Genomic DNA, 57,271 nt, shown 5'->3' with positions numbered 1-57,271 from the left:
GCAAGACCCGCCTGTCGATGAAGGTCGTCGACCAGGTCACCGGCGAAGACCTCGAAGGCAAGGACAAGGGCGGCGAGGGCGAGAAGGCCCCGCGCGAAGCGGCCGGCGAGTAATCGCTCCGCGACATTGCCAGAAACACGAAGGGCGGCCGAAAGGCCGCCCTTTTTGTTTATCGCTTGCCCTGATGAGCGACCTCTCCCGCAAGCGGGAGAGGCGCAACATAGCCTCAGGCCGTGAGGTCGTACCGGTCGAGGTTCATCACCTTGGTCCAGGCCTTGGCGAAGTCCTTGACGAACTTCTCCTTGGAGTCCGAGGTCGCATAGACCTCGGCGAAGGCGCGGAGCTGCGAGTGCGCGCCGAAGATGAGATCGGCGCGGGTGCCGGTCCACTTCACCGCATTGGTCTTGCGGTCGCGAGCCTCGTAGGTGCCGTCGGCCGCCGGCGTCCACTGCGCGCTCATGTCGAGCAGGTTGACGAAGAAGTCGTTGGAGAGCGTTCCCACCTTCGCGGTGAGCACGCCATTCTTCGACCCGTTCGCATTGGCACCGAGCACGCGCAGGCCACCGACCAGCACGGTGAGCTCAGGTCCCGTCAGCTTCAGAAGCTGCGCGCGATCGATGAGCGCCTCTTCCTGCTGCAGGAACTGCTGCCTCTTGCTGACGTAGTTGCGGAAGCCGTCGGCGCGCGGCTCCAGCGGTGCGAAGGAGGCGGCGTCGGTCTGCTCCTGCGAGGCGTCCATGCGGCCCGGCGTGAAGCCAACCTTGACGTCGACGCCGGCATCCTTCGCGGCCTTTTCGACCGCGGCCGTGCCGCCGAGCACGATCAGGTCCGCGAGCGAGACCTTCTTCGCACCGGTGTTGAACTCCTTCTGGATCGCTTCGAGCTTGCCGAGCACCTTCGAGAGCTGGGCCGGCTGGTTCACCTCCCAATCCTTCTGCGGGGCAAGACGGATGCGCGCACCGTTGGCGCCGCCGCGCTTGTCCGAGCCGCGGAACGTCGAGGCCGACGCCCAGGCGGTCGAGACCAGCTCGGAGACCGAGAGACCCGAGGCCAGGATCTTCGTCTTCAGCGCAGCGATGTCCTGATCGCTGGCCAGCTCGTGGTTCACGGCCGGGATCGGATCCTGCCAGATCAGCGTCTCCTTCGGCACCAGCGGGCCGAGATAGCGCTGGATCGGTCCCATGTCGCGATGGGTGAGCTTGAACCAGGCGCGGGCGAAGGCGTCCGCGAACTGAGCGGGGTTCTCGAGGAAGCGACGCGAGATCTTCTCGTAGGCCGGATCCAGGCGCAGCGACAGGTCCGTCGTCAGCATGGTCGGCTTATGCTTCTTCGACTTGTCGAAGGCATCGGGAATGATTGCGTCGGCGCCCTTGGCCGTCCACTGGTTCGCACCGCCCGGGCTCTTCGTCAGCTCCCATTCGTACTTGAACAGGTTCTCGAAGAAATTGTTGCTCCACTTGGTTGGCGTCGTCGTCCACGTCACCTCGAGACCGCTGGTGATGGAATCACCGGCGAGACCGGACGCGTGCTTGCTCTTCCAGCCGAGGCCCTGGTCTTCCAGCGCGCCCGCTTCCGGCTCCGGACCGACCAGCGAGGGATCGCCGGCGCCGTGGGTCTTGCCGAAGGTGTGGCCGCCGGCGATCAGCGCGACAGTCTCTTCGTCGTTCATCGCCATGCGGGCGAAGGTCTCGCGGATGTCCTTGGCCGCGGCAACCGGATCCGGCTTGCCGTTCGGGCCTTCCGGGTTGACGTAGATGAGGCCCATCTGCACCGCGCCGAGCGGCTCGGCGAGCTGGCGCTCACCACTGTAGCGCTCATCACCGAGCCAGGTGCCTTCCGGACCCCAATAGAGCTCTTCCGGCTCCCAGACGTCGGCGCGGCCACCGGCGAAGCCGAAGGTCTTGAAGCCCATCGATTCCAGCGCGACGTTGCCGGCGAGCACCATCAGATCGGCCCACGAGATCTTGCGGCCGTATTTCTGCTTGATCGGCCAGAGCAGGCGGCGCGCCTTGTCGAGGTTGGCGTTGTCAGGCCAGCTGTTGAGCGGCGCGAAACGCTGCTGACCGGCGCCGGCGCCACCGCGACCGTCCGTGGTGCGATAGGTGCCCGCGCTGTGCCAGGCCATGCGGATCATGAGACCGCCGTAGTGACCGAAATCAGCAGGCCACCACTCCTGCGAATCCGTCATCAGCGCGGTCAGGTCCTTGACGACCGCGTTCAGGTCGAGCGTCTTGAATTCCTTGGCGTAGTCGAAGTCCTTGTCCATCGGGTCGGACAGGGCGGAATTCTTGTGCAGCATCTCGATGCTGAGCTGGGTGGGCCACCAGTCGCGGTTCACGCGCGTGGGTTTTCCGCCCGAAAACGGGCACTTCGAAGTGTCGTCCATGATTACCTCCTCTGGTGGCGTCCGACGGCGCCTTTGACCAGGTAGAACCACTCTAAGCGCCGCGTCCTATCAGGGGAAGTTGACTTTAATGATCGCTGCGATAGGATTTTCTTATGATCAATCTGACGCTGCGCCAGCTGCGGTACTTCGATGCGCTGGCGCGCCATGGTCATTTTGGCCGCGCGGCTGAATCCTGCTCGATCTCGCAGCCGGCGCTGTCGATGCAGATCAAGGAACTGGAGGGGACGCTCGGCGGCCTGCTGCTGGAGCGCAGCGCGCGGCAGGTGACGCTGACGCGGTTCGGCGAGGAACTCGCCCAGCGCGTCCGCGACATCCTGCGCTCCGTGGACGAGCTCGGCGATTTCGCCCGGGCCTCGCAGGACCGCTTCGCCGGCCGGCTGCGCATCGGCATGATCCCGACCATTGCGCCCTACCTGCTGCCCAAGATCACCAAGAATCTCACCCGCATGCATCCGGAACTCGACATCCGCGTGCGCGAGACCATGACGCCGCGGCTGATCCAGGAGCTGGTCGAGGGCCGGCTCGACACCGCCATCGTCGCACTGCCGGTGTCGGAGCCCTCGCTCACCGAGGTCGCCCTGTTCGAGGAGAAATTCCTGCTGGTGCGGCCGGGCGCCGACGAGGGCACGCCGGCGCCGTCACGGGAGATGATGCGGGAGATGCGGCTGCTGCTGCTCGAGGAGGGCCATTGCTTCCGCGACCAGGCGCTGTCGTTCTGCAACATGCAGTCGGCGCCGCCGCGCGAGATGCTGGATGCGAACTCGCTGTCGACGCTGGTGCAGATGGTCAGCGCCGGCATCGGCGTCACCCTGATCCCGGAGATGGCGGTGCCGGTGGAGACGCGATCGGCCTCGGTTTCGCTGACGCGCTTCCGCGACCCCGAGCCCTCGCGCACCATCGGCATGGTCTGGCGCAAGACCAGCCCGCTGGCACGGCAACTGCTGCAGATTTCCGAGGTGGTGTGCCTGTCGGCCGGCAAGGTGCGCGCACGGCAATCCGTGCGCAGCCAGCGGGCCTAACGATCAATGCCGCAACCCGTCATCCGCCTCGCCCGCCCGGACGAATATGACGAGATCGCCCGCGTCTGGATGGAGAGCTGGGTCTCGACCGGGCTTGCCGAGACGAGCAACTTCCTGCTGGCGAATTTGCGCGCACGTATCGGGCGCGAGATCGAGGACGGCTGGACGCTCTATGTCGCCGACGACAACGGCACCATCTCCGCCATGCTGGCGCTGCATCTGTCAAAGCTCTATCTCGACCAGCTCTTCGTCGCGCCCGCCTATCAGGGGCAGTCGCTCGGCCGGCAACTGCTCACCTTTACGCGCACGCAATTGCCTGACGAGATCGAACTACGCTGTGTGCGCGAGAACGAGAAGGCCTGGCGCTGGTACGAGCGCGAGGGTTTTGTGTTCGAGACCGAGGTGGTGAATCCGGCGACCGGCTTCATGATGAAATGCTACCGGTGGAAGCGGCAGCAGCCCTTCGGATAGACGGCGATCTCCGGGTGCAGCTTGCGGTTGTCACACTCCCGCCTTAGTGTGGCGTGTCCGATGACCCCTTGCCTGACGCCCCCCGGAATCCATGATTCGAATTTCTGTCTCGCTGATCGCGCTGTTGTCCCTTCTAACTTCGGCAGGCGCGCAAACTCCCCCCGCGACCACTGCACCTCCCGCCCAGACCGCGCCAGCAAAACCCGCGGCCAAGAAGGCGGCGCCAAAGGCCAAACCGCCGGCAAAGCAGCCGGTCGCGGTGGAAAGCGGCCCATGCCGGCTTGGCGTGATCTCGGTCATCGGAGAGCACTATTCCGTACAGAAGTTCGGCCTCACGATCTTCGAGAATGAGGCGAGCGAGATCCCGATCGACTGGGGCCTCGATGACCTCGTCTTTGCGCGGGTGCGCGCGGCAACGAGCAACGATCCCGCGGTGCGCAGGATCGCCTATCCCAAGGGCGTGTTCGAACCCTTCTACAATCCGAAGACAATCCTCATCCGCGATCCAGGAGAGCGCCTGCCGGTGATCGTGCGGGGCTTCACCGCGAATGCCAATTGCGAGCGTTATCTTGTCGCAACGACGTTCAAGGCGGAGTTGCCGAACACGCATATGACGCTGAACGGCATCGGCACCTACAATCAGGGTCTCGGCGGCATCCTCCGTCACTCGCACCTTTTTGCCAATGTTGCGATCACGATGATCGACGGCCGCAGCTACGAAGAGATCAAACGCCCCTTCGTAAATTTCGGCGCCAACTTCGCCGCAAGCATGCGATTGACCGAAGACCCGCTCACCAAGCTCGACAACACGCTATTCCCCGATCCACCCGCGGCAGCCTCGTCCAGTGCGACGCTTCGCGAGAGGACACGAGCCCTCGTCACAGACAGGCTCGACCGGGGTCTGCCCGGCTATCTCAAGGAGGACTGAACCAAAGCCCGGACAGTCGTCACCGCAGTGGATTGCAGATTCGATGCCGACGCGGCATGAATCCACCCTTGCTCGCTCCGGCCGATGAAAGGTCAACGCCATGATCAAGCTCTATTGGTCGCCCCGCTCGCGCTCGTTCTCGACGCTCTGGCTGATGGAAGAGAGCGGCCTGCCCTATGAGCGCGTGCTGACCGACATCTCGACCGGCGCGCAGAAGGCACCGGATTTTCTCAAGGTCAATCCGATGGGCAAGGTGCCGGCGCTCGCCGACGGCGATGCCGCATTGGGCGAAGCCGCCGCAATCTGCGCCTATATCGCCGACCGTTATCCCGAAACCAAGCTCGCGCCCGCAACGACCGACCCGCGCCGCGCGCGCTATCTGCAATGGCCGTTCTTCTCGCCGAGCTGCATCGAGCCCGCGATCATCCAGATCTACACCAAGATCGAGGTGCCGAGCTCGACCGCGGCCTGGGGCAGTGCGACGCAGGTGTTCGACGTGCTGGAAGCCGCGCTCGCCAAGGGGCCGTGGATCCTCGGTGAGGATTTTTCGGCGGCCGACATCACCATCGGCTCGGGCCTGAACTTTGCGGTGCGCCTGTTCAAGATGGTGCCGTCGCGGCCGGCCTTCGATGCCTATATCGCGCGCTGCATGGCCCGGCCGGCGTTCCAGCGTGCGGAGGAGATCGCGGCCGGCTAAACTCAGAGCCTGATCTTGAGGACGGCGAGTCCGGACTGCTGCAGCAGTCCGGAGGATGTGGCCGCAACACCGTAGCGGATCCCAAGATCAAAATTCTTGCCGTCGGCCGCGACGAGCCCCAGCGCGGACGAGTAGATCCATGGCGAGAGCGCAAGACCGTTGGTGACGAAGGTGTCGCCGCCTCCGGCAAACGCGGACTTGATCTGGAGGCCCTGGTTCAGCGTGTTGTAGCCGACGCCGACATCGCCGGTGAGATAGACCTGCCTTGCGATCTGATAGGCGCCCTTCAATCCCGCCGTCAGCGTCAGCTCGCGATAGGTTTGCGAATCCACGTTGAGGCTGAAGCCGCCCGCGCCGCTTTCCTGATAGGCGGGCGAGCGAACCTGGCCATAGTCCATCCGCAGCATTGGCGCGATCGCGAATCCCGGCGCGATCGCAATCAGCTTGCGGACGCCGGCACCCACGTGCCCGCTATAGGAGCGATAGCCGGCACCGGCCGTGCTGTTGATGAAGGTGAGCGAGCGGCTCTCGCCATTGTCGTTCAGCGCGCCGTCGAGCTGGCCGTCGAGCTGGAAGCCGTTGCCGAGCGCGTAAGCGCCATAGACGCCCGCCTGATACGAATCGATCCCGAGCCGGTTGGGGACCGCATCGTCGCTTCCGGTGATGGTCTGATGCGAATAGGCGAACACGCCGCCGAGCAGCGCGCGCGGGGAGATCGTCGCGTCCGCACCGACGGCAATGCCGCCACCCGCGGCGTTATATCCGGCAACGCCGTCGACGCTGGCCTGCCGCACGCTGCCGCCGAGCGGCTTCATCCAGATATTCCGCTCAGGCATGACGCCGGCGTTCAGCCCGAGCACATCGTCCAGTCGTCCCGTCATGGTCTGCTGGAACACACGCTGCGTGGAATAGGTCGCCTGCGATGCCGCACCGGTGAGAATGGGTAAGGTCTGGTTGACGGCGTTGACGAGAGCGGGACCGCCGAGATTGTCGAGCGCCGTGAATCCCGTCGCCATGCTGCCGCTCCACCCGAGCGATGTCGCGGACAGACGGTAGAGCATATCGGCCGCACCGAGCCCCGCGCGTCTGTTCTGCGCCTGCAGCGTCTCGGCATAGGGGCGCACCAAAGAGAGATAAGCAAAACCGCCGGTCGGGTTGCCTGAGAGATCATAGGTGCTGACGAGCATCTGCGCGCCCGATGCATCGCCGCTGGCGGTGCCGTAGAGGCTTGAAAGCGTGCCGCGCGAGAGCGTGTTGAAGAGGACGTTGCCTTCCGGCGTCACCGACCCCAGCAGCGTGAAGTTGGCTGCGCTGCTGCCTGCCGGCGCGATACCGGCGCCCCAGAAATATCCGTTCTGGTAGTTCGTGATGACGAAGCGGCCCGGCGCCGACGTCCCGAACAGATTGGAGCTGACGATCCGCCACGGCGTACCGGCCGTCCACGCCCATTGCGGGACGGAATTCGCGGGGATGGGTTGCGAGGCCGACGGCGTGAAGGTCGCGGGATCGTACGGCAGCATGTAGGCCCAATGCGTCACCAGCAGGCTGTCGCCGGTGATCATCTGCATCTCCATCCCGGTCACGCCGTTGATGGTGCGCATGTGGCCAAGACCGACGGTCACCGCGCCACCCGCGGTGGGCGTGAACAGCATCGTGATCTGGCCCGCGGTGGTGACGAAACCCTGGATGGTCGAGCTGTCCGTCAGGAGCGCGGACCCAAACTTGAGCTGCGCGACACTCGTCCCGGTGAACGCGCCGTTGGTCGCGGTCGAAAGCGACCACAGTGTCTGGTCGCCGATCGGGATCGGATTGGAGAAGCCGGTCTTCGGCGCGGCATAGGCGAGCAGCTGCGCCGTCGGCACGTACCAGTTCGTGTTGGAGAGGGTCGAATCCCAGATCGCCGACTGTGCCTGGGCATGCGAGCTACCACCAAGCAGTACGGCACCGGCCACGGACGCCAGCGCGCTCGCGCGACATAACGCATGCACCATCGGCAAGATCATTCCTCCCGAACCGCGGGATACGACCCTACGGCGCCACCGAGCGCCAGCAAACACGATTTTAAGGTCGAGTCCGCCCCATAATCGTGGGGTGCGGGGAGAGGCCGCGCTTCGCGCTTTTGCAGCAACCTGCTCTTGTAGCCCGGATGGAGCGCAGCGAAATCCGGGACAGGCTCATCCGCTGATACGATCGCCCCGGATTGCGCTGCGCTCCATCCGGGCTACGAAGTTATTCCGACGCCTTCAGATCATCCGGCCTCGGCATCAGGACGATGTTGTAGCCGGAATCGACGTAGTGGATCTCGCCGGTCACGCCGCCGGAGAGATCCGACAGCAGATACAGCGCCGAGCCGCCGAGGTCGTCAAGCGTGACGCCGCGGCGGAGCGGCGAATGCTTCTGCATGTAGGCGAACATCGCGCGCGCCTCGCCGATGCCGGATCCGGCGAGCGTACGGATTGGACCGGCGGAGATCGCGTTGACGCGGATGCCGCGCGGTCCGAAATCGGAGGCGAGATAGCGTACCGAGGCTTCCAGCGCCGCCTTGGCCACGCCCATCACGTTGTAATTCGGCATCGCGCGCTCGGAGGCGCCGAAGGTCAGCGTGATCATGCTGCCGCCTTCGGTCATCAGCTCGGCGGCACGCTTGGCGACCTCGGTGAAGGAGAAGCAGGAGATCACCATGGTGCGCGAAAAGTTCTCGCGGCTGGTGTCGGCGTAGCGGCCCTTCAGCTCGTTCTTGTCGGCAAAGCCGATCGCGTGGATGACGAAATCGAGCTTGCCCCATTTTTCGCGCAAGGCGTCGAACGTGGCGTCGACGCTGGCGATGTCCTCGACGTCGCAAGGCAGCACCAGATCGACACCGAGCGATTCCGCCAGCGGCTTGACGCGCTTGCCAAGCGCTTCGCCCTGGAAGGTGAAGGCAAGCTCGGCACCTTGGGCATGCAGCGTCCTCGCCATGCCCCAGGCGATCGAGTGATCATTGGCGATGCCCATGATCAGACCGCGCTTGCCTTTCATCAAACCTTCCATCTCGCGATCACCTTCCGCTTTCGTCACGCCCATGAGAGCTAGATGCTAAGACGTGGATGGCCGGGACATCATTCGCGAAGACGCGCTTCGCGCTTTTGCCCGGCCATGACGAGAAAATTATTAGCGCGTCCGCAATGACGTCACACATCCAGCCGGCTGAACACCAGCGTGGCGTTGGTGCCGCCGAAGCCGAACGAGTTCGACAGCACGGTGCCGATTTTGACGTTGTCGATGCGCTTGCGGACGATCGGCATGTCGGCGAACATAGGATCGAGCTCCTGGATGTGCGCGCTCTCGCAGATGAAGCCGTTGTTCATCATCAGCAGCGAGTAGATCGCCTCCTGCACGCCGGTCGCGCCCAGCGAATGGCCGGTCAGCGCCTTGGTCGCCGAGATCGGCGGGCACTTCTCGCCGCTTCCGAACACGCGGCGGAGCGCGTCGATCTCGGGAGGGTCGCCGGCCGGCGTCGAGGTCGCGTGCGGATTGATGTAATCGACCTTGGTCTTCACCGTCGACAGCGCCATGCGCATGCAGCGCTCGGCGCCTTCACCCGACGGCGCGACCATGTCGTAGCCGTCCGATGTCGCGCCATAGCCGACGATCTCGCCGTAGATGCGCGCGCCGCGTGCCTTGGCATGCTCGAGCTCTTCAAGCACCAGCACACCAGCACCGCCGGCAATCACGAAGCCGTCGCGGTTGACGTCGTAGGGACGCGAGGCGGTCGCGGGCGTGTCGTTGTACTTCGAGGACATCGCGCCCATCGCGTCGAACAGCACCGACAGCGACCAGTCCAGCTCCTCGCAACCGCCGGCGAAGATGACGTCCTGCTTGCCGATCTGGATCGTCTCATAGGCGTTGCCGACGCAATGGTTCGAGGTCGCGCAAGCCGAGGAGATCGAATAGTTCACGCCCTTGATCTTGAACCAGGTCGCGAGCGTCGCGGAGGCCGTGGAGGACATCGCCTTCGGCACTGCAAACGGTCCGACGCGCTTCGGTCCCTTGGTGCGGGTGATGTCGGCGGATTCGACGATGGTGCGCGCCGAGGGGCCGCCGGAGCCCATGATGATGCCGGTGCGGATGTTGGAAACTTCCTCGGGGCTCAGGCCGGAGTCCTGGATCGCCTGCTCCATCGCGATGTGATTCCACGCGGCGCCCTGGCCGAGGAAACGCATCGCACGGCGGTCGACGACCGTCGAAGGATCGAGCGTCGGCGCACCTTGCACCTGCGAACGGAAGCCGAGCTCGGCATATTTCTCAGCCCGCGAAATGCCCGACTTCGCCTCGTGAAGGCTCGCAAGCACCTCCTGGGTGTTGTTTCCGATGGACGAGACGATGCCCATCCCGGTGACCACAACCCGCCTCATGACAGCCTCGCCTAAATCGTTGTCTTTCTTGGTGATGCGCTTCAGCCCAGGCTCGTGCCCTGCTTGAACAGGCCGACCTTCAGATCCTTGGCGCGATAAATAATCTGGTCATCGACCGAAAGCCACCCGTCGGCGATGCCGAGCACGAGCTTTGAACGCATCACGCGTTTGATATCGACGTTGTACACAACCTTGCGGGCCTCGGGCAGCACCTGGCCGCTGAACTTCAGCTCGTTGAGGCCAAGCGCGCGACCGCGACCTTCACCCCCGGTCCAGCCCAGAAAAAAGCCGACCATTTGCCACAACGCATCGAGGCCGAGGCAGCCGGGCATCACCGGATCGTTCTTGAAGTGGCAGCCGAAGAACCAGAGGTCCGGCTTCACGTCGAGCTCGGCGCGCACCACGCCCTTGCCGAACTCGCCGCCATTGTCGTTGATTTCCGTGATGCGGTCGAACATGAGCATCGGCGGCAGCGGCAGCTGGGCATTGCCCGGACCGAACATCTCGCCGCGGGCACATGCCAGCAGATCTTCGTATTCGTAACCGTTGCGCCTGTTCAACATGCACTTGCCTCTGTTCAAATCCCGATTGAGCGGCGTTCTTTGGCGAAAATGGGCCCCGTCCAGGTCGGAGAGCAACGCCAATTGCCATTGTCGGGCGCCAACTCCCGCAAGCCCCGGATGGACTGCGGACCGAGCCTCCATGCCCGGCTGGGCCAAAATCGGCTAAGCGGAACCGCGGGCTCTCTAACACAGGCTATTTCGGTGGCAAAGCGCTCTCATGAAGGTAAAATGACGGGGTCCTCGCCCGGTTCCAGAGCTGATTAGAACCTCTCTAGTTGCGAGAAACTTGCATCTGCATCTTTCTGTTCTTATATTGCCTAGAGATATTGTTCACGCGTGCCCGAAATCTGGAAATGAGCGAGAATACCGCGCCCCATCACGACGACGACCATGCCGCGGCCCTTCTGTCCGGCCGTCAGCCGGCCCTGACGGGCTGCCCTTGGCACGACGTCAACGAAATGCTCCAGTCCGCCGGGCTCCGTCCGACGCGCCAGCGTATGGCGCTGGGCTGGCTCCTGTTCGGCAAGGGTGCGCGCCACCTCACGGCTGAAATGCTCTATGAGGAAGCCACGCTCGCCAAGGTTCCGGTGTCGCTGGCAACCGTCTACAACACGTTGAACCAGCTCACCGATGCCGGCCTGCTGCGTCAGGTCAGCGTCGACGGCACCAAGACCTATTTCGACACCAACGTCACCACCCACCACCACTATTACCTCGAGAACAGCCATGAGCTGGTCGACATCGAGGACCCGCATCTGGCGCTGTCCAAGATGCCGGAGGTGCCGGAAGGTTACGAGATCGCCCGCATCGACATGGTCGTGCGCCTGCGCAAGAAGCGCTGAGATCGATCCAAACCGCTGAATTTGCCGTCATGGCCGGGCCTCGTCCCGGCCATAGTCGTTTACGCCGGCAGGTCAGTTGACCTGCTCGTCCGAGTAGACGCCCCAGAGGCGTTCCTGCTGGATCCAGCCGTCAAAGCCGTTGCCGGTGACGCGGCACCAGTTTGCAGTGCACTTCTTCACCGTCGTGACGACACCGGCCTGGAGCCTGGCCGCAACCGCGCTGTCGGGATCGGCGCGGTCGTAGATCGGTGCGAGGTCGTCCTTATGCTTCATCGTGACGACCGCAGTGCGGCGGCCCGACAGCAGCGAGTGATAGACCCAGCCCTCGGCGCCCTCGGAATCGCGCACCCGGCGCCAGTTCTCGAACTCGGCGGTAATTTCGACCGGCAGGCCGGCGCGGGTGTAGACCCAAGCAACGTCATTGTCCTTGGTGGGACCGGCGCGGACGTTGACGTGGTCCGACTTGAGGCTGACATAGCGCGGCACGGGCAAGCCGCTCGCGGTCTGAGGCGTAGCGTCCTTGGCCGAGTGCCCGGGGCTGACCGAGGCGCTCAACCAGGTGCAAACGAGCGCCATCACCGAACAAAAACGCCCCAACGCCATCAACCCGTCTCCTGTCGAGGACCCAGCCGGGCCCTCACCCCAAGTTACAAAACCCTGCCATATCGGTCCCTGACCCGCCCCACACGGGTGTTCCGCAAGCCTGACCCGTGGTTCTTGTCTTGGCCCGGCCTTCTGCTAGAGAGGACGAACACGAGAACAACCAGTTTGCCCCGATTTTCCGGGTGGAAATGTCGGGAGAGCTTGAAGGAAACGCCGGGGACGACACGGCAAGGCCAGTGTCGAACAACCGGGTTAATGAGGCCTGAACAGCCCGCCTTTGGCGACAGAGGCGGCCTGCGACGTCTCATGAGAGCAGGACATGTCGGTGAAGAAAAAGCCCCTCGTCGTCGTGACGCGCAAGCTGCCGGATTCGATCGAGACGCGGATGCGCGAGCTGTTCGACGCGCGGATCAATCTCGAGGACACGCCGATGTCGGCCGATCAGCTTGCGGAAGCTGCGCGCACCGCCGACGTGCTGGTTCCGACCGTCACCGACCACATCACCGCCGACATCGTTAACCAGCCCGAGTGCAAGCTCCGCCTGATCGCCAATTTCGGTAACGGCGTCGACAATATCGACGTCGAAGCCGCGCATGCCCGCGGCATCACCGTCACCAACACGCCGAAGGTGCTGACCGAAGACACCGCCGACATGACCATGGCGCTGATCCTGGCCGTGCCGCGCCGGATGATCGAGGGCGCCTCGATCCTGACCGAAGGAAAGCCGTGGCCGGGCTGGTCGCCGACCTGGATGCTCGGCCACCGCATCGGGGGAAAGCGCCTCGGCATCATCGGCATGGGCCGCATCGGCCAGGCCGTGGCGCGCCGCGCCCGCGCCTTCGGCCTGCAGATCCACTATCACAACCGCCGTCCCGTCGCGCCGAAGATCGCCGAAGAGCTTGGCGCCACCTATTGGGAAAGCCTCGACCAGATGCTGGCGCGGATGGACATCATCTCGGTGAACTGCCCGCACACGCCGGCGACCTATCATCTGCTCTCGGCACGCCGGCTGAAGCTGATCCGGAAGGACGCCTACATCGTCAACACCGCGCGCGGCGAGGTCACCGACGAGGACACGCTGATCAAGCTGATCGAAGGCGGCGAGATCGGCGGCGCCGGCCTCGACGTCTACGAGCACGAGCCCGCGGTGAACCCGAAGCTCGTTCGCCTCGCCAAGGCCGGCAAGGTGACGCTGCTGCCGCATATGGGCTCGGCCACGATCGAAGGCCGCGTCGAGATGGGCGAGAAGGTGATCATCAACATCCGCACCTTCCTCGACGCCCACAAGCCGCCGGACCGCGTGCTGCCGAGCATGCTCTGAGACACGTTTGCTGCGCGCCAAGCTCTCCGTCCTCATCCTGAGGAGACCGCGAAGCGGTCGTCTCGAAGGATGGCCGCGGGCGAGATCCGGGCCTTCATGGTTCGAGACGGCGCTTCGCGCCTCCTCACCATGAGGGTCTACTGTCTGCGCGTTTCGCGCTTGCGCCAGTCTGCGACAAAATCGATGAACGCGCGCAGCGCGGGCGGCGTCTGGCGCCGGCTCGGGTAATACAGGAACGGGCCGGGAAACGGCTCGCACCAATCCTCCATCAGGCTGACCAGCGTGCCGGATTTCACGGCATCGCCGACATAGCCATCGAGCGTCGCCCAGATGCCGGCGCCGTCGAGCACAGCGCGCATCGCAAGGTTCATGTTGGTCGATATCAGCTTTGCCGGCGGATCGACCTTCACGAGCTGGCCCGCCTTCTCGAACTCGAGATCATGCATGACGCCGCTCGAATAGCGGGCGCGGACGCAATCGTGCTCGAGCAGATCCTTCGGATGACGCGGCCGGCCGCGGCGCGCGACGTAATCGGGCGAGGCGACAACGACGTAGCGCTGCGGGCCGCTCAGCGGGATCGCCACCATGTCCTGCGCGAGATGCTCGCCGTAACGCACGCCGGCGTCATAGCCCCCGCTCACGATGTCGACGAAACCGCTCTCGGAGACGATGTCGAGATCGACCTGCGGATGGACGCTGAGAAACGGGCCGACCATCGGCGCCAGCACGAGATCGACCGCCGGCGGCGGTGCGTTGATGCGCAGCCGGCCCGAGGCGACCTCGCGCAGGCCCCGCACCTGGTCCAGGGCGTCGCCGACGTCGCGCAGCGCCGGGGCGAGCCGCGAGAGCAGCAGCTCGCCCGCCTCGGTCAGCGCGACGCTGCGGGTGGTGCGGTTCATCAAGCGGACGCCGAGGCGCTCCTCCAGATCCCGCAGACGCTGGCTAAGGCTCGATACCGACACGCGAATTTCGATCGCCGCACGGCGGAAATTACGGGTGCGGGCAACCGCCACGAAAACATCGAGATCGCGCAGGTCGGGCTCAGCCATTGTTCGCTAATGTGAACAAGCCATTCTGGATTGTCCAGCTTATCGGCGTAATGGAGCAGGCGCATATCTGGCCTCGTCACGCGGCGCCATCAGCCGCGCTTTTTCGAGGAGAGCCATCATGGAACAGCGCAAACTCGGTTCGACCGGCCCCATTGTCTCCGCCCTCGGCCTCGGCTGCATGGGCATGTCCGAGGTCTACGGCCCCGCCGATCGCGGTGAGGCCATCGCCACGGTGCATGCAGCGCTCGATGCCGGCATCACGTTGCTGGACACCGGCGACTTCTACGCCATGGGCCACAACGAGATGCTGGTGCATGAGGCGCTGCAGAACGTGCCGCGCGACAAAGTGCAGATCAGCGTCAAGTACGGCGCGTTGCGCGGTCCCGCCGGTGAATTCGCCGGCATGGACACCCGGCCAGCCGCGACGAAGAACTTCCTCGCCTATTCGCTGCAGCGGCTCGGCACCGACTATGTCGACGTCTATCGCCCGGCGCGGCTCGACCCCAGCATTCCCATCGAGGAAACGATCGGCGGCATCGCTGATCTCGTGAAGGCCGGCTACGTCAGGCACATCGGCCTGTCCGAGGTCGGCTCCGCCACCATCCGTCGCGCACACGCCGTGCATCCGATCGCCGATCTCCAGATCGAATATTCGCTGATCGAACGCGGCATCGAGCGCGACATCTTGCAGACCTGCCGCGAGCTCGGCATCGCCATCACCGCTTACGGCGTGCTCGCGCGCGGCCTGATCAGCGGCCATTGGTCGAAGGACTCAGGCAAGGCCGGTCGCGACTACCGGCTGATGACGCCGCGCTTCCAGGGATCGAATCTCGACGCCAATCTCGCGCTGGTGGAGCAGTTGCGCGCGATCGCTACCGAGATCGGCGCAACGCCGGCGCAAGTCGCGATCGCCTGGGTCGCCGCACAAGGCAAGGAGATCGTGCCGCTGGTCGGCGCGCGTACCCGCAACCGTCTCACCGAAGCGCTCGGCGCGACCGAGGTGGCGCTGACGCAGGCTCATCTCGCAGCGCTGGCCAAGGCGTTTCCGCCCAATGTCGCCGCCGGCACGCGCTACGCGGCCGAGCAGATGGCGCATCTGGACAGCGAGAAGCCGGCGACGCGGTAACGGCTTCGATCAGTCGCGATGGGCGCTGAGATCGGTGATCACAGGCCCGTCGCCATTGAGCGGATTGGCGGGATCGCGCGCATAACGCAGCGTCTCGAAGCGCATCGCGCGCGCATCGATCATCAGGAGGCGGCCGACCAGGCCGTCGCCGAACCCGACGATCTCACGGATCGCCTCCAGCGCCATCATCGAGCCGAGCACGCCCGCGAGCGCGCCCATCACGCCGGCCTCGGCGCAGGCCGGCACCGTGCCGGGCGGCGGGGCCTCCGGAAACAGGCAGCGATAGGTCGGATTGAACTCACCCTGCTCGTTGGTCTCATGCGCGCGGATGGTGGTGAGCGAGCCGTCGAAAGTGCCGAGCGCCGCCGTGATCAGCGGCCGCTTCGCGAAGAAGCAGGCGTCCGAGACCAGATAGCGCGTCGAGAAATTGTCGGAACCGTCGAGCACGAGATCGTAGTCGCCGATCAGGCTGAGCGCATTGTCGGCATTGAGCCAGGTGGCGTGCCCGACGAAGCGGACATGCGGATTGAGCGCCGCGATCCGCTCGGCCGCGCTCTCGACCTTGTGCCGGCCGATATCAGGCGTCGTGTGGATCACCTGGCGCTGCAGATTGGACAGCGAGACCACGTCGTCATCGACCACGCCGAGCGTGCCGATGCCGGCGGCAGCGAGATACATCAGCGCGGGCGCGCCGAGCCCGCCGGCGCCGATCACCAGCGCGGAGGCCTTTTTCAGCGCGGCCTGGCCGGGACCACCGACATCGCGCAGCACGATATGGCGGGCATAGCGTTCGAGTTCGTCCGGGCTCAGCACCTTCTCTTACTCCTGAACCACCCCAACATTGTTCGCGACCAACGAGATGTGCTTCAATGGCAGCACGTTCAATGGGCTGGCTGGATTTGTCATGAGATCGATGCTTGCGGCAACACTGATGTTGGCGTCCGCCACGGGTGCGAGCGCCCAGATGACGACGTCGCAGGTCCCCGGCACCAAGCCGAAGACGGTCCAGACCGTGCCGATCCAGCCGCCCGCCCTGCAAACGGCATCGGAAACGGCCAATGCGATGGCGCAGGCCGAGCGGCTGTCGCTTCAGTCCGACCTCGCCTGGGTCGGCGAATATAACGGCGCCATCACCGGCGACGTCAGCGAGCGCATGGTCAACGCCATCAAGGAATACCAGAAGAACAAGGGCGGCAAGCCGACCGGCGTGCTCAATCCGCAGGAGCGCGCCGCGCTCGCCGAGACCGCGCGGCGCAAGCAGGAGGGCGTCGGCTGGAGGATCGTCACCGAGATGACCAGCGGCGCGCGGCTCGGCATTCCCTCAAAACTGGTGCCGCAGCAGGTCACCGACGCCAACGGCTCGAAATGGACCTCGCCGACCGGAACCGTGCAGATATCGCTCAGCCGCCGCAAGGAGGCGAACCCGACCACGGCAAAGCTCGCGGATGCCGAGAAGAAGGAGCCTACGGGGCGCAAGATCGACTACACCGTGGTGAAGCCCGATTTCTTCGTGCTGTCGGGATTGCAGGGCCTGAAGAAATTCTACGTGCGCGGCACCTTCAAGGGCGATGAAGTCCGCATCATGACGATCCTCTATGACCAGGCGACCGAGAACACGGTCGAGCCGGTCGTGATCGCGATGTCGAGCGCGTTCAATGCGTTTCCATCGGGGCCGCAAGCCGGACCGCCGCCGCGCAAGACCGTCGAATACGGCACCGGCATCGTCGTCAGCGACGATGGCGCGATCGTCTCCGACCGCCTCGTCACCGACAGCTGCCTCGCGATCACGATCGCGGGCTATGGCAGCGCCGACCGCCTCGCCGAGGACAAGGAGCACGATCTCGCGCTGCTGCACATCTACGGCGCGCGCGGATTGAAGCCGCTCAGCCTCGCCGGTGGCGCGGCGAAGGCGAGTGTCGATGTCATCGGCATCGCCGATCCGCAAAGCCAGGGCGGCGCGGCGGGCGTGTCGAGCGTCAAAGGCGCGCTTTCGCCGGTGACATCAAGCGATTCCGCGCTGACCCCTCCGCCTGCAGTCGGCTTCTCCGGCGGCCCCGCCATCGATGGGGACGGCAAATTCGCCGGCGTCGCGCTGCTGAAGCCTGCAGTGATCGCAGGACCCGCAACGTCTGTGCCGGCATCACAGGCGGTGATGGTCTCAGCAGAAACGGTGCGTGATTTCCTGAAGGCGAACGCCGTCAGCGCGAACGGCACATCGACCGATGCAAAAGCCGCCGTCGTGCGCGTGATCTGCGTGCGGAAGTAGCAGAGCAGCCGCAACTTTTGTGAGTGGCTTCGCCGCAACGAAGTCACGGAAGCCGTGCTAGCCTCCCCTCCAGACGCAATCGTAATGCGCCCCGACGGGAGGAAATCATGAAAACCTATCAGCTCTATATCAACGGCGAGTATGTCGATCCCGCCAATGGCGAGTGGTTCGACTCGATCGATCCTTATCAAGGCAAGCCCTGGGCAAAGATTCCGCGCGGATCGGCTGCCGATGCCGACAAGGCCGTGAAGGCCGCCAACGAGGCGATGTGGCGCGGTCCATGGGCGAAGATGACGGCCTCGGCCCGCGGCAAGGTGATGCGCAAGCTCGGCGATCTGGTCGCAGCGAATGCGGAGCGCCTCGCCGAGATCGAGGTGCGCGACAACGGAAAGCTGATGGCGGAGATGCACGGCCAGCTCCGCTACCATCCGGAATGGTGGTGGTACTTCGGCGGGCTCGTCGACAAGCTGGAGGGCGGCCTCGTGCCGATCGACAAGGCCGACACTTTTGCCTACACGACGCATGAGCCCGTCGGCGTCGTAGCCGCGCTGACCGCCTGGAACTCGCCGCTGCTCTTTGTCGCATGGAAATGCGCCGCAGCTCTCGCCGCCGGGTGCGCCGTCGTCGTCAAGCCATCCGAGTTCACCTCGGCGAGCACGCTCGAATTCGCCGCGCTGACGAAGGAGGCCGGGCTTCCCGACGGCATCTTCAACGTCGTCACCGGCTTCGGTCCGGAGATCGGCAGCGAGCTGATCTCGCATCCCGGTGTCGCCAAGATCACCTTCACCGGCTCGGACACCACGGGCGCACGGGTCTATGAGACTGCCGCGCGCAGCCTGAAGCGGGTATCGCTGGAGCTCGGCGGCAAGTCGCCCAACATCGTGTTCGAGGATGCCGACCTCGCCGCGGCCGCCGCCGGCGCCGTCTCCGGCATCTTCGCCGCGACGGGCCAGACCTGTATCGCCGGATCGCGCCTGCTCGTGCAGCGCTCGATCAAGGACAAGTTCGTGGACCGCCTGCTCGAGCTCGCGCGCTCCGCCAAGATCGGCAATCCCATGCAGGCCGACACGAATATCGGTCCTGTCACGACGCCCGCGCAATACAAGAAGATCCTCGACTATATCGACATCGCGAAGGCTGAAGGCGCGCGCTGCCTGCTTGGCGGCAAGCCGGCCTCCGGCGAAGGCATCATGGGCGGCCAGTTCGTCGAGCCGACCATCTTTACCGATGTCGACAATTCCATGCGGATCGCGCGCGAAGAGGTGTTCGGGCCGGTGCTCTCGATCATCGCCTTCGATACCGAGGAGGACGCCATCCGCATCGCCAATGACACGATCTATGGCCTGGCGGCCGGCATCTGGACCCGTGATCTGGCGCGCGCCATCCGCGTGCCGAAGCAACTGCGCGCCGGAACCGTCTGGGTGAACACTTATCGCGCCATCAGCTACATGATGCCATTCGGCGGCATGAAGCATTCCGGCGTCGGCCGCGAGAGCGGCATCGACGCGGTGCGCGAATATCAGGAGACGAAGAGCGTGTGGATCTCGACCGCGACGGAGGTGCCGGCGAATCCGTTCGTCATGCGGTAGGACAGGGCGATTGTTGTCTCCTCTGCGACGCCTGACTGCGGCGCGCATCTGGATGAGCACGCGAGGCGCCGCGACATTCACAACTCTCGTGTCCCGGACGCGACGCAGCGCGAAGCGGTGCGGCGCTGAGCCGGGACCCAATTCCCCGAAGCCCGCGAGAATTTTTCTGGGCCCCGGCTCAGCAGCGCACCACTGCGTGATGCGCTGCGTCCGGGGCACGAGGACTAACTCAACCTGAACCGCACCCCGCTCTTCGCAAGACCACCCGAGATCCCGACCGGGGTGCCGTCGGCGCGCCAGCAGGCGGCGCCGGTCATGGTGCCGTCGTCGTGGAAGGCGATGCCGTTCATGCCGCCGGCAACCGTCGCAACCGGCTGCACCTTGTGGCCGAGCGCGGCGAGCTTTGTGCGCACGCTCTCCGGAACCTTCTGCTCGACCTCGAGCGCGTTGCCTTCGGTCCAGACCCGCGGCGCCTCGACGGCTTCCTGCAGGCTCATGCCGTGATCGATCAGATTGACCAGCGCCTGCATCGCGCTCGGGAAGATGCGCTTGCCTCCGGGCAGGCCGAGCGCATAGCGCAGCTTGCCGTCGCGCAGCGCCATCATCGGCGACATCGAGGTCGTCACGCGCTTGCCGGGAGCCAGCGACAGCGCGTGGCCCGGACGCGGATCGAACAGGTTCATGTAATTGTTGGCGATGGCGCCGAGGCCCGGGATCATGATCTTGGCGCCGAACAGATTGTTGATGGTCTGCGTGGTCGCGACCACGTTGCCTAAGCTGTCGGCCGCCGTCATGTGCGTGGTATGCGCGCCTTCGAGCTGCGTCACGCCGGCGCCAAAAGCCTGCGCGCGCGCCGGATCGATGGCGCGGCGGCGCTCCTCGGCGTAGGCCTTTGACGTCAGCTTTTCCACGGGCACGCCGACATAGTCAGGATCGCCGCTGGCCGCGGCGCGATCGGCAAAGGCGATCTTCAGGACCTCGGCGAGGTAATGAATGGTCTCTGATGTGCCGAAGCCGAGCCCGCCGATATCGTAGCCCTCCAGAATGTTCAGCATCTGCGCGATGTGCACACCGGACGCCGCAGGCGGCGGCGGGCCGAAGATGGTCCAGCCGCGATAGTCGGCGCGGATCGGCTGCCGCTCGACCGTCTTGTAGCTGGTGAGATCGTTGCGGCGGATGAAGCCGCCGGTCTTTTCCATGTAGTCGGCGAGGATGTCACCGAGCGGCCCTTCGTAGAGGGCTTGCTCGCCGTGATCGGCGATATAGCGCAGCGTCTCGGCATATTCGGACTGCACCACGCGCTCGCCGACCTTCAGCGGCTCGCCGTCAGGCAGATAGATCGCCGCGATCGGCTTGTCCTTGCGCATCTCGGCGGCGCTCTCGCTGATGCATTCGTGCAGATAGGGCGTCGCCGCATAGCCGCGCGCGGCGTGCTTGATCGCGGGCTGCATGACATCGGCCAGCGGCATGGTGCCGAACCGGCGCAGCGTCTCGCACCAGGCTTTCAGCGAGCCCGGCGTCGCCACCGCCTTCGGGCCGTTGAGGTTCTCGTTGCCGATTGTGTCGAACACGTCATGGGCTGAGCCCGGCTTCGAGGTGTAGGTGGTGTCGCGTACCGCGGCGGGCACGGTGCTCTGGCCGTCGATGAAGCGGTGGCTGCCGTCAGCGAGGCGGATATGCGCCATGCCACCGCCGATGATGCCGACCATCATCGGCTCGACCACGGTCAGCGTGAACAGGGTGGCGATCGCGGCATCGATGGCGTTGCCGCCGGCGGCCAGCATCTCGGCGCCGGCGCTGGAGGCCAGCGGATGGTTGCTCACCACCATGCCGCGGCTCGAGACCGCCGGCATCTTCTGGCAATCAAAGGTGGTCGCCGTCCGGTCGCGCCAATTGCCGCTCATTCCGCATGCCCCTCTCATTCACGGCGGCGAGCACATCATGCGCGCGACAACGGGTCCAGTGTTGGTACGGATTGGCTGGCATTCCCGATTCTGCCATCATCGTACCCGTTGATTCGGACATCCGCGGTCCCCCTTTGGACCGGGCAGGGCACGTCCTGAGCAAGAAGAGCTCAGCATCGAGAAGCGATGCACGTTCGCGTGTGGCGTTACCCCAAAGACCCAGGCATTCCAAAGGAATCGACTTCCCATGCATACGATCGTACTGGCCACCCAAAAGGGCGGCAGTGGCAAGAGCACGCTCGCCATCGGCCTCGCGCTGGCTGCCAAGCAGGCCGGCTTCACCGTCCGCCTGATCGAAACCGACCCGCAGGGCACCCTGTCCAACTGGCAGCGCCGCCGCAACAATGACGACATCGTCGTCGAGCCGATCTATCAAGCCGCCAACATCGAGCCGCGCCTGAAGATGCTGGCCGACAGCGGCCTCCAGATCGCGATCGTCGACACCGCGGCCGGCCTCAGCGCCGCCACCACCGCCGCGATCCGCCATTCCGACCTCTGCCTGATCCCGGCCCGCCCGAGCGTCGCCGACATCGAGGCGACCATCTCGACGCTGAGCGTCGCGCGCGCCTGGAAGCGGCCCTACAGCTTCGTGCTGAACCAGACGCCGATCCGCGGCCAGCGCATCGACAATGCCGCGGTCGCCCTCGCCGAGGAAGCCGCGCTCGATCTCGCGGACGTGCTGGCACGCCCGCTGATCGTGATGCGCAACGATCACCAGGACGCACTCGCCTCAGGCCTCGCCGTCAGCGAATTCGCGCCGAACGGCAAGTCGGCCGACGAGATTCGCGGCCTCTGGCGCTGGATCGAGACCCGTCTCGAACTCGAAGCCACCACCGATGTGCTGATCGACCAGGTCATCTCGGCCGCCGACGGCGTGCTGCACATCGCCGCCGAACAGGCTGCGGACGAGACCAAGATCCTGGCGTCCTGAGCGGGGCAATCGCTCTGACGACAGCCGGCCCTTCACCATCCGGAAGGGCCCCAACGACGAAGCAATCCGGCCACCAGCCCAGCCGGATTGCTTCGCTTCGTGTTTTTTGAGGAGGGCTCTCTTGTAGCCCGGATGGAGCGAAGCGAAATCCGGGAAAATCTTTCCGCGGAAAGTCTGGACCCGGATTGCGCTACGCTCCATCCGGGCTACGGCGCTGCGTCACTTCTGGCACTTCGAGCACCAGAACGTCGACCGGCCGTTCTGGGTGAAACGCTTGACCGTGCCGCCGCAGCCGGGCGTCGTGCATTTCTCGCCCTCGCGGTCGTAGACCTTGAAGGAGTGCTGGAAATAGCCGAGCTCGCCCGAGGTCTGGCGATGATCGCGCAGTGACGATCCGCCGGCCTTGATGGCGTCGTTGAGCACGGTGTGGATCGCGCTGACCAATCGCTTGGCATGATCGGTCGGCTCGCCGCCGCCCACGCCCTTGCGACCCTTGGTCGCGAGCGTCGCCGCGATCCGGCGCGGCGACAAATGCGAGCGATGCAGCGCCTCGCACACATAGATGTTGCCGAGGCCTGCGACCACGCGCTGGTCGAGTAGCGCCGCTTTGAGGCTGGTCGTTTTGCCCTCGCACGACCTTGCCAGCATCGCCGCGTCGAACTCGTTGCCGAGCGGCTCGGGGCCGAGGTCACGCAGCAGCGGCTCGTCCTCGAGCGCGTTGCGCGCGATCACTTTCATGTAACCGAAGCGGCGCGGGTCGTTGAACACGATGTCGGCGCCGGAAGACATCCGAAACAGCACGTGATCGTGCGTGGAATCCTTAGCCTTGGCATAGTGAAACTCGCCGGGCACAGCCTCGTTGTCCGGCTTGATGACGCGGAACGAGCCCGACATGCCAAGATGCATCAGCAGCACGTCGCCGGAGGCGAGATCGGCCATGAGATATTTTGCACGGCGGCCGAGCCCGGTGACGACCTGCCCCTGGAGCCGGGCCACGAAATCCGGCTGGAACGGAAAGCGCAGATCCGGCCGGCGGGCCTCCGCGACGACGATTTTCGCCCCCTCCATGACGGGTTGAAGGCCGCGGCGGACGGTCTCGACTTCGGGCAATTCAGGCATGGTCAGGCATTCACCTTATGAAGGCGGTGTGATAGCGCCATTGCGGCGGGCAGGCTATGGTCCGCCTCGTGGAGTAGAGTAATGGATCGACCGGGCGAAACCACGCATTTTGGCTTCAGGGACGTCCCCCTGGGCGACAAGCAGACGCTGGTGAACGATGTGTTTCACAGCGTGGCGTCGCGCTATGATTTGATGAACGATTTGATGTCCGGCGGCCTGCACCGGGTCTGGAAGGACATCATGATCACCGCGCTCGACCCGCCCCGGAGCGACCGGCCGTTCGCGTTGCTCGACGTTGCCGGCGGTACCGGCGACATCTCGTTCCGCGCCGCCAAGGCGGCAGGCGCGGGCTTCCATGCCACCGTCTGCGACATCAATTCCGACATGCTGGCCGTGGGCCGCGAGCGTGCCGCCAAGCGCCATCTCGATACCCAGGTCGATTTCGTCGAGGGCAATGCCGAGGCGCTGGCCTTCGCCGACCGCAGCTTCGACGCATATACGATCGCGTTCGGCATTCGCAACGTGCCCCAGATCGACAAGGCGCTGCGCGAGGCCTATCGCGTGCTCAGACCCGGCAGCCGCTTCCTGTGCCTGGAATTCTCCACCGTCGAGATGCCCGGCCTCGACAAGATCTATGACCTGTTCTCGTTCAAGGTGATCCCGCCGCTCGGCCGCATGGTCACGGGCGACGCCGAGTCCTACCAGTATCTGGTCGAATCGATCCGTAAGTTTCCGAAACCCAACACCTTCGCCGACATGATCCGCGACGCCGGCTTTTCCCGCGTCAGCTGGCAGACCTTGTCCGGCGGCATCGTCGCACTGCATTCGGGCTGGCGTTTGTGATCTCTGCCTTCACCCACATTGCGCGCCTGATGCGCGCCGCGTTCGTGTTTGCGCGCGAGGGCGTGTTCGGCTCCGTCGATCCGAGCCTGGTGCCGCCGCCCGGGCAGCTCGCGCTGAAACTCGCCCGCCTCGTCGAACGCCGCGGCGTCAAGCAGGGACCCCGGATCTCACGCGCGCTGACGCGGATGGGGCCGGCCTATCTCAAGCTCGGCCAGTTCCTGGCGACGCGCCCTGATGTCGTCGGCTTCAACATGGCCCGCGACCTCGAAAGCCTGCAGGATCGCCTGCCACCGTTTTCGCAGGCCGAAGCTGAGGCCGCCATCGCGACGTCGCTGGAGCGGCCCCTGAAGGATGTGTTCGTGAGCTTCGGTCCGCCGGTCGCGGCCGCCTCGATCGCACAGGTGCATCGCGGCGAGGTGCTGCGCGACGGCATCCGCAAGGCGGTCGCGGTCAAGGTGCTCAGGCCGAACGTGGCGTCGCGCTTCCGCCGCGACCTCTCCGACTTCTTCTTCGTCGCACACAAGGCAGAGACCTATTCGGCCGAGGCGCGGCGGCTGCGCCTCGTCGAGGTCATCAACACCATGTCGCGTTCGGTCGCGATGGAGATGGATCTGCGGCTGGAAGCCGCCGCGCTGTCCGAGATGGCGGAGAACACGCAGGACGATCCTGATTTCCGCGTGCCGACCGTCGACTGGGACCGCACCACGCACAACGTGCTGACGATGGAGTGGATCGACGGCATCGCGCTGAACGACCACAAGCGCCTGGCAGAGGCGCATGTCGATCTGCCCGATCTCGGCCGCAAGGTGATCCAGAGCTTTCTGCGCCACGCGCTGCGCGACGGCTTCTTCCACGCCGACATGCATCCGGGCAATCTGTTCCTCGATGATGCCGGCCGCCTTGTCGCGGTCGATTTCGGCATCATGGGCCGGCTCGGCATGAAGGAGCGGCGCTTCCTCGCCGAAATCCTGCTCGGCTTCATCACCCGCGACTATCGTCGCGTCGCCGAAGTGCATTTCGAGGCGGGCTACGTGCCTGCGCATCACTCGGTCGAGAACTTTGCGCAGGCCATCCGCGCCATCGGCGAGCCGATCCACAACCGCACCGCCGAGGAGATCTCGATGGCGCGGCTGCTGACGCTGCTGCTCGAGGTCACCGGCCTGTTCGACATGACGACGCGGCCCGAATTGATCCTGCTGCAGAAGACCATGGTCGTGGTCGAGGGCGTGGCCCGCGGCTTCGACCCCAAGCTCGACATCTGGAAGGTTGCCGATCCCGTGGTGCGCGAATGGATCGAGCGCAATCTCGGCCCGATCGGCCGGGTGCAGGGCGCGCTGGCCGGTGGCGGCGACATCGCCCGCGTGCTGATGCGCCTGCCCGACATCGTGCAGCGCTCGGTCACGGTGCTCGAGCAGCTCGAGGCCATGACGCGGGACGGCATTCGGCTGTCGCCGGAGAGCATCGCCGCGATGGGGCGCAGCGAAGGCCGCAAGAACCGCTGGCGCACCGTGGCGCTCTGGATCATCGCCGCCACCTTCATCGGAATCCTGATCGCCGTCCGGAATCTCTGATTGCACTGCAATCACACGGATGATAGCATCGCTGTCATTCCGTGCTGGAGGGGCGTCATGGCAAGCCTGACCATCCGCAAGCTCGACGACGCCGTCAAAGACTATCTGCGGCTGCGCTCGGCCAAGAACCACAGGTCGGTCGAGGAAGAAGTCCGGGTCATCCTGCGGGAGCTGATCGAGGGCAGGGAGGAGCCGCTGACGCCGTTTTCGGCGCCGCCGGCCCTATCCGCCGCCCCCACGCCCCACCGCACCGGCGCCGTCCCCGAGGCCAGTGTCACCCTGATCATCGGCGGCGGGATCGCGGCCTACAAGTCGCTCGACCTGATCCGCCGGCTGAAGGAGCGGCGCATCGAGGTCCGCTGCGTGCTGACCAAGGCGGCGCAGCAATTCGTCACGCCGCTGGCCGTGAGCGCGCTGTCGCATGAGCGCGTCTACACCGACCTGTTCGACCCCCAGAGCGAGTTCGACGCCGGTCACATCCGCCTCGCCCGCGAGTGCGATCTGATCGTGGTGGCGCCGGCGACCGCCGACCTGATGGCGAAGATGGCCAACGGCCATGCCGACGATCTCGCCAGCGCCATCCTGCTCGCGGCCAATCGCAAGATCCTGCTGGCGCCGGCGATGAACCCGCTGATGTGGAACAACGCCGCCACCCGCCGCAACGTCGCGCAGCTCCAGCGCGACGGCGGCGTCGTGCTGGTCGGACCCAATTCCGGCGAGATGGCGGAGGCCGGCGAGGCCGGCGTCGGCCGCATGTCGGAAGCGATCGAGATCGCCACCGCCGCCGAGCGTCTGCTGCGGCCGCCGGCGCCGCGCCCGCTCGCCGGCAAGCGCGTGCTGATCACCGCGGGTCCCACGCATGAGCCGATCGATCCGGTGCGCTATATCGCCAACCGTTCCTCCGGCAAGCAGGGCTTTGCCATCGCCGCCGCAGCACAAGCTGCCGGCGCCGAGGTGATTTTGGTCAGCGGCCCGGTCGATCTCGACGATCCCGCCGGCGTCACCGTCAGGCATGTCGAATCCGCGCGGCAGATGCTGGAGCAGGTGCAGGCCGCGCTTCCCGCCGACATCGCCATCTTCGCGGCCGCGGTGGCCGACTGGCGCGTCGCCAATGAGGGCGAGCAGAAGCTGAAGAAGACCTCGGCCGGCATGCCGCCGCTTCAGCTGGTCGAGAACCCCGACATCCTCGCGACGATCTCGAAGCTGACCGACAAGCGCCCGCCGCTGGTGATCGGCTTTGCCGCCGAGACCGAGCATCTCATCGACAACGCCAAATCGAAGCTCGCCCGCAAGGGCTGCGACTGGATCGTCGCCAACGACGTCTCGCCCGCCACCGGCGTGATGGGCGGCGACCGCAACACCGTGCACCTCATCAGCAAGAATGCTGAGAACAACGGCGAGATCATTGTTGATTCCTGGCCGGTGATGACCAAGGAACAGGTCGCCGTCGAACTGGTCGCACATGTCGCAAGAAGCGTGACCGGCAAATCCCTGGAGTCCGCGTCTTGAGCACGAAGGTCACCGTCGAACTGCAACGCCTCGCCCACGCCGAAGGCCTGCCGCTGCCGGCCTATCAGACCGCGGAAGCTGCCGGTCTCGACTTGATGGCGGCGGTGCCGGAGGGCGAGCCGATGACGCTCGCCCCCGGCCAATATGCGCTGGTACCGACCGGCCTTGCGATCGCATTGCCGCCCGCCTTTGAAGCCCAGGTGCGGCCGCGCTCGGGGCTTGCCGCCAAGCACGGCGTCACCGTGCTGAACTCGCCGGGCACGATCGACGCCGACTACCGCGGCGAGATCAAGGTGATCCTGATCAACCACGGCACCGCGCCGTTCGTGATCAAGCGCGGCGAGCGCATCGCTCAGATGGTGATCGCGCCCGTGGTGCAGGCCGCGCTGGTTCCCGTCGCGGAATTGTCCGAAACCGATCGCGGCGCCGGCGGCTTCGGCTCGACCGGCCGCTAACACGCGGAAATCCCAGTCGAATCATCCCGCAGAAGCACGTGGACGGGAACCCCGCGCCCGGCATTTTTTTGGGACCGCCTTTGCGTTCACGGTCTGGACTCTTACCGGTGGAGTCACGGTGAGGGTATTGTCGTTTGATTCGCGCACGACGGGGGTCGTAGCGCGTACATTCGTGCGGTCTTGGGGCAACTATGTCAGGCGTGATCGTGTCGATGCGTCGGACGCTGCTGTCGTGCACATCGCTCGTGCGCAACGGCCTTTTCGGGAGCGCCCTCGCGGCGCTGCTGCCGGCTGCGCCGGCTGAGGCGGCCGACCTCGTCGACACACTCTCGATAATGCTGGACTTCAACCGGCAGGAACTCGCGGTGCTCGCCACCGCGCTGGCCCTGCTCGGCTTCTCGGTCGTGGCCGCGATCCTGCTGATGCGCACCCGCGTGCGCACGGCGAACAGCGAGGCGCGGCTGCGCGCGCGAATCGGGGAACTCCAGCTCCAGGCCGACCGCTTCGGCGCTCTGCTGTTCGCCGAGCCGCAGATCCTGATCTCCTGGCCGGCCGGCGACAATCGTGCGCAGATCTCCGGCGATATCTCGATGGTGCTGCCGCGCGACTCCTCGCCGCAGCGCGTGCTGGCGTTCGGAACCTGGCTGCCGCCGGAGCCCGCGCTGCAGATGGACCACGCCGTCGATGCATTGCGCGACCGCGGCGACGGCTTCCAGCTGACGCTGACCACCGCCCACGGTCACACGCTGGAGGCGATCGGCCGCGCCATCGGCGGCCAAGCCATTGTCAGGATTCGCGAACTCTCTGGTTTGCGGCGCGATCTGGCCGAGACCCATCTGCGCTACAAGGCGCTCTCCGACGAGACCGAGATGCTGCGCGGCTTTGCCGCCGCCTCACCCTGGCCGATCTGGGCGAAGGCTGCGAACGGCGCGCTCACTTTCGCCAATCCGGCCTATGTGCGCGCGACCGAGGCGAGCAGCGTCACCGACGCCCAGGAGCGCAAGCTCGAGCTGCTCGACAGCGCCGACCGCGCCGCGATGGAGCGGGGCCTGAAGGACGCCGCCAATTTCACCTCGCGGCTGCCGATCGTGATCGGCGGCGAGCGGCGCATGTATGACGTGCGCGCGGTCAATGTCGGCAGCGGCAGTGTCGGCGTCGCCATCGACGCCAGCGAGGCGGATGCGCTGAGCTCGGCGCTGGTGCGGATGGCGGAGGCGCATCGCCGCACCCTGGACCAGCTCTCTTCCGGCGTCGCCGTGTTCGACGGCCAGCGGCGGCTTGCCTTCTACAATGATTCCTACCGCCGGCTGTGGGACCTCGACCGCAACTTCCTCGACGCCAACCCTGACGATTCCAGCGTGCTCGACCAGCTCCGCGCGGCGCGCAAGCTGCAGGAGCAGCCCGATTTCCGCGCCTGGAAGGCCAAGCTGCACGAAGCCTATCACGCGGTCGAGACCGCCAAAGACACTTGGTATCTGCCCGACGGCCGCGCGCTCTCCGTCGTCACCACGCCGAACCCGGAGGGCGGCGTCACCTATCTGTTCGACGACGTCACCGAGAGCCTCGAGCTCGCCCGCCGCTTCGACGGCATGATCCGGGTCCAGCGCGAGACGCTGGACAGCCTCGCCGAGGGCGTCGCGGTGTTCGGCAGCAACGGCAAGGCGCAACTGTTCAATCCGGCCTTCGTCCGGATGTGGAAGCTGTCGAGCGATGCCATGCGCGACGAGCCGCACATCCAGACCGTCGAAGGCTGGTGCCATCAGCTGTTCGACGATCCGCAAGTCTGGCGACAGATCCGCGAGGCCATCACCTCGATCGAGAACCGCGCCGACGTGCCGCTCAAGCTGGAGCGCAAGGACGGCAGCGTGCTCGACGGCATGATGCGGCCGTTGCCTGACGGCGCCACCATGCTGACATTCCAGGACATCACCGACACCGAGAATGTCGAGCGCGCGCTGCGCGAGCGCAACGAGGCGCTGGAGGCTGCCGACCAGATGAAGGTGGATTTCGTCCACCACGTCTCCTACGAGCTGCGCTCGCCACTGACCACCATCATCGGCTTCGCGCACTTCCTCAGCGATCCCTCGACCGGACCGCTGACGCCGAAGCAGGCCGAATATCTCGACTACGTCACCAAATCGACCAACGCGCTGCTGGCGCTGACCAACAACATTCTCGATCTCGCCACCATCGACGCCGGCGCGATGAAGCTGGAACTCGGTCCGGTCGACGTCAGCAAGACCATCGAGCTCGCCGCCGAGGGCATCCAGGACCGCCTCGCCACCGACCGCATCCGCCTCAAGGTCGAGATCGCGCCCGATGTCGGCAGCTTCGTCGGCGACGAGAAGCGCGTGGTGCAGGTGCTCTATAACCTCCTCGCCAACGCCGTCGGGTTTTCTCCACAGGATTCCACCGTCGGCATCAGCGCGCGGCGCACCGAGCGCAGCGTGGTCTTCACTGTGACAGATTCCGGGCCTGGAATACCTGCCGACATGAAGGACAAGGTGTTCAACTGGTTCGAAAGCCGCTCGCAGGGGTCGCGTCACCGCGGCGCCGGGCTCGGCCTGTCGCTGGTGCGCTCCTTTGTCGAGCTGCATGGCGGCAAGGTGCGGGTGGATTCGATCGTCGGCCGCGGCACGGTCGTGATCTGCGATTTCCCGACCGACCAGGCGGCGCATCGCGACGCCGCCGAATGACAGAACCCGCCAAACTCTCCGTCGCGCTTCACAACGAGACGGCGACTGCGCAATTGATGGCCGATCTCGCGCTGCTGGTCGGCCCTGGTGACGTCATCACGCTCACCGGCGATCTCGGCGCCGGCAAGACCGCTGCCGCGCGCGCGATGATCCGCTACCTCGCCGACGACGAGGAGCTGGAGGTGCCAAGCCCAACCTTCACGCTGGTGCAGGGCTACGAGCTGCCGCCCTTCCCGGTGATGCATGCCGACCTCTACCGCGTCGAGGACCAGAACGAGCTCGAGGAGATCGGGCTGTCGCCGCTGCCCGATGCCACGCTGGTGCTGATCGAATGGCCGGAGCGCGCACCGTCGGCAATGCCCGAAGACCGCATCGACATCGCGCTGACGCATCGTCCCGCGCTGGGCTCGAATGCACGCGCCGCCGACATCACCGGACACGGCAAGGCCGCCGCCGCGATCGCGCGGCTGAAGGCGCTGCGCGAATTCCTCGGCGCATCCGGCTACATGGATGCCACGCGAAAGCGCATGGCCGGCGATGCCTCGACGCGCTCCTATGCGCGGCTGCTGCGCGACGATGGCGTCGTCATCCTCATGAACTCGCCGCAGCGTCCTGACGGTGCGGCGCTCTACAACGGAAAGTCCTACAGCGCCGCGGTGCATCTCGCCGAGAACATCAAACCCTTCGTCGCCATCGACGAAGGCCTGCGTGCGCAAGGCCTCTCCGCACCAAAGATCCATCATTTCGATCTCGACCACGGCTTTCTGATCAGCGAAGACTTCGGCAGCGAAGGCGTGATCGAGGGCGATCCGCCGCGCCCCATTGTCGAGCGCTACGAGGTTGCAACCGACGCGCTGGCCCTGCTGCACGGCAAGACATTGCCGGAGACGCTGCCGCTGGCGGATCAGACCTACACCATTCCGGCGTTCGACACCGAGGCGCTGCTGATCGAGATCGGGCTGATGCCGGAATGGTATCTGCCCGATCGCGATGCGTCGCTGAGCGACGAGAAGCGCGCTGAATTCTTCGCGATGTGGCGCGAACTGCTGAAGAAGCCGCTGGCTGCGCCGAAGACCTGGATCATCCGCGACTATCATTCGCCGAATCTGATCTGGCTCGCCGACCGCAACGGCATCGAACGCGTCGGCGTGATCGACTTCCAGGACACCGTGCTGGGCCCGCAATCCTACGACGTCGTCTCGCTGCTGCAGGACGCCCGCATCGACGTGCCCGAGAACATCGAGCTCTCGCTGCTGTCGCGCTACATCAAGGCGCGACGCACGGGCGATGCGAGCTTCGACGCCGCAGGCTTCGCCGAGCTCTACGCCATCATGTCGGCGCAGCGGAACACGCGCCTGCTCGGCACCTTCGCCCGCCTCAACCGCCGCGACGGCAAGCCGCATTACCTGCGCCACCAGCCGCGGATCTGGACCTATTTGCAGCGCTCCCTGGCGCATCCGGCGCTCGGCGCCTTGCGCGACTGGTATCTCGCCAACGTCCCGCCGCCCAAAACCTGATCCGGAACCGGTTTACCGGCTGTTAGCCATCCCATCGGTATCATCGACCGCAGGCAGCCGGACAAGGACGGGCTGGAGCAAGGGCAGATGGCGGTCAAGACGGACCAGCGTGGCAACAGCCGGGTTGTTTTCGAGCGCGGTATACCGGCCCAGATGATGGGAATCGACGGCACCTGGCGGCGCGAATGCACCATGGAGGACGTCTCCGAGAGCGGCGCCAAGCTGACGATCGACGGTTCCGTTGAGGGCCTGCATCTGAAGGAATTTTTTCTCCTGCTGTCGTCGACCGGACTTGCGTACCGGCGCTGCGAGCTGGCCTGGGTCAATGGCGACCAGATCGGCGTCAATTTCCTGAAGATCGGCGAAAAGAAGAAAAAGGCGCGCTCCACAGCCGTTGGGGCGTGACGGCAACACTCGTCGCACAACCGTCACGGCGGGTGATTAAGGCGGGTTGGATGCGGTGCGGCTGGCCCCGTCCCGTGCTAGGATTGCTGCAAACACGAAATCAATTGGTCCGAGACAGATAGAGTCTGAGAAAGCGAAGGATGTCCGTCAAGCCAACCAAAGCCATGGTGCTCGCCGCAGGGTTCGGCCTGCGCATGCGTCCGCTGACGGATAAGATGCCGAAGCCGATGGTGCCGGTGGCCGGCCAGCCGCTGCTCGACCACGTGCTCGACAAGCTCGCCCAGGCCGGCGTCGCTGACGCCGTGGTCAACGTGCACTATCTGCCGGACCAGATCATCGACCACACCGCAACGCGCCAGCATCCCCGCGTCACCATCTCGGACGAGCGCGACCAGGTGCTCGGCACCGGCGGCGGCGTGGTCAAGGCGCTGCCGCTGCTCGGCGACGCGCCATTCTTCCACGTCAATTCCGACACGCTGTGGATCGACGGCGTGCGTTCGAACCTGACGCGGCTTGCCGAAAACTTCGACCCCGCGCGCATGGACATCCTGCTGCTGATGGCGCCGACCGCCACCAGCATCGGCTATAGCGGCCGCGGCGATTACGGCATGATGCCCGACGGCGCCCTGCGCAAGCGTAAGGAAAAAGAGATCGTTCCGTTCGTCTATGCCGGCGCCGCGATCCTCTCGCCGACAATCTTCGCCGATGCGCCGCAGGGCGAGTTCTCGCTGACCAAAATGTTCGACCGCGCCAACGAGCAGGAGCGCCTGTTCGGCCTCCGCCTCGACGGCGTCTGGATGCATGTCGGCACGCCGGATGCCGTGCACGCCGCGGAAGAGGCGTTTCTGGAGAGCGTGGCTTAGGGCCTGCTCTCTTGTCCCGGACGCGGTGCGGCGCGAAGTGCCGCTCCGCAGAGCCGGGACCCACACCATCCTCACTTGCGGAACGAAGTGTCCTGGGCCCCGGCTCAGCAGCGCATCACTGCGTGCTGCGCTGCGTCCGGAGCACGAGGCCACGAACAGCGGGGATGACTCCCTCCCGGCCCATGACCATTCGAGTCCGCCTCCCTATATTGCCCTGATCCCGAATCAGGCAGCCCATGCGCGTTTTCAGCGTCCCCCTCTCCGTCCCGTTCCTGCGCACGATCGTCTCGGCCCTGCTGGATGGCCGGCTGGTGGAGGGATTCGAGGCGCGCAAGGAACCGGCGCGGCTGGCCGACGCCACGCTGTACCTGCCGACCCGCCGCGCCATGCGCGTCGTCCGCGAGATCTTTCTCGACGAGATGAAGGCGGACGCCGTCGTGCTGCCGCGCATCGTGGCGCTCGGCGACATCGACGAGGACGAGCTCGCCTTCGCCGACGAGGGCGAGCAGTTTTCCGGCGCAACGCCGCTCGACATTCCGCCGCGGCTCGGCGAGCTGGAACGGCGGCTGACGCTGGCACAACTCGTCGCGGCCTGGGCCAAGGGCCCGGTGCTGTCGCCGCTGGTGGTCGGCGGCCCCGCCTCGACGCTGGCTCTCGCCGGCGATCTCGCGCGCCTGATCGACGACATGGTGACGCGCGGCGTCGACTGGAGCGCGCTCGACGGGCTCGTGCCTGATAACCTCGATCGCTACTGGCAGCATTCGCTCGAATTCCTGCGCATCGCCCGCATCGCCTGGCCCGGCCATCTCGCCGAGATCAACCGGATCGAGCCCGCCGCGCGGCGCGACCTGCTGATCGCGGCGGAAGCAAAGCGACTGACCGCGCATCCGCATGGCCCCGTGATCGCAGCCGGCTCGACCGGCTCGATGCCGGCCACCGCAAAGTTCCTGCACGCGGTCGCCGCGCTGCCGCATGGCGCGGTGGTGCTGCCGGGCCTCGACACCGATCTCGACGACGACGCCTGGCGCACCATCGGCGGCGTGCGTGACTCGCTCGGCAAGTTCGCGGAACATCCGGCCTCGAACCATCCGCAATATGCCATGCATGCGCTGCTGGATCGCTTCGGCATCAAGCGCAGCGACGTCGAAATCCTGCAGCCGCCGGCAGACAGCGGCCGCGATCTGCTTGCATCGGAATCGATGCGACCATCGGCCAAGACGGAAGTCTGGCACGACCGGCTGAAGCAACCCGACGTCGCTGCAAAGATCACCGGCGGCATGAAAGACCTCGCCGTAGTCGAGGCGCCCAATCCGGAGATGGAAGCGCTCGCGATTGCCATTGCGATGCGCGAGGCGCGGCATCTCGACAAATCGGCAGCGCTGGTGACGCCGGATCGCGCATTGGCGCGGCGGGTGATGGCTGCGCTGACCCGCTGGGATCTCGCCTTCGACGATTCCGGCGGCGACGTGCTGATGGAAACCTCCGCCGGCGTCTTCGCCCGGCTCACGGCGGAGGCCGCGACCAGGGGATTGGAGCCGCCGACGCTGCTGGCGATGCTGAAGCATCCGCTATGCCGGCTCGGCCGAGCGCCCGGCGCATGGAAGGCGGCGATCGAGGACCTCGAGCTTGCTGTCTTGCGCGGCACGCGCCCGCCGGCGGGCACCGGCGGTCTCCTGCGCGAATTCAACCGCTTTCGCGACGAGCTGACAAAGCTGCGGCGCGGCGAGGTCTCCGCGCTCCACAAGGCCGAGCCGCGCGCACGCCTCAAGGCCGAGGATCTCGACCACATTCAGGCACTCATCGATACCCTGCAGCGCGCGTTGGCGCCGATCGAGAGCCTGGCATCGTCAAAGCCGTTCGACTTTGCCGAGCTCGCACATCGCCACCGCGAGATCATGATCGAGCTGTCGCGCGACGAACAGGGCGTGTCGCTCGCCTTCGAAGAACGCGAGGGTCTAGCGCTCGCCAGCGCCTTCGACGATCTGCTGCGCGGCGGCACCACCAGTGGCTTGATGGTGACGCTGCCCGACTATGCCGAATTGTTCCAGACCGCGTTCAGCGATCGCGCGGTTCGGCGGCGCGACAAGCCGGGCGCGCGCCTGCAGATCTACGGTCCGCTGGAATCGCGCCTGATGCAGGCCGACCGTGTCATCGTCGGCGGCCTGATCGAGGGCGTCTGGCCGCCGGCGCCGCGGATCGATCCCTGGCTCAGCCGGCCGATGCGGCACGAGCTCGGTCTTGATCTGCCGGAACGCCGTATCGGCCTTTCCGCCCACGACTTCGCGCAACTGCTCGGCGGCGACGAGGTGATCCTCACCCATTCCGCCAAGGCTGGTGGCGCACCCGCGGTCGCCTCGCGCTTCCTGCATCGGCTGGAGGCGGTTGCGGGCGACGATCTCTGGAAGGCGGCGATTCGCGCCGGCGAGAAATACGTGCAGTTCGCGGGCGCGCTCGACCAGCCCGCCGAGGTCACGCCGATCAAGCAGCCCGAACCGCGCCCGCCGCGCGCGACGCGGCCGACAAGCATGTCGGTCACCGCGATCGAGGACTGGCTGCGCGATCCCTACACGATCTACGCCAAGTATATCCTGAAGCTTGCTGCGCTCGATCCCGTCGACATGCCGCTGTCGGCCGCCGACCGCGGCTCGGCGATCCATGATGCGCTCGGCGAGTTCACCGAGACCTATGCAGCGCATCTCCCCCCTGATCCCGCCCGCGTGCTGCGCGCGATCGGCGAAAAGTATTTCGCGCCGCTGATGGAGCGCCCCGAGGCGCGGGCGCTGTGGTGGCCGCGCTTCCAGCGCATCGCGCGCTGGTTCGGCGAATGGGAGACCACGCGGCGCGATGCGATCGAGGGGATCACCGCTGAGACGCGCGGCGAGATCTCGATCAGGCTCGACAATGAGCGCAGCTTCTCTCTCTCGGCGCGCGCCGATCGCATCGAGCGGCGCCAGGGCGGCGGCTACGCCATTCTCGACTACAAGACCGGCCAGCCGCCGACCGGCAAGCAGGTCCGCATGGGCCTGTCGCCGCAGCTCACGCTGGAAGCCGCGATTCTGCGCGAAGGCGGCTTCCCTGACATCGATGCGGGCGCATCCGTGAGCCAGCTCGTCTATGTTCGCCTCAGCGGCAACAATCCCGCCGGCGAGGAGCGCATCCTCGAGCTCAAATACAAGCCGGGCGACGAACCGCAGCCGCCGGACACCGCAGCCGCAGAAGCGCGCGCCAAGCTGGAAGCGCTGATCCGTGCCTTCGAGGACGAGAACCAGCCCTACACCTCGCTGAACCTGCCGATGTGGACCAACCGCTACGGCGCCTATGACGATCTCGCCCGGATCAAGGAATGGTCCGCGGCCGGCGGATTGGGGATCGAGGAATGGTGAAGCTGCCGCGTCCCATTCCCGACGAGGTGCGTGCGCGGCAGGCGCGCGCGTCCGATCCGACCGCATCGGCCTTCGTGTCGGCCAATGCCGGCTCGGGCAAGACGCATGTGCTGGTTCAGCGCGTGATCCGGTTGCTGCTGTCGGGCGTGCCGCCGGAAAAGATCCTCTGCATCACCTTCACCAAGGCCGCCGCCGCCAACATGGCGGAGCGCGTGTTCACCACGCTTGGCCATTGGGTGACGCTCGATGACACCGGACTCGATGCCGCGATCCGCGCGGTCGGCATCCCGCATCCTGATCGAAAACTGCGCCGCGAAGCGCGAAAGCTGTTCGCCTGCGCGCTGGAGACGCCGGGCGGCTTGAAGGTGCAGACGATCCACGCGCTCTGCACCCGCCTGCTGCAGCAATTCCCGTTCGAAGCCAACGTGCCTGCGCGCTTTTCGGTCATCGACGAGCGCGACCAGAACGACATGATGGAGCGCGCCAATCTGAAGGTGCTGCTGGAGGCCGCGCGCGATCCGGAGACCGCCACCGGCCGCGCGCTGCTGACCGCAATGGCGAGCGCCGCCGACGTCACCTTCAAGGAGGTCGTGCGCGAGGCGTGCCTGAGCCGTGACCATTTCATGGCCTGGACCGACGAAGCCGGCAACGCCGGAGCGGCGGCCGAGCAGATGGCGGCCGTGCTGGGCGTCGACGCGAGCGAGCGCATCGAGGACGTCGAGACCGAGATTCTCGACGGCCCGCATCTGCCGCGCTCACGCTGGGACGACATCGCTTTTGCGCTGGAAGACGGAAGCAAGTCCGACAACGACCAGGCCGGCCGGCTCCGCGAGGCAAAGGTCTTTTCCGGTGCCGCGCAGGTCGATGCTTATCTGTCCGTCTTCCTCACCGACGAAAAATTGTCGCGCAAGGCGGTGCTGACCAAGAAGTTCGGCGAGCACAATCCGTCCGTCGCCCGCCTGTTCGAGAACGAGGCGCTGCGCATCAGCGGACTGGTCGAGAAGCGCCGCGCGGTCACCATGCGCGACCGCACTGCGGCGCTGCTGCACATCGCGACCGCCGCCGCTGCGAACTACCGCCGCGAGAAGCAGGAACGCGGCCTGCTCGACTACGACGACCTCATCGACAAGACGCTGGCGATGCTCAACCGCGTCTCCTCGGGCTGGGTGCATTACAAGCTCGACCGCGGCGTCGACCACGTCCTGATCGACGAGGCCCAGGACACCAGCCCGCGGCAATGGGACATCGTCGCGCACATCATCTCGGAATTTACAGCCGGCGAAGGCGCGCGCGAGGGCCTGAACCGCACGGTGTTCGCGGTCGGCGACGAGAAGCAGTCGATTTTCTCGTTCCAGGGCGCCGCGCCCCATGAATTCGACGCGCGCCGGCGCGAGCTTCACCGCAAATTCACCGCCGCCGGGCTGAAATTCGATCCGGTCGCATTCACCTATTCGTTCCGCTCGGGCGCCGCGATCCTGCACTCGGTCGACCACGTCTTCCGCGACCCCGCGATCTACAAGAGCATCCATTCGGTCGAGATCGGTCATCCCCTGCACAATGCGCTCGCCGATGCCGGCCCGAGCGTGATCGAGCTTTGGGACCTTGCGGAAGCCGATGACCGGCAGGAGATCGAGGGCTGGCGCGCGCCGTTCGACGGCGTTGCCGCCACCAGCCCCGAAGTCAAACTCGCCCGCCGCATCCAGACCGAGATCAAGCGGCTGGTCGAGAGCGGCACGCTGACGGGACACGAGGGCGAGCGGCGGCCGCTGCGCTACGGCGACATGCTGATCCTGGTGCGCCGGCGCGGCAATGCGTTCGATGCCGTGATCCAGGCGCTCAAGCACGCCAACGTTCCGGTCGCCGGCGCCGACCGGCTCAAGCTCACCGAGCACATCGGCATCATCGATTTGATGAACCTTGCGGATGCGCTGCTGCTGCCGCAGGACGATCTCGCGCTCGCGGTGGCGCTGAAGAGCCCGCTGTTCGGGCTCGACGACGACGATCTGTTCCAGCTCGCCCACGGCCGCAAGGGATCGCTGCGGCGCGCGCTGAGCGAACACGCTGCTGGAAGCGACAAGTTCACGACCGTGCTGCGGCGCCTGGAAGCCTGCGAGATGCGGGCACGCCAGGAGACGCCGTTCGCCTTCTACGCCTGGCTGCTCGGCGGCGACGGCGGACGTGCACGTATCCTGCGCCGGCTCGGCTTTGAAGCCAACGACGCGCTCGACGAATTCCTGGAGCTGGCGCTGAACTACGAGCGCAAGGCGCCGGCCTCGCTGCAGGGCTTCATGGCCTGGCTGCGCTCGGCCGACACCGAGGTGAAGCGCGACATGGAGATCTCGCGCGACGAGGTGCGGGTGATGACGGTGCACGGTGCCAAGGGCCTCGAAGCCTCCGTCGTGTTCATGGTGGACACCACGTCGTCGCCGGCGGACTCGCAGCGGGTCCGGCTGATCCACGTGCCGCGCGGCAATGGCGGCGAGGTCGTGGTCTGGGCCGGACGCAAGGCGGACGATCCAAAACCCGTGGCCGACGCACGCAAGGCGATGCTGGAGGAGACCGAGGACGAATATCGCCGCCTGCTCTACGTCGCCATGACGCGCGCGGCCGACCGGCTGATCGTCGGCGGCTGCATGCCCGGCAACATGCGAACCGTCCGCAAGCTGAGCTGGTACGACCTCATCGACACCGGCCTCACCGGCTCGGGCCTGGACAAGCAGACGATCGAGACGCCGCTCGGCAAGGTGACGCGATTCGCGCGGCCCCAGGATGTCGCGGCGCTTGGCACGCCTGCCGCGGCGGTGGATCACGCGATCACGCTGCCGGCCTGGCTGCGGACGCCGGCGCCTCGCGAAATGATCGAGGACGATCCGGTGCGCCCCTCCGGCCAGGCGGCCGAGGACGGCCGTTCGGTACGATCGAGCGAATCGGTGCAGTCCCGCGCGCTGGCATTGCTGCGCGGCACGCTGGTGCACCGACTGCTGCAATCCCTCCCCGACATCGCTGTGGAGCGCCGGCGCGAGGCCGCGCTCGGCTTCATGTCCCGCAATGCCGCGGACTGGACCGAGGCCGACCGCATCGCGCTGGCAGACAAGGTGCTCGCCTTGATCGCCGAGCCGCGCTTTGCAGCCGTCTTTGCCGCCGGCAGCCGGGCGGAGGTCGCCATCGTCGGCAAGCTGGACCGGCCGGGCCGGCCGCCGGCGCTGGTCTCGGGACAGATCGACCGCCTGGTCGTTCGTCCGGATGAGGTCTTGATCGTCGATTTCAAGACCAACCAGGCGGCGCCCAAAAGCGCGGCGGAGGCCCCCGCCGCCTATGTCCGGCAGCTTGCACTGTACCGGGCAGTGCTGTCGCGGCTTTACCCCCAAAAGCCCATCCGGGCGGTCCTGCTCTGGACTGAGGCCCTTGAATATATGGAGATTTCGGCCCCCGCGCTGGACGCGGCGCTGGCATCCCTTCATGTCGGCGTGAGCATCCTTGACCCGGCAAGGGGCCGTTCATAGGTTGACGCCATGATCCCGGGCGCGATTCCCATCCGTGCCGATTCTTTCAACCGAGTGAGGTACTCCAATGGCCGTTAGCAAGGTTTCCGACGCCGATTTCGAAGCCGAAGTGCTCAAGGCGAACGGCCCCGTGGTCGTCGATTTCTGGGCCGAGTGGTGCGGCCCCTGCCGCATGATCGCACCCGCACTCGACGAGATCGCCGGCGCCATGGGCGACAAGGTCAAGATCGTGAAGCTCAACGTCGACGAGAGCCCGAAGACCGCGTCGAAGTACGGCGTGATGTCGATCCCGACCCTGATGATCTTCAAGGGCGGCGAGATGGCCTCCCGCCAGGTCGGCGCGGCGCCGAAGGCGAAGCTGCAGCAGTGGATCACGTCGGCGGTCTGATCCGCGTTACCAGAGATTTGTGCAACGGCCGGCGTGACGCCGGCCGTTTTGTTTTGCCGTAGCCCGGATGGAGCGCAGCGTAATCCGGGGCCGCTATCGCTTGTGGCACGAATCCCGGATTTCGCTGCGCTCCATCCGGGCTACATGATCCACCCGGTCGCCAGCGCGTGTCCGAGCTCCGGCTGTTTGTTGCGGCGGGCGAGCGCGGCCATCGTCTCGTGATCGTAGGCGATGTTGCGGAACGTCACCTGCCAGGCATCGCCTGTCAGTTCGAGGATCGCATAGCGCGCATGCGGCGTGCCGGCTTCGACGAGATGCGGGAATGGATGCACGTCGCGATAACCGGGGCTGCCGACGCTGCCGGGATTGACGATCAGCCGGCCGTCGCGAAGCCGTACCGCGCGGGCAAGGTGGGTGTGGGCGCAGAGGATCAGCGACTGCGTGATGCCTTGCGCGAATTGCTCGATGCGGTCGAGCGGCGACAGTGCGACCGTGCCGTCAGGATGCACGGTGTCGAGCCAATAGACCTCGTCGTTCTCAGGCGTCGCGTGGCAGAGGAACACCTGATCGCGGAACACCCGCGTCATCGGCTGCGCGCGCAGCCAGTCGAGCTGCGCAGCATTGAGCGCTTCGTAAGCGGGACGGTCCCACGAGCCCATCTTCTCCGGCGGACGGTCGAGCAGATAGCGGTCGTGATTGCCGAGCACATGCACGGCGTCGAGCTGCATCAGGATCTCGATGGTGCGCCGCGCATCGAGCGGCCCGCTCAGCATGTCGCCGAGATTGACGATGTCAGTGATGTCTTGAGCACGGATGTCGGCAAGCACCGCCTCCAGCGCGAGATAGTTTCCGTGGACGTCGGCAATCGCGGCGAAACGCATTAGGACTCCTGTAGCCCGGATGGAGCGAAGCGTAATCCGGGGCCTTGATCGCTTGTGGCGAGATCCCGGATTGCGCGGAGCCTGTCATCGGGCGGCGCTTCGCGCCGACCCGTTGGCTCCATCCGGGCTACGCGACCGTTTATGCAGGAGGCGTGCCGTTGAGGCCGAGCACGTGGCCGGCAAGATAGAGCGAGCCTGATATCAGGATGCGCGGGGGCACCTCGTAGGCGAGCCGCGACAGCGCGCGCAGCGCGGCTTCGATACCAGGGGCGGTCTCGACGCGCATGCCGAGGCTGCGCGCGGCATCCGCCAGGCGATCCACCGGCATCGCGTTCTCCGTGTCGGGAATCGGCACCGCGATGATGTGGCGCGTGAGGCCGGCGAAATTGGCGAGGAACGCCTGCGCGTCCTTGTTGGCCATCATGCCGGCGACCACCACCAGCGGCCGCGACACGCGCTCCTCGAGATCACCGAGCGCAGCCGCCGCGACGCGGCCGCCTTCGGCATTGTGCCCGCCGTCGAGCCAAATCTCCGAGCCCTGCGGGCCCCAGCCGAGCAGTTCGCCCGTGGTGAGACGCTGCATCCGCGCCGGCCATTCGGCACCGACGATGCCGGCCTCGAACGCGGCCTGATTGATCTTGAAGGTCGGGATCGCGCGCAGCGTCGCGATCGCGAGGCCGGCATTGTCGAACTGGTGGCGGCCGAACAGGCGCGGCGCGGTCAGATCCATCAGGCCGCGCTCGTCGGAGTAGACCAGGCGGCCATGCTCGACATTGACGTGCCAGCTTTCATTCGCGGCAAACAGCGGCGCGCGCATGCGTTTGGCCTGCGCCTCGATCACGGCCATCGCCTCGCCCGTCTGCTCGGCGCACACCACGGGCACGCCGCGCTTGATGATGGCGGCCTTCTCGCCGGCGATCGACGTCAGCGTGTCCCCGAGGAAGTCCATATGGTCCATGCTGACAGGGGTGATCACGCAGGCCGCCGGCGTATCGACCACATTGGTCGAATCGAGCCGCCCGCCGAGGCCGACCTCGAGCAGCACGGCATCGGCCGGATTCTGCGCAAACAAGAGGAAGGCCGCTGCCGTCTTCAGCTCGAACACGGTCGCGGCTTCGCCGGCATTGACGCTCTCGACCTCTTCCAGCGCCGCGCGCAATTCGTCGTCGGAGACGAGCACGCCGCCGCCGACGCGGCCGAGCCGGAAGCATTCGTTGATGCGGACGAGGTAGGGCGAGGTGTAGGTGTGGACGCGCAGGCCCGCGGCCTCCAGCGTCGCGCGCAGATAGGCCACCGTCGAGCCCTTGCCGTTGGTGCCGGCGACGTGGATCACCGGCGGCAGCTTGCGTTCGGGATGGCCGAGCCGCTCGAGCAGGCGGTGCATCCGCTCGAGCCCGAGATCGATGCGCTTCTGATGCAGGGCCGACAGCCGCCCGATCAAGTCATCGAGCGGCTTCTTCGCGCTGTCAGGGGGTGCGTTCACGCGTGGGGCGCGGCCGGCGCCGTCTCGGCGGCCGAGACGATCTGCGCCGGGCTGACGACCGGCTGCACCGATTTCGATGCGCCCTCCTGCGCCGGCGCCTTGGTCAGCAGGCGGCACAGCCGCGCCAGGGTCGGGCGAAGCTCGTGACGATGCACGACCATGTCGACCATGCCGTGCTCTTTCAGATATTCGGCGCGCTGGAAACCCTCGGGGAGCTTCTCGCGGATGGTCTGCTCGATCACGCGCGCGCCGGCGAAACCAATGAGCGCGCCGGGCTCGGCGATCTGCACGTCGCCGAGCATCGCATAGGATGCGGTGACGCCGCCGGTGGTCGGGTTGGTCAGCACGACGATGTAGGGCTGCTTGGCTTCACGCAGCATCTGCACCGCGACCGTGGTGCGCGGCATCTGCATCAGCGACAGGATGCCTTCCTGCATGCGCGCGCCGCCCGAGGCAGCGAACACGATGAACGGCGACTTCTTCTCGACCGCGAGCTCCAGCCCGCGCACGATGGCCTCGCCCGCGGCCATGCCGAGCGAGCCGCCCATGAAATCGAAATCCTGCACGGCGACGACGACGGCGGCGCCTTCGAGCTTGCCGTAGCCGACCTTGATCGCGTCGTTCAGATTGGTGCGCGCACGGGCATCCTTGATGCGATCGACATATTTCTTCTCGTCGCGGAACTTGAGCGGGTCGGGCGTGACCTCAGGCAGCGCTACATCGAACCAGGTCTCGTTGTCGAAGATCGACTTCAACCGCGCCACCGCGCCCATGCGCATGTGATAATTCGAGCCGGGAATGACGAACTGGTTGGCCTCGACGTCCTTGTAGAACACGAGCTGTCCGGAATCCGGGCACTTGATCCAGAGATTCTCCGGCGTCTCCCGCCGCAGCATGTTGCGGATCTTCGGCCGGACCACATTGGTAAGCCAGTTCATGGTTTGCTCCGATGTGCGAACCCGCATAGGGCCGCCTGAAACGATATATGGCTGCCGGGCCCCTGCCCGGCAAGCCGCCGTGTCGTCCGCTCCGGAAGCGGAATTATGGCCTATTCGGCCGCTTGTTTCGCGCCCTTGACGCCCTGGGCCAAGGCGGCCGTGAGCTCAGCCACGGCGTTAACGGTTTTGGCGGTCGCCCGGCCCTCGGCGTCGAGGCTGTTCTTGAGCGCATCGACCAGCGCGGTGCCGACCACCGAACCATCGGCCTTTTCGGCAATGGCGCGCGCCGCCTCCGGCGTACGGATGCCAAAACCGACGCAGATCGGCAGCTCGGTGTGCCGCTTGATGCGCGCGACGGCTTCACCGACGGCATTCGCGTCCGCTGCCGCTGCGCCGGTGATGCCGGCGATGGAGACGTAATAGACAAAGCCTGACGTGTTCGCGAGCACCGCAGGCAGGCGCTTGTCGTCGGTGGTCGGGGTCGCGAGGCGAATGAAGTTCAGTCCCGCCTTCAGCGCGGGAATGCAGAGCTCGTCGTCTTCCTCCGGCGGCAAATCGACGATGATCAGGCCGTCAACGCCTGATGTCTTGGCATCAGCCAAAAACTTGTCGACGCCGTAAATGTAGATCGGATTGTAATAGCCCATCAGCACCAGCGGCGTGACGTCGTCGTCCTTGCGGAAGCCGCGCACCAGCTCCAGCGTCTTCTTCAAGGTCATGCCGTTCTTGAGCGCGCGCAGACCTGCCGCCTGAATCGAGGGACCATCCGCCATCGGATCGGTGAAGGGAATGCCGAGTTCGATGACGTCGGAGCCTGCCTTGGGCAGTGCCTTGACGATCTCGAGCGACGTCGCCGGATCGGGATCGCCGGCCATCACATAGGTGACGAAGGCCGCGCGGCCCTGCTTCTTCAGCTCGGCGAAACGGGTGTCGATACGCGTGGTCACTTGCTCTTGCCCCTCAGGATGTCGCCGACCTGCGGGACGTCCTTGTCGCCGCGGCCGGAGAGATTGACGACCATCAGGTGATCCTTCGGCCGTTTCGGCGCGAGCTCCATCACCTTGGCGATGGCGTGCGCGGGCTCGAGCGCGGGAATGATGCCTTCGAGACGCGACAGCAGCTGGAACGCAGCGAGCGCCTCGTCATCGGTCGCGGAGAGATAGTTGACGCGGCCGATCTCGTGCAGCCAGGAATGCTCGGGGCCGATGCCGGGATAGTCGAGGCCGGCCGAGATCGAATGCGCGTCCTGGATCTGGCCGTCGGCATCCATCAGCAGATACGTGCGGTTGCCGTGGAGCACGCCGGGACGGCCGCCCGCGATCGACGCAGCATGAAGCTGCGTCAGACCATGGCCGGCAGCTTCAACGCCGAAGATTTCGACCGAGGGATCGTCGAGGAACGGGTGGAACAGGCCCATCGCGTTCGAGCCGCCGCCGATGCAGGCGACCAGCGAATCCGGCAGGCGTCCCTCGACCTCCTGCATCTGCGTCTTGGTCTCGTTGCCGATGATCGACTGGAAGTCGCGCACCAGCGTCGGATAGGGGTGCGGACCCGCCACCGTGCCGATGCAGTAGAAGGTGTTGTGCACGTTGGTGACCCAGTCGCGCAGCGCCTCGTTCATCGCGTCCTTGAGCGTACGCGTGCCCGACTGCACCGGGACCACCGTTGCGCCCAGCATCTCCATGCGGATCACGTTGGGCTGCTGCCGCTCGACGTCGACGGCGCCCATATAGACCACGCATTCCAGGCCAAAGCGCGCGCACAGCGTCGCGGTGGCGACACCATGCTGGCCGGCGCCGGTCTCGGCGATGATGCGCTTCTTGCCCATCCGTCGCGCCAGCATGATCTGGCCGAGCACGTTGTTCACCTTGTGCGAGCCGGTGTGGTTGAGCTCTTCGCGCTTCAGGTAGATCTTGGCGCCGCCGAGATGCTCGGTGAGACGCTCGGCGAAATACAGCGGCGACGGGCGGCCGACATAGTTCTTGAGATAGCCGTTCATCTCGGCCTGGAACGCCGGGTCGGCCTTGGCCGCGGTGTAGGCCTTCTCCAGATCGAGGATCAGCGGCATCAGGGTTTCGGCGACGAAGCGTCCCCCGAAAATGCCGAAATGGCCGCGCTCGTCGGGGCCGCTGCGGTAGGAGTTTGGTTTGGCGATGTTCATCGAACGCTCAACTCTTGAGTGGCGCGCGCGGCGCGAATGAAGGCCTTGATCAGCTCCGGATCTTTCACGCCCGGGGCGCTTTCGATGCCGGAGGACACGTCGACGCCACCGGCGCCGGTGACGCGGAGGGCTTCCGCGACATTGTCGGCGTGAAGCCCGCCCGAGACCATGTAGGGCAATTTCAGATCGAGATTTTCCAGGAGGTGCCAGTCGAAGGGCGCCCCCAAGCCGCCGGGACGGGTCGCATCCTTCGGCGCGCGCGCATCGAACAGGATGCGGTCGGCGACCGCGGCATAGCCAGGCAACACGGCGAGATCGGCCGCGGTTGCGACCGGCACCGCCTTCATCACCGGGCGGCCGAACTTCTGCTTGATGTCGCGCAGCCGCGCCACGCTCTCCTTGCCGTGGAGCTGGAAGATATCCGGCGACAGCGCGTCCATGATGTTGTCGAGCGTGGCGTCGTCGGCATCGACCGTGAGCGCCACCTTGAGCGCACGCCGCTTCACCTGGCGGCCGAGGTCGCGGCCCGTCTCCAGCGAGACATGCCGCGGCGACGGCGGGAAGAACACGAACCCCACCATGTCGGCGCCCGCGTCGAGCGCCGTTTCGAGCGTCTCGCGCGTGGACAGGCCGCAGATCTTGACGAGCAGGGACATGGTCTCAAAGCGGGTAGCGGCCGCAAGCGGCGGCCCGGAAACGGGTTTTTCGGTCGGGGCCGCTTCTACAACGTCGCGCGCTGCTTGTCTCGCCCGACGGGCCCGTAAAGGCCGACCCCGGAGGGGACGGGGAGACGCTGGGAATCGGACTTCGCAGCGGCCGCCTGGGCCCGCAGATCGGCCAATTCTGTCCTGGCGGCCCGGGCCTCCGCGTCATTCCGGCGCGCCGCCCGTCGCCAGCGCCGCTGGCCGAACCAGACGGCCAAGCCGCCCACGAACACTCCAAGGGCGGCCACCACGATCAGAAGCAGGAACAGCGGCATCGTGACCGCGAACGAGGGGTCGCTGGACACGAAGGGATCGAAGGAGACCGTCACGAAATGGCGATTGGCGACGGCGAAGGTCACCAGGATCAGGCCCAGCGGGATCACGATCAGCGCGGTCAGGAACTTTCGCATCGCGATCGCTCGTCTTGAATCAAGCTTGCTGCCGCATCATGCGGCCGTTCGGTTAAGCCCGGACGACAACCAATCTTAGTCGGGCGCGCCCGGATCCGGATGGTCGCGGTTCAGCCGTTCGCGCATTTCCTTGCCGGTCTTGAAGAACGGAACGCTCTTCTGATCGACGGGCACATGGGCGCCGGTGCGGGGATTACGCCCGGCGCGCGCAGGGCGATGCTTGACCGAGAAGGCACCGAAGCCGCGCAGCTCGACGCGGTCACCGCGTGCGAGGGCCGCTACGATCTCTTCGAGAATCGCATTCACAATGTTCTCGACATCCCGCTGGTACAGATGCGGGTTGTGCTCGGCGATACGCTGAACAAGTTCGGATTTGATCATCGAGAGATAGGACCCGGAAGCGTGCGGATGACCATTTCCGTGAAAATACCGTGATCTGTCAAGACGCTAAATCAAGGTTGAGCGTCGGGAAAATACGTGACAAATGCCGAAAAAGCGGGCTGCCCCTCTACCCGCCAGACGGGAAAATTCTCCGAAGCTCGCCTGGTTCCGTCAATTTGACGCGGCCGGCTGCCACAACGCCAGCATTCCATCCATTCCGAGCCGATCGACCGCCTGCGCGACGCCGGTTTGGCCGATTTGATGCGCAATCGAGCCTAAACCAAGCGCTTCCAGCGTCACGACGGCCGCCGTCTTGAGGAACGGCAGATCGCCGAAACGGGGCTGGAGCTTGTAATCGCGCACCGGCAGCCCCTTCTTGACGCCCTTCTGCTCGACCAGCCAGGTCACGGCCGCCTTCTCGTCGCCGAGCTGATCGATCAGCTTGAGATCGATCGCCTGGCGGCCGGTGAAGACACGGCCATCGGCCACTTTCTCGAGCTGCGTGTCATCCATGCCACGCCTGTCCTTCACCAATCCCTTGAACCAGGCGTAGGAATCCTTCACCAGCGCGTCGAGCGCGGCGCGGGCTTCCGGGCTGGTCGGCTCAAAGCCGTTGGGCGCGGCCTTCAGCGGCGAGGACTTCACCTCCTCGACCTTGACGCCGACGGTCTTCAGCAGCTCCGAGACATTGGGAAACTGGAACAGCACGCCGATCGAGCCGACCAGCGAGCTCTGCTGGGCAATGATGTGGTCGCTCGCGATCGCGGTGATGTAGCCGCCGGAGGCCGCGAGACCCTCGACCACGACGACGAGCGGCTTCTTGGCCTTGAGCCGCGTCAGCGAGTCATAGAGCTGCTCGGAGCCGGCCGTGGTGCCGCCCGGCGAGTTGATGTGAACGATGACGGCGGCGGCCTGCGAATTCTCCAGCCGCTCCAGCGCCTGCGTGCGCTCGGAATCGCTGCGGATCAGGCCGTCGATCTGGACCCGCGCGATCGAGCCGGCGGCTGCGAACGTGCCGCGCGCGCCGGGCGTCGCGACCAGCGCGAAGCCCGCAATCGCTGCGATCGCGATCAGCGCAGCCATCACCCGCCAGAACGTCAGCTTGCGACGGATCCTGCGGCGGTCGACGATGATGTCCGAATCGAGCGACATCGGAATATCTCCAAATGAAAGGCCGAACGCGTTGTGCCGTCACAACGTGACCAATGGCTTGTCTGGATACATCAATTGCGGCGCAATTTGAAGAAAACAAGGCTGTGACCGCGTAGCCCGATGGAGCGCAGCGCAATCCGGGACCGCCTTCGATTGCGGCAACAAGGCCCCGGATTTCGCTGCGCTCCATCCGAGCTACAGACAAAACAAAAAAGCCCCGGCTTTCGCCGGGGCTTCCATGTCAGCAAAACGAACGTTTCGCTTACTTGTTGTCGCGGTTCTTGAGCGCGGTGCCCAGGATGTCGCCGAGCGTCGCACCCGAATCCGAGGAGCCGTACTGCGCGATGGCTTCCTTCTCTTCGGCGACTTCGAGCGCCTTGATCGACACCTGGACCTTGCGGGCCTTCTTGTCGAACTGGATCACGCGGGCATCGACCTTCTCGCCGACGGCGAAGCGTTCGGCACGCTGGTCGTTGCGGTCACGCGCGAGCTCCGAGCGCTTGATGAAGGTGGAGAAGTCGGTACCGGCGATCTTCACCTCGATGCCGCTCTCCTTCACTTCGAGCACTTCGCAGGTCACGACCGCGCCCTTCTTGACATCGCCCGGCTCGGCGAAGGGGTCGCCTTCGAGCTGCTTGATGCCGAGCGAGATACGCTCCTTCTCGACGTCCACATCGAGCACCACGGCCTTCACCATGTCGCCCTTCTTGTAGTTGTCGATCACCTGCTCGCCCGGAAGCTTCCAGTCGAGGTCGGAGAGATGGACCATGCCGTCGACGTCGCCCTCGAGGCCCAGGAACAGACCGAACTCGGTCTTGTTCTTGACCTCGCCCTCGACCACCGAACCGGTCGGGTGACCTTCGACGAAGACCTCCCACGGGTTGCGCATGGTCTGCTTGAGGCCGAGCGAGATGCGGCGCTTGACGGAATCGACTTCCAGCACCTGCACGTCGACTTCCTGCGAGGTCGACACGATCTTGCCGGGGTGCATGTTCTTCTTGGTCCACGACATCTCGGAGACGTGGATCAGGCCTTCGATGCCCGGCTCGAGCTCGACGAACGCACCGTAGTCGGTGATGTTGGTGACGCGGCCGGTGAAGCGGGCACCCAGCGGGTACTTGGCTTCGATGCCCTGCCACGGATCGTCCAGCAGCTGCTTCATGCCCAGCGAGATGCGGTGCGTCTCGTGGTTGATCTTGATGATCTTGACCTTCACGGTCTGGCCGATCGAGAGCACCTCGGTCGGATGGTTGACGCGGCGCCACGCGATGTCGGTGACGTGCAGCAGGCCGTCGATGCCGCCGAGATCAACGAACGCACCGTAATCGGTGATGTTCTTGACCACGCCGTCGATGACCTGACCCTCTTCGAGGTTCTGCACCAGCTCCTGGCGCTGCTCGGCGCGGGTCTCTTCGAGAACCGTGCGGCGGGACACGACGATGTTGCCGCGGCGGCGGTCCATCTTGAGGATCTGGAACGGCTGCGAGTTGTTCATCAGCGGCGCAACGTCGCGGATCGGACGGATGTCGACCTGCGAGCGCGGCAGGAACGCCACGGCGCCGTCGAGGTCGACGGTGAAGCCGCCCTTGACCTGGTTGAAGATGACGCCGTTGACCTTCTCGTTGTTCTGGAAGGCCTTCTCGAGCTTGCCCCAGCTCTCTTCGCGGCGCGCCTTGTCGCGCGACAGCACGGCTTCGCCGAGGGCGTTCTCGATGCGATCGAGGAACACTTCCACCTCGTCGCCGACCTTGAGCTCGCTGTCACGGCCGGGGCCGGAAAATTCACGAAGGGCAACGCGGCCCTCGGTCTTCAGGCCGACGTCGATGACGGCCATGTCCTTTTCAATTGCAACCACCTTGCCCTTGACGACGGAGCTCTCCTGCAGGTTGCCACCTGCGAAGGACTCGTCGAGCATCGCGGCGAAATCGTCACGCGACGGGCTATAGGTATCAGCAGAAATCGAAGCCATTTGTTCTCCAGTTGCGGATGTCTTGCCGGCCGTTGGGTTCATGGGCGCATCGCACGCGCAGTGTCGGAAGGTCCGCAAAACCTTCGAGCGACCGCTCGCTGCTCCGGCCGAAAGACCAGAACAGCGGAAGCGGGCCGGCAGGGCCCGCGCGTTCGATACGTGAAAATCTTAGGTCCGGAGCCTGGATCGCGCCGGTCCCAAAACAGGGACCGAAGGTATCGACATCAAAGAGCGGGAGCGGGCGCTTCCTCCAATGACGGCTGCGGCTTAACCCCGCGACCGGCCCGCTCGGACGGCCTCGATAATGTCGATGGCGGCCCGGACGCCGCCTTCTATATCCAGTTGGGAGTTATCTAGCAAGTAAGCATCCGCGGCTGGCTTTAAAGGCGCGATCGGCCGGTTCTTGTCGCGTTCGTCGCGCCGGATGATGTCGGCGAGCACCGCCGCCTCGTCCGCCTCCTCGCCGCGCGCCTTGGCCTCCATGGTGCGGCGGCGGGCACGGACCTTGGGGTCGGCGACGACGAAGATCTTCACATCGGCATGCGGGCAGATCACGGTTCCAATGTCGCGGCCGTCCAGTACCGCGCCGGGGGGATCGGCGGCGAATTGCCGCTGGAAATTGACCAGGACCTCGCGAACCCTCGGGATCGCAGACACGATGGAGGCGCCCTCGCCGGCCTCCTGGGTCTTCAGGGCGGGATTGCCGAATTTTTCGGGATCAAGTTCCAGCGCCGCAGCGACCGCCGCGGCCTCGTCGCTGAGATCATGGCCCGACTGCATCAAGGCGTAGGCGACGGCGCGGTAGATCACACCGGTATCGAGATGACGATAGCCGTAATGATGGGCGAGCCGCTTGCCGAGCGTGCCCTTGCCCGAGGCCGCGGGCCCGTCGATGGCGATGATCATTTCACTCAAACCTTGGCTGTCTGCGGCCCGCGCGCACGTCGCAGTGGCCGCTCTTCGGTAAAGATGTTGCGAGACGCGAACTCCGCGGGGCTCGCAAAAGTGAGATATTCGCGCATCGCGTCGGACGGGGCCGATGCGGTGAACCATGGCTCGGCAAGACGGCGGGCCGGATCACAGACCCAGGCCGGCACCCGGCCAAGACGGCGTTGCTTTGCCAGATATTCTGCGATCGCACCGACCAGGGCATCGAGCCGTTCGTTCAGCGTCAGCGCCGGCTCGTCCTCGATCGTCTCGAATTGAGCGAGGCTCGTCCCGGCCAGATCGAACGTGTCTATGAATTCGGCCAAGGTCGCGTCCTGCGGCGCGCCGGCGCGAATGCGGTCGACGGCTTCAGCGAGCGTATTCGGGCGCATCCGCTCCTCCCCCGAGATCCATATTTTTCAGCAGGAAGCGTTGCTTCTCCGAAGAGGCCGCGCTCACCGGAAAATACCGGCCTAGCAGAGCGATGGCTTCCTCGACGGTCGAGATTCCAACGACTTTCATCAAGTTCAAGATATCCAGCCGCTCCGTCTCCCCGCGAACGGGATCCGTGATGCGGAACGCCTTCAATTTCAAGGCCAGAAGATATGCAGCAGAGGGCACTGACACCTCAAGCCCTGGGGGCGTGCCGTCACGTGGGAAAGTGCCGAATTCGAGATGATCCGCGGCGCGATCCGCCAACGGACTGAGATGAAATGCGACCTGATCGTTGAACCAGTCGGCATCCCACCCATTCCTCGCGGCAATTTCGGTTGTTGTCCTCGTCAGCCAATCCGGCAGTGGGTGCTCGAGCTTCGATACGTCGACGTCTTCCGTAGCAAAGCGGAAATTGCTGGCGAGCATGAGGGCAGAGCCGCCGTAGACCGCGATCTGAAGCTTGGTTCCGGCGGCGGCCGCAGCACGGCCGATCGAATCGAAAGCGTCCAGCAAGGCATCGCGGTCGAGGGCTGCGCTCATGGCCGCGGCCTCATGAAAACTCGGCCCCCAGCGACCGCATCATCGGAATGAAGTCCGGGAAACTGGTGGCGATGAAGGCGGTGTCGTCGACGGTCACGGGCTGGTCGGAGGCGCAGCCCATCACCAGCGCGGACATCGCGATGCGATGGTCCATGTGGGTCGCGACAGTGCCGCCGCCCGGGACATGACCGCGGCCCTCGACGATCAGATCGTCGCCGGAGACCGTGACCTTCACGCCGTTGACGCGCAGCATATCGGCGGTGGCCTCGAGGCGGTCGGACTCCTTGACGCGCAGTTCCTGCAGGCCGCGCATGATGGTGGTACCTTCGGCGAAGGACGCAGCCACCGCCAGCACCAGATATTCGTCAATCATCGACGGCGCGCGCTCCGGCGGCACTTCGACGCCGCGCAGCTTTGAGGCGCGCACGCGCAACTGCGCCATCGGCTCGCCGGCATCGCCGCGGACTTCGCTTTCCTCGATCGAAGCGCCCATCTCGCGCAGCGTCGTGAACAGGCCGGTGCGCAGCGGATTGGTCATGACGTCGGACAGCACGACATCCGAGCCCTCGACGATCAGCGCTGCAACGATCGGGAACGCGGCCGAAGAAGGATCGGCGGGCACCACGACGTTCGCGCCATGCAGCTCAGGCTGGCCCACCAGCGTGATGCGGCGGCCATGCTGACCTTCCGGCACCGAGGTAATGTCGGCGCCGAAATGCTTGAGCATCAGTTCGGTGTGGTCGCGGCTCGCCTCGCTCTCGATCACAGTGGTCATGCCCGGCGCAGAGAGGCCCGCCAGCAGCACCGCCGACTTGATCTGGGCCGAGGCAACGGGGGTCTTGTAGGTGATCGGCAGCGGATCGCGCGCGCCCTGCACGGTCAGCGGCAGACGGCCGCCCTCGCCGCCGGAGACGACCTTCGCCCCCATCTTTTCGAGCGGGTCGAGGATCCGGCGCATCGGGCGGCTGCGCAGCGAGGCGTCACCGTCGAACACCGCCGAGATCGGGCAGCCGGCGACGGCGCCCATGACCAGCCGGCAGCCGGTGCCGGAATTGCCAAAATCCAGCGCCGCCTTGGGCTGGGCGAAGCCGCCGACCCCGACGCCATTGACCTTCCAGGCGAAATCGCCGGTGCGTTCGACCCTGGCGCCGAGCGCCTGCATGGATTTGGCGGTGTTGAGGACGTCCTCGCCCTCCAGCAGGCCCGAAATCCGGGTCTCGCCGACCGCGAGCGCGCCCAGGATGAGGGCGCGGTGGGAGATCGACTTGTCCCCGGGCACCCGTACTTTCCCGGTCAGGGGACCACTGGCGCGCGACCGGAGCGGCCTCGGTTGGTCGGAATGGGTCACGATTATGTCCTTGGATGCCCCTTAAAGGGGGCTGGGGCGCAGGTACCACATGGTCTGCGTCCCGTCACGGGCATGTCGTTCTCCCGTAATGCGCTATTGACAGCGGGCCGCCAACTAGCCAAGTGAAACACCGCTTTTCAGACATTCCCAGGATTCCTGCCGTGGCCAAGTCCGAACTCGGAACCAAACGTATTTGCCCGACCACGGGCAAGAAGTTCTACGACCTCAACAAGAATCCGGTGATCTCGCCCTATACCGGCGAAGTCGTGCCGATCGCCCCGGTGGCGCCCGCTCGCGTCCCCCGCGGCGCCGAAGCCCGGCACACCGCAGCTGCGGATACCGCGCCGGAGCCGGCAGAGGTCGAAGAGGTCTCGCTCGAGGAGGCCGATGCCGAGGAGAACACCGGCAAGGTCAAGGCCGCCGTGCCCGAATCGGAGGACGATATCGAGGTCGACGAGACCCTCGACGACGACGATGACGATGATTCGACCTTCATTGCCGACGAAGAAGAGGGCGATGAGGACGTAACCGACATCATTGGTGATGTCGGAGGTGATGAAGAGACTTGAGATCAGTCCTGATCTGTGAAAAAGGGTGCACCGCGCGAGTCGAAAGGCTCGCCGGTCCAGGGGTGATCAACCAGGTTCACCCGGTTAAGGACTAAGGGGCCATAGCTCAGCTGGGAGAGCGCTTGCATGGCATGCAAGAGGTCGGCGGTTCGATCCCGCCTGGCTCCACCAGCCTTCGCTCGCTTCGCGAGCTACGGCTGGGCAAGCCTGGGGAAGTCCCTCGTAGCGAAGTGAGCGAAGGCTGTCCCGCCATAGCCCGAAGGGCGAAGGCGGACTGGGATCGACATCCACGTCGTCGCAGCTATAGACGGAAGCAACACCCTAAACGTGTCTCGATGCTGCTATCCTACCCGTGGGGGAGGAAGCAGAATGAAATACGTCTATATCCTCGAAAGTCTCGATTCCGAGCACTTCTACGTCGGCATCACGGACGACTTGCGGGCTCGCTTAGCGAAGCACAACGCGGGCGAGGTACCGCACACTTCAAAATACGGGCCCTGGCGAATACGGACCTATTTCGCGTTTGATGATGCAGCACGCGCTGTCGCGTTCGAGCGATATTTGAAATCTGGCTCAGGGCGCGCGTTCGCAAAGAAGCATTTTTGATCGCGCCTCTAACCCCCTACTCCCCGATCACCGCATTCAGCCGATCCCGCAACGCGACGATCTCGTCTTTCATCGCGACCAGCTCCGACACCGAGCAATCCGACGCCGCCAGGATCGATTGCGGGACGCTGCGCGCTTTCTCCTTCAATGCATGGCCTTGCGGGGTCAGGGCGATCAGCACCTGGCGCTCGTCCTCGCTGCTACGCGTGCGCCTGACCAGATGGGCGGCCTCGAGCCGTTTCAAGAGCGGCGTCAGCGTGCCCGAATCCAGGAACAGCTTCTCGCCGATATCCTTCACCGGCACGTCGTCGCGCTCCCACAGCACCAGCATGACCAGATATTGCGGATAGGTCAGGCCGAGGCGGTCGAGCAGCGGCTTGTAGACGCGGTTGAAGGCATGCGCGGCCGAATAGACCGCGAAGCAGATCTGGTTGTCGAGGCGTTGCGGATCGAGGGTCGATAATTTCCGGGCCATAGAGAATCTCGTGCGTTTCTCCCATTCTGGGGCCGGCTGCCGGCACATTCAATTGCGAACAATTAAATGTGAGGCATGCAAATATCAATTGCGCACAATCTAATTGTTTGCGATATAGAGCTCACCCCAACCCGAAGACCCCCGAGGAGACGAAAATGTCAGTGAACGTCCTCTACAAGACCAGCGCAAAGGCCACCGGCGGCCGTGACGGCCATGCTGCGACCCTCGACGGCGCGCTCGACGTCAAGCTCACCACGCCGAAGGAGCTCGGCGGCGGTGGTGGCGCCGGCAACAATCCCGAGCAGCTGTTCGCGGCCGGCTATGCCGCCTGCTTCATCGGCGCGATGAAGTTCGTGGCCTCGCAGGGCGGCCCCAAGGTTCCGGCTGACGCCTCCGTCACCTCAACCGTCGGCATCGGCCCGCGCTCGGAAGGCGGCTTCGGTCTCGACATCGACCTCGCCGTCTCGCTGCCGGGCCTCGACCGCGCCGAGGCCGAAGCGCTGGTCGCGAAGGCCCACCAGGTATGCCCCTACTCCAATGCCACGCGCGGCAATGTCGACGTTCGCCTGACGGTCGTCTGATCCAGGGCGAATTGGCTGGCCCGAGATCCCCCTCGGGCCGGCCGCTTCCGTTTGATTTCCCATACCGTGGTATGTCGCCGCGACGCATACGCCTCCACGCGACAAGCCATTGCTGGCGCGTCCGAACCTCGCTAGGCCTGTGGTCAAATATCGACACAGGGGAAGCGACGGAATGACTGAAGCCGTTTTGGGCGCAATGAGCGGGCTGCGCGTCATCGATCTCACGCGCGTGCTCGGCGGTCCCTACTGCACCCAGATCCTTGCCGACCACGGCGCCGACGTGATCAAGGTCGAGCCGCCCGCCGGCGACGAGGTGCGCGACTGGGGCCCTCCCTTCCACGACGACGACGCCGCCTATTTCATCGGCATCAACCGCAACAAGCGCTCGATCGGCCTCGACCTCGCCTCCGAGGGCGGCCGCGTCGTGCTGCTGAAGATGCTGGAGACGGCCGACGTCCTGATCGAGAATTTCAAGCCGGGCACGCTGGAGAAATGGGGCATCGGCAATGACGTTCTCAGCAAGAAATTCCCACGCCTCGTGCATTGCCGGATCTGCGGCTTCGGCGCCGACGGCCCGCGCGGCGGCAATCCCGGCTATGACGCCATCATCCAGGCCATGACCGGCATGATCGCGGCGACCGGCTCGCCCGAGAGCGGGCCGATGCGGATCGGCGTGCCGCTGGTCGACATCACCACCGGTCTTTACGCGGCGATCGGCATCCTGATGGCGCTGTCGGAGCGGCAGCGCTCGGGCAAGGGCCAGTTCCTGGAGACGACGCTGTACGAGACCGGCCTTGCCATCATGCATCCGCACACCGCGAATTATTTCATGCACGGCAAGCCGCCCGGCCTCACCGGCAACGAGCATCCCAACCTCGTGCCCTACGCGATCTTCCCGACGAAAACCGACAACATCTTCATCGGCGTCGGCAATGACGGCACCTTCCGCAAGCTCGCCAAGGAGATCGGCAAGCCCGAGCTCGGCACCGATCCGCGCTTTGCCCGCAACAAGGACCGCATCGCCAATCGCGAGGCGCTGCGCGCGGAACTTGCCGCCGTGTTCAGCCAGCACGAGGCCGAGCCGCTGTGCAATCGCCTGCTTGCGGCAGGCCTGCCCGCAGGCCCGGTGCAGAAGATCGACCAGGCGTTGACCAACCCGCACACCATCGCCCGCGGCGATGTCATCGAGAAGGACTGGTACAAGGGCGTGGCCTCGCCGATCCGGCTCGATCGCAGCAAGCCGAGCCTGCGCCGACTACCGCCGAAATTCAGCCAGCACTCGGCGGAGG

At 65.6% G+C, this 57,271-nt stretch carries 51 protein-coding genes and 1 tRNA gene (2 of these 52 running past the window's edge); 27 read left to right on the top strand and 25 right to left on the bottom strand.

Annotated elements, in window-relative coordinates:
* Nucleotides 1–113, top strand: partial view of a polyribonucleotide nucleotidyltransferase gene (gene pnp / locus VGR99_RS30635; protein ID WP_326903677.1) — the final stretch only. 2,050 nt of this gene lie to the left of the window's left edge; 113 of the gene's 2,163 nt are visible here — the last part of the coding sequence; its start codon lies beyond the left edge, outside the window; it ends in the stop codon at nt 111–113.
* Nucleotides 114–226: 113 nt separating this feature from the next.
* Here the strand turns inward: pnp and katG are convergent, their stop codons facing one another.
* Nucleotides 227–2,386, bottom strand: a complete 2,160-nt coding sequence (gene katG / locus VGR99_RS30630) for a catalase/peroxidase HPI (RefSeq protein WP_326903676.1) — start codon at nt 2,384–2,386, stop codon at nt 227–229.
* A gap of 113 nt (nt 2,387–2,499) precedes the next feature.
* Here katG and VGR99_RS30625 point away from each other — a divergent pair, with 113 nt between their 5' ends.
* The 4 genes from VGR99_RS30625 (at nt 2,500) to VGR99_RS30610 (ending at nt 5,522) form a co-directional block, all read left to right on the top strand.
* Complete coding sequence (locus tag VGR99_RS30625) at nt 2,500–3,426, top strand: hydrogen peroxide-inducible genes activator (RefSeq protein WP_326903675.1); 927 nt, start codon at nt 2,500–2,502, stop codon at nt 3,424–3,426.
* Between the two features lie 6 nt (nt 3,427–3,432).
* Nucleotides 3,433–3,897, top strand: a complete 465-nt coding sequence (locus VGR99_RS30620) for a GNAT family N-acetyltransferase (RefSeq protein ID WP_326903674.1) — start codon at nt 3,433–3,435, stop codon at nt 3,895–3,897.
* Between the two features lie 91 nt (nt 3,898–3,988).
* The gene (locus VGR99_RS30615; RefSeq protein WP_326903673.1) at nt 3,989–4,825 is read left to right on the top strand and encodes a hypothetical protein; all 837 of its coding nucleotides are present in this window, start codon (nt 3,989–3,991) and stop codon (nt 4,823–4,825) included.
* 100 nt (nt 4,826–4,925) lie between these two features.
* A complete protein-coding gene (locus VGR99_RS30610) occupies nt 4,926–5,522 on the top strand; it encodes a glutathione S-transferase family protein (RefSeq protein ID WP_326903672.1) in 597 nt (198 codons plus the stop codon).
* Nucleotides 5,523–5,524: 2 nt separating this feature from the next.
* Here the strand turns inward: VGR99_RS30610 and VGR99_RS30605 are convergent, their stop codons facing one another.
* The 4 genes from VGR99_RS30605 to fabA form a co-directional block, all read right to left on the bottom strand.
* Nucleotides 5,525–7,525, bottom strand: coding sequence for an autotransporter outer membrane beta-barrel domain-containing protein (locus VGR99_RS30605; RefSeq protein ID WP_326903671.1), 2,001 nt, complete (start codon nt 7,523–7,525; stop codon nt 5,525–5,527).
* A 226-nt stretch (nt 7,526–7,751) separates the two neighbouring features.
* Nucleotides 7,752–8,552, bottom strand: coding sequence for an enoyl-ACP reductase FabI (fabI, locus tag VGR99_RS30600; RefSeq protein ID WP_326903670.1), 801 nt, complete (start codon nt 8,550–8,552; stop codon nt 7,752–7,754).
* A gap of 140 nt (nt 8,553–8,692) precedes the next feature.
* Nucleotides 8,693–9,916: a beta-ketoacyl-ACP synthase I gene (gene fabB, locus VGR99_RS30595; RefSeq protein ID WP_326903669.1), complete on the bottom strand. Its 1,224-nt coding sequence runs from the start codon at nt 9,914–9,916 to the stop codon at nt 8,693–8,695.
* A gap of 41 nt (nt 9,917–9,957) precedes the next feature.
* Nucleotides 9,958–10,479: a bifunctional 3-hydroxydecanoyl-ACP dehydratase/trans-2-decenoyl-ACP isomerase gene (gene fabA, locus VGR99_RS30590; protein WP_326903696.1), complete on the bottom strand. Its 522-nt coding sequence runs from the start codon at nt 10,477–10,479 to the stop codon at nt 9,958–9,960.
* Nucleotides 10,480–10,832: 353 nt separating this feature from the next.
* Between fabA and irrA the strand changes: the two genes are divergently transcribed.
* Nucleotides 10,833–11,321, top strand: coding sequence for an iron response transcriptional regulator IrrA (irrA, locus tag VGR99_RS30585; protein WP_254114673.1), 489 nt, complete (start codon nt 10,833–10,835; stop codon nt 11,319–11,321).
* Nucleotides 11,322–11,393: 72 nt separating this feature from the next.
* Here the strand turns inward: irrA and VGR99_RS30580 are convergent, their stop codons facing one another.
* A complete protein-coding gene (locus tag VGR99_RS30580; RefSeq protein WP_326903668.1) occupies nt 11,394–11,924 on the bottom strand; it encodes an SH3 domain-containing protein in 531 nt (176 codons plus the stop codon).
* 319 nt (nt 11,925–12,243) lie between these two features.
* On the opposite strand from VGR99_RS30580, the gene VGR99_RS30575 reads away from it, so the two are divergent.
* The gene (locus VGR99_RS30575) at nt 12,244–13,245 is read left to right on the top strand and encodes a D-glycerate dehydrogenase (protein ID WP_326903667.1); all 1,002 of its coding nucleotides are present in this window, start codon (nt 12,244–12,246) and stop codon (nt 13,243–13,245) included.
* 137 nt (nt 13,246–13,382) lie between these two features.
* On the opposite strand, the gene VGR99_RS30570 is transcribed toward VGR99_RS30575, so the two are convergent.
* Complete coding sequence (locus VGR99_RS30570) at nt 13,383–14,294, bottom strand: LysR family transcriptional regulator (RefSeq protein WP_326903666.1); 912 nt, start codon at nt 14,292–14,294, stop codon at nt 13,383–13,385.
* A gap of 118 nt (nt 14,295–14,412) precedes the next feature.
* Between VGR99_RS30570 and VGR99_RS30565 the strand changes: the two genes are divergently transcribed.
* Entirely contained in the window at nt 14,413–15,420 is a 1,008-nt protein-coding gene (locus tag VGR99_RS30565; protein WP_326903665.1) for an aldo/keto reductase, read from the top strand.
* Nucleotides 15,421–15,429: 9 nt separating this feature from the next.
* On the opposite strand, the gene VGR99_RS30560 is transcribed toward VGR99_RS30565, so the two are convergent.
* On the bottom strand, nt 15,430–16,233 hold the full coding sequence (locus tag VGR99_RS30560; protein ID WP_326903664.1) for a molybdopterin-synthase adenylyltransferase MoeB: 804 nt from the start codon (nt 16,231–16,233) through the stop codon (nt 15,430–15,432).
* 91 nt (nt 16,234–16,324) lie between these two features.
* Between VGR99_RS30560 and VGR99_RS30555 the strand changes: the two genes are divergently transcribed.
* On the top strand, nt 16,325–17,686 hold the full coding sequence (locus VGR99_RS30555) for a serine protease (RefSeq protein WP_326903663.1): 1,362 nt from the start codon (nt 16,325–16,327) through the stop codon (nt 17,684–17,686).
* Nucleotides 17,687–17,793: 107 nt separating this feature from the next.
* Nucleotides 17,794–19,275, top strand: coding sequence for an aldehyde dehydrogenase (locus tag VGR99_RS30550; protein WP_326903662.1), 1,482 nt, complete (start codon nt 17,794–17,796; stop codon nt 19,273–19,275).
* Nucleotides 19,276–19,499: 224 nt separating this feature from the next.
* On the opposite strand, the gene ggt is transcribed toward VGR99_RS30550, so the two are convergent.
* Complete coding sequence (gene ggt / locus VGR99_RS30545; protein WP_326903661.1) at nt 19,500–21,179, bottom strand: gamma-glutamyltransferase; 1,680 nt, start codon at nt 21,177–21,179, stop codon at nt 19,500–19,502.
* Between the two features lie 247 nt (nt 21,180–21,426).
* Here ggt and VGR99_RS30540 point away from each other — a divergent pair, with 247 nt between their 5' ends.
* Nucleotides 21,427–22,170, top strand: a complete 744-nt coding sequence (locus VGR99_RS30540; protein WP_326903660.1) for a ParA family protein — start codon at nt 21,427–21,429, stop codon at nt 22,168–22,170.
* A 219-nt stretch (nt 22,171–22,389) separates the two neighbouring features.
* On the opposite strand, the gene mutM is transcribed toward VGR99_RS30540, so the two are convergent.
* Nucleotides 22,390–23,289, bottom strand: coding sequence for a bifunctional DNA-formamidopyrimidine glycosylase/DNA-(apurinic or apyrimidinic site) lyase (gene mutM / locus VGR99_RS30535; protein ID WP_326903659.1), 900 nt, complete (start codon nt 23,287–23,289; stop codon nt 22,390–22,392).
* 81 nt (nt 23,290–23,370) lie between these two features.
* On the opposite strand from mutM, the gene ubiE reads away from it, so the two are divergent.
* The 11 genes from ubiE to trxA all read left to right on the top strand — a co-directional run bounded on the left by ubiE (nt 23,371) and on the right by trxA (nt 40,422).
* Nucleotides 23,371–24,132: a bifunctional demethylmenaquinone methyltransferase/2-methoxy-6-polyprenyl-1,4-benzoquinol methylase UbiE gene (ubiE, locus tag VGR99_RS30530; RefSeq protein ID WP_326903658.1), complete on the top strand. Its 762-nt coding sequence runs from the start codon at nt 23,371–23,373 to the stop codon at nt 24,130–24,132.
* Complete coding sequence (gene ubiB, locus VGR99_RS30525; protein WP_326903657.1) at nt 24,129–25,703, top strand: 2-polyprenylphenol 6-hydroxylase; 1,575 nt, start codon at nt 24,129–24,131, stop codon at nt 25,701–25,703. The genes ubiE and ubiB overlap by 4 nt, the downstream gene beginning before the upstream one ends.
* Before the next feature lie 57 nt (nt 25,704–25,760).
* Entirely contained in the window at nt 25,761–27,212 is a 1,452-nt protein-coding gene (coaBC, locus tag VGR99_RS30520; RefSeq protein WP_326903656.1) for a bifunctional phosphopantothenoylcysteine decarboxylase/phosphopantothenate--cysteine ligase CoaBC, read from the top strand.
* A complete protein-coding gene (gene dut / locus VGR99_RS30515; protein WP_326903655.1) occupies nt 27,209–27,667 on the top strand; it encodes a dUTP diphosphatase in 459 nt (152 codons plus the stop codon). The genes coaBC and dut overlap by 4 nt, the downstream gene beginning before the upstream one ends.
* 191 nt (nt 27,668–27,858) lie before the next feature.
* On the top strand, nt 27,859–30,363 hold the full coding sequence (locus VGR99_RS30510; RefSeq protein ID WP_326903654.1) for a PAS domain-containing sensor histidine kinase: 2,505 nt from the start codon (nt 27,859–27,861) through the stop codon (nt 30,361–30,363).
* Nucleotides 30,360–31,880: a tRNA (adenosine(37)-N6)-threonylcarbamoyltransferase complex ATPase subunit type 1 TsaE gene (gene tsaE, locus VGR99_RS30505; protein ID WP_326903653.1), complete on the top strand. Its 1,521-nt coding sequence runs from the start codon at nt 30,360–30,362 to the stop codon at nt 31,878–31,880. The genes VGR99_RS30510 and tsaE overlap by 4 nt, the downstream gene beginning before the upstream one ends.
* 87 nt (nt 31,881–31,967) lie before the next feature.
* Nucleotides 31,968–32,285 (top strand): PilZ domain-containing protein, encoded by a 318-nt coding sequence (locus tag VGR99_RS30500; RefSeq protein WP_326903652.1) that lies wholly within the window; start codon nt 31,968–31,970, stop codon nt 32,283–32,285.
* A 140-nt stretch (nt 32,286–32,425) separates the two neighbouring features.
* Nucleotides 32,426–33,148 carry a nucleotidyltransferase family protein gene (locus VGR99_RS30495; RefSeq protein WP_326903651.1) on the top strand — a complete coding sequence of 241 codons (723 nt, stop codon included), beginning with the start codon at nt 32,426–32,428 and terminating at the stop codon, nt 33,146–33,148.
* Between the two features lie 236 nt (nt 33,149–33,384).
* Nucleotides 33,385–36,531: a double-strand break repair protein AddB gene (addB, locus tag VGR99_RS30490; RefSeq protein WP_326903650.1), complete on the top strand. Its 3,147-nt coding sequence runs from the start codon at nt 33,385–33,387 to the stop codon at nt 36,529–36,531.
* Nucleotides 36,525–40,034 carry a double-strand break repair helicase AddA gene (addA, locus tag VGR99_RS30485; RefSeq protein WP_326903649.1) on the top strand — a complete coding sequence of 1,170 codons (3,510 nt, stop codon included), beginning with the start codon at nt 36,525–36,527 and terminating at the stop codon, nt 40,032–40,034. The genes addB and addA overlap by 7 nt, the downstream gene beginning before the upstream one ends.
* A 67-nt stretch (nt 40,035–40,101) precedes the next feature.
* Nucleotides 40,102–40,422 carry a thioredoxin gene (gene trxA / locus VGR99_RS30480; RefSeq protein WP_008540017.1) on the top strand — a complete coding sequence of 107 codons (321 nt, stop codon included), beginning with the start codon at nt 40,102–40,104 and terminating at the stop codon, nt 40,420–40,422.
* Between the two features lie 140 nt (nt 40,423–40,562).
* Here trxA and VGR99_RS30475 read toward each other — a convergent pair whose 3' ends face one another.
* The 14 genes from VGR99_RS30475 to aroA form a co-directional block, all read right to left on the bottom strand.
* Nucleotides 40,563–41,303, bottom strand: a complete 741-nt coding sequence (locus tag VGR99_RS30475; RefSeq protein WP_326903648.1) for a metallophosphoesterase family protein — start codon at nt 41,301–41,303, stop codon at nt 40,563–40,565.
* Between the two features lie 139 nt (nt 41,304–41,442).
* Nucleotides 41,443–42,786 carry a folylpolyglutamate synthase/dihydrofolate synthase family protein gene (locus VGR99_RS30470; RefSeq protein ID WP_326903647.1) on the bottom strand — a complete coding sequence of 448 codons (1,344 nt, stop codon included), beginning with the start codon at nt 42,784–42,786 and terminating at the stop codon, nt 41,443–41,445.
* Nucleotides 42,783–43,724, bottom strand: a complete 942-nt coding sequence (gene accD / locus VGR99_RS30465) for an acetyl-CoA carboxylase, carboxyltransferase subunit beta (protein WP_326903646.1) — start codon at nt 43,722–43,724, stop codon at nt 42,783–42,785. The genes VGR99_RS30470 and accD overlap by 4 nt, the downstream gene beginning before the upstream one ends.
* Nucleotides 43,725–43,834: 110 nt before the next feature.
* Complete coding sequence (gene trpA, locus VGR99_RS30460) at nt 43,835–44,671, bottom strand: tryptophan synthase subunit alpha (RefSeq protein ID WP_326903645.1); 837 nt, start codon at nt 44,669–44,671, stop codon at nt 43,835–43,837.
* A complete protein-coding gene (trpB, locus tag VGR99_RS30455; RefSeq protein WP_326903644.1) occupies nt 44,668–45,885 on the bottom strand; it encodes a tryptophan synthase subunit beta in 1,218 nt (405 codons plus the stop codon). The genes trpA and trpB overlap by 4 nt, the downstream gene beginning before the upstream one ends.
* A complete protein-coding gene (locus VGR99_RS30450; RefSeq protein WP_326903643.1) occupies nt 45,882–46,541 on the bottom strand; it encodes a phosphoribosylanthranilate isomerase in 660 nt (219 codons plus the stop codon). Before VGR99_RS30450 ends, trpB begins: the two co-directional genes overlap by 4 nt.
* Before the next feature lie 65 nt (nt 46,542–46,606).
* Nucleotides 46,607–46,999 carry a lipopolysaccharide assembly protein LapA domain-containing protein gene (locus VGR99_RS30445; RefSeq protein ID WP_326903642.1) on the bottom strand — a complete coding sequence of 131 codons (393 nt, stop codon included), beginning with the start codon at nt 46,997–46,999 and terminating at the stop codon, nt 46,607–46,609.
* A 75-nt stretch (nt 47,000–47,074) separates the two neighbouring features.
* Nucleotides 47,075–47,380: an integration host factor subunit beta gene (locus VGR99_RS30440; RefSeq protein ID WP_007598410.1), complete on the bottom strand. Its 306-nt coding sequence runs from the start codon at nt 47,378–47,380 to the stop codon at nt 47,075–47,077.
* A 171-nt stretch (nt 47,381–47,551) separates the two neighbouring features.
* A complete protein-coding gene (sppA, locus tag VGR99_RS30435) occupies nt 47,552–48,532 on the bottom strand; it encodes a signal peptide peptidase SppA (protein WP_326903641.1) in 981 nt (326 codons plus the stop codon).
* Between the two features lie 262 nt (nt 48,533–48,794).
* Nucleotides 48,795–50,501 carry a 30S ribosomal protein S1 gene (gene rpsA, locus VGR99_RS30430; RefSeq protein ID WP_326903640.1) on the bottom strand — a complete coding sequence of 569 codons (1,707 nt, stop codon included), beginning with the start codon at nt 50,499–50,501 and terminating at the stop codon, nt 48,795–48,797.
* Between the two features lie 267 nt (nt 50,502–50,768).
* Entirely contained in the window at nt 50,769–51,407 is a 639-nt protein-coding gene (gene cmk / locus VGR99_RS30425) for a (d)CMP kinase (RefSeq protein WP_326903639.1), read from the bottom strand.
* 5 nt (nt 51,408–51,412) lie between these two features.
* Complete coding sequence (locus VGR99_RS30420) at nt 51,413–51,820, bottom strand: hypothetical protein (protein ID WP_326903638.1); 408 nt, start codon at nt 51,818–51,820, stop codon at nt 51,413–51,415.
* On the bottom strand, nt 51,798–52,403 hold the full coding sequence (locus tag VGR99_RS30415; protein ID WP_326903637.1) for a hypothetical protein: 606 nt from the start codon (nt 52,401–52,403) through the stop codon (nt 51,798–51,800). The genes VGR99_RS30420 and VGR99_RS30415 overlap by 23 nt, the downstream gene beginning before the upstream one ends.
* A 10-nt stretch (nt 52,404–52,413) precedes the next feature.
* The gene (aroA, locus tag VGR99_RS30410) at nt 52,414–53,751 is read right to left on the bottom strand and encodes a 3-phosphoshikimate 1-carboxyvinyltransferase (RefSeq protein ID WP_326903636.1); all 1,338 of its coding nucleotides are present in this window, start codon (nt 53,749–53,751) and stop codon (nt 52,414–52,416) included.
* 161 nt (nt 53,752–53,912) lie between these two features.
* On the opposite strand from aroA, the gene VGR99_RS30405 reads away from it, so the two are divergent.
* From VGR99_RS30405 to VGR99_RS30395, 3 genes are all read left to right on the top strand, one after another.
* A complete protein-coding gene (locus tag VGR99_RS30405) occupies nt 53,913–54,320 on the top strand; it encodes a TIGR02300 family protein (RefSeq protein WP_326903635.1) in 408 nt (135 codons plus the stop codon).
* 95 nt (nt 54,321–54,415) lie between these two features.
* Nucleotides 54,416–54,491 (top strand) — tRNA-Ala (locus tag VGR99_RS30400).
* Nucleotides 54,492–54,689: 198 nt separating this feature from the next.
* Entirely contained in the window at nt 54,690–54,926 is a 237-nt protein-coding gene (locus VGR99_RS30395) for a GIY-YIG nuclease family protein (RefSeq protein ID WP_018645072.1), read from the top strand.
* A gap of 16 nt (nt 54,927–54,942) precedes the next feature.
* On the opposite strand, the gene VGR99_RS30390 is transcribed toward VGR99_RS30395, so the two are convergent.
* On the bottom strand, nt 54,943–55,401 hold the full coding sequence (locus VGR99_RS30390) for a MarR family transcriptional regulator (protein WP_326903634.1): 459 nt from the start codon (nt 55,399–55,401) through the stop codon (nt 54,943–54,945).
* 155 nt (nt 55,402–55,556) lie between these two features.
* On the opposite strand from VGR99_RS30390, the gene VGR99_RS30385 reads away from it, so the two are divergent.
* Both VGR99_RS30385 and VGR99_RS30380 read left to right on the top strand, forming a co-directional pair.
* Nucleotides 55,557–55,982, top strand: a complete 426-nt coding sequence (locus tag VGR99_RS30385; RefSeq protein WP_326903633.1) for an organic hydroperoxide resistance protein — start codon at nt 55,557–55,559, stop codon at nt 55,980–55,982.
* A gap of 172 nt (nt 55,983–56,154) precedes the next feature.
* On the top strand, nt 56,155–57,271 hold the 5' portion of the coding sequence (locus tag VGR99_RS30380; protein ID WP_326903632.1) for a CaiB/BaiF CoA-transferase family protein. It continues 86 nt past the right edge of the window; only the first 1,117 of its 1,203 coding nucleotides appear in the window; the start codon lies at nt 56,155–56,157; its stop codon lies off the right edge, out of view.

Source organism: Bradyrhizobium sp. (assembly GCF_035935975.1).
In the GTDB taxonomy this organism is placed as follows: Bacteria; Pseudomonadota; Alphaproteobacteria; order Rhizobiales; family Xanthobacteraceae; genus Bradyrhizobium.
This window is presented reverse-complemented; position numbering and strand designations above follow the sequence as displayed.

Excerpts from the sequence above, each read along its gene's own strand:
- katG (WP_326903676.1), bottom strand. The coding sequence starts at position 2,386 with ATGGACGACACTTCGAAGTGCCCGTTTTCGGGCGGAAAACCCACGCGC.
- VGR99_RS30625 (WP_326903675.1), top strand. The coding sequence starts at position 2,500 with ATGATCAATCTGACGCTGCGCCAGCTGCGGTACTTCGATGCGCTGGCG.
- VGR99_RS30620 (WP_326903674.1), top strand. The coding sequence starts at position 3,433 with ATGCCGCAACCCGTCATCCGCCTCGCCCGCCCGGACGAATATGACGAG.
- VGR99_RS30615 (WP_326903673.1), top strand. The coding sequence starts at position 3,989 with ATGATTCGAATTTCTGTCTCGCTGATCGCGCTGTTGTCCCTTCTAACT.
- VGR99_RS30610 (WP_326903672.1), top strand. The coding sequence starts at position 4,926 with ATGATCAAGCTCTATTGGTCGCCCCGCTCGCGCTCGTTCTCGACGCTC.
- VGR99_RS30605 (WP_326903671.1), bottom strand. The coding sequence starts at position 7,525 with ATGATCTTGCCGATGGTGCATGCGTTATGTCGCGCGAGCGCGCTGGCG.
- fabI (WP_326903670.1), bottom strand. The coding sequence starts at position 8,552 with ATGGAAGGTTTGATGAAAGGCAAGCGCGGTCTGATCATGGGCATCGCC.
- fabB (WP_326903669.1), bottom strand. The coding sequence starts at position 9,916 with ATGAGGCGGGTTGTGGTCACCGGGATGGGCATCGTCTCGTCCATCGGA.
- fabA (WP_326903696.1), bottom strand. The coding sequence starts at position 10,479 with ATGTTGAACAGGCGCAACGGTTACGAATACGAAGATCTGCTGGCATGT.
- irrA (WP_254114673.1), top strand. The coding sequence starts at position 10,833 with ATGAGCGAGAATACCGCGCCCCATCACGACGACGACCATGCCGCGGCC.
- VGR99_RS30580 (WP_326903668.1), bottom strand. The coding sequence starts at position 11,924 with ATGGCGTTGGGGCGTTTTTGTTCGGTGATGGCGCTCGTTTGCACCTGG.
- VGR99_RS30575 (WP_326903667.1), top strand. The coding sequence starts at position 12,244 with ATGTCGGTGAAGAAAAAGCCCCTCGTCGTCGTGACGCGCAAGCTGCCG.
- VGR99_RS30570 (WP_326903666.1), bottom strand. The coding sequence starts at position 14,294 with ATGGCTGAGCCCGACCTGCGCGATCTCGATGTTTTCGTGGCGGTTGCC.
- VGR99_RS30565 (WP_326903665.1), top strand. The coding sequence starts at position 14,413 with ATGGAACAGCGCAAACTCGGTTCGACCGGCCCCATTGTCTCCGCCCTC.
- VGR99_RS30555 (WP_326903663.1), top strand. The coding sequence starts at position 16,325 with ATGAGATCGATGCTTGCGGCAACACTGATGTTGGCGTCCGCCACGGGT.
- VGR99_RS30550 (WP_326903662.1), top strand. The coding sequence starts at position 17,794 with ATGAAAACCTATCAGCTCTATATCAACGGCGAGTATGTCGATCCCGCC.
- ggt (WP_326903661.1), bottom strand. The coding sequence starts at position 21,179 with ATGAGCGGCAATTGGCGCGACCGGACGGCGACCACCTTTGATTGCCAG.
- VGR99_RS30540 (WP_326903660.1), top strand. The coding sequence starts at position 21,427 with ATGCATACGATCGTACTGGCCACCCAAAAGGGCGGCAGTGGCAAGAGC.
- mutM (WP_326903659.1), bottom strand. The coding sequence starts at position 23,289 with ATGCCTGAATTGCCCGAAGTCGAGACCGTCCGCCGCGGCCTTCAACCC.
- ubiE (WP_326903658.1), top strand. The coding sequence starts at position 23,371 with ATGGATCGACCGGGCGAAACCACGCATTTTGGCTTCAGGGACGTCCCC.
- coaBC (WP_326903656.1), top strand. The coding sequence starts at position 25,761 with ATGGCAAGCCTGACCATCCGCAAGCTCGACGACGCCGTCAAAGACTAT.
- VGR99_RS30510 (WP_326903654.1), top strand. The coding sequence starts at position 27,859 with ATGTCAGGCGTGATCGTGTCGATGCGTCGGACGCTGCTGTCGTGCACA.
- tsaE (WP_326903653.1), top strand. The coding sequence starts at position 30,360 with ATGACAGAACCCGCCAAACTCTCCGTCGCGCTTCACAACGAGACGGCG.
- VGR99_RS30500 (WP_326903652.1), top strand. The coding sequence starts at position 31,968 with ATGGCGGTCAAGACGGACCAGCGTGGCAACAGCCGGGTTGTTTTCGAG.
- VGR99_RS30495 (WP_326903651.1), top strand. The coding sequence starts at position 32,426 with ATGTCCGTCAAGCCAACCAAAGCCATGGTGCTCGCCGCAGGGTTCGGC.
- addB (WP_326903650.1), top strand. The coding sequence starts at position 33,385 with ATGCGCGTTTTCAGCGTCCCCCTCTCCGTCCCGTTCCTGCGCACGATC.
- addA (WP_326903649.1), top strand. The coding sequence starts at position 36,525 with ATGGTGAAGCTGCCGCGTCCCATTCCCGACGAGGTGCGTGCGCGGCAG.
- trxA (WP_008540017.1), top strand. The coding sequence starts at position 40,102 with ATGGCCGTTAGCAAGGTTTCCGACGCCGATTTCGAAGCCGAAGTGCTC.
- VGR99_RS30475 (WP_326903648.1), bottom strand. The coding sequence starts at position 41,303 with ATGCGTTTCGCCGCGATTGCCGACGTCCACGGAAACTATCTCGCGCTG.
- accD (WP_326903646.1), bottom strand. The coding sequence starts at position 43,724 with ATGAACTGGCTTACCAATGTGGTCCGGCCGAAGATCCGCAACATGCTG.
- trpB (WP_326903644.1), bottom strand. The coding sequence starts at position 45,885 with ATGAACATCGCCAAACCAAACTCCTACCGCAGCGGCCCCGACGAGCGC.
- VGR99_RS30450 (WP_326903643.1), bottom strand. The coding sequence starts at position 46,541 with ATGTCCCTGCTCGTCAAGATCTGCGGCCTGTCCACGCGCGAGACGCTC.
- VGR99_RS30445 (WP_326903642.1), bottom strand. The coding sequence starts at position 46,999 with ATGCGAAAGTTCCTGACCGCGCTGATCGTGATCCCGCTGGGCCTGATC.
- VGR99_RS30440 (WP_007598410.1), bottom strand. The coding sequence starts at position 47,380 with ATGATCAAATCCGAACTTGTTCAGCGTATCGCCGAGCACAACCCGCAT.
- sppA (WP_326903641.1), bottom strand. The coding sequence starts at position 48,532 with ATGTCGCTCGATTCGGACATCATCGTCGACCGCCGCAGGATCCGTCGC.
- rpsA (WP_326903640.1), bottom strand. The coding sequence starts at position 50,501 with ATGGCTTCGATTTCTGCTGATACCTATAGCCCGTCGCGTGACGATTTC.
- cmk (WP_326903639.1), bottom strand. The coding sequence starts at position 51,407 with ATGATCATCGCCATCGACGGGCCCGCGGCCTCGGGCAAGGGCACGCTC.
- VGR99_RS30420 (WP_326903638.1), bottom strand. The coding sequence starts at position 51,820 with ATGCGCCCGAATACGCTCGCTGAAGCCGTCGACCGCATTCGCGCCGGC.
- VGR99_RS30415 (WP_326903637.1), bottom strand. The coding sequence starts at position 52,403 with ATGAGCGCAGCCCTCGACCGCGATGCCTTGCTGGACGCTTTCGATTCG.
- VGR99_RS30395 (WP_018645072.1), top strand. The coding sequence starts at position 54,690 with ATGAAATACGTCTATATCCTCGAAAGTCTCGATTCCGAGCACTTCTAC.
- VGR99_RS30390 (WP_326903634.1), bottom strand. The coding sequence starts at position 55,401 with ATGGCCCGGAAATTATCGACCCTCGATCCGCAACGCCTCGACAACCAG.
- VGR99_RS30385 (WP_326903633.1), top strand. The coding sequence starts at position 55,557 with ATGTCAGTGAACGTCCTCTACAAGACCAGCGCAAAGGCCACCGGCGGC.